General features: G+C 66.9%; 50 protein-coding genes and 4 tRNA genes (1 of these 54 cut by a window edge). 26 read left to right on the top strand and 28 right to left on the bottom strand.

Features of this window, described 5'->3' with window-relative positions; all coding sequences use genetic code 11:
• Positions 1-36, bottom strand: partial view of a DUF349 domain-containing protein gene (locus ACEE23_RS05940; protein WP_368519173.1) — the 5' portion only. 1,320 nt of this gene lie to the left of the window's left edge; 36 of the gene's 1,356 nt are visible here — the first part of the coding sequence; its start codon is at positions 34-36; the stop codon falls past the left edge of the window.
• A 197-nt stretch (positions 37-233) separates the two neighbouring features.
• Between ACEE23_RS05940 and ACEE23_RS05935 the strand changes: the two genes are divergently transcribed.
• From ACEE23_RS05935 to dapF, 3 genes are all read left to right on the top strand, one after another.
• Positions 234-890: a hypothetical protein gene (locus ACEE23_RS05935; RefSeq protein ID WP_368519174.1), complete on the top strand. Its 657-nt coding sequence runs from the start codon at positions 234-236 to the stop codon at positions 888-890.
• Positions 890-1,798 (top strand): tRNA (adenosine(37)-N6)-dimethylallyltransferase MiaA, encoded by a 909-nt coding sequence (gene miaA, locus ACEE23_RS05930; RefSeq protein WP_448871429.1) that lies wholly within the window; start codon positions 890-892, stop codon positions 1,796-1,798. The genes ACEE23_RS05935 and miaA overlap by 1 nt, the downstream gene beginning before the upstream one ends.
• Positions 1,799-1,867: 69 nt before the next feature.
• A complete protein-coding gene (gene dapF / locus ACEE23_RS05925) occupies positions 1,868-2,713 on the top strand; it encodes a diaminopimelate epimerase (RefSeq protein WP_368521227.1) in 846 nt (281 codons plus the stop codon).
• On the opposite strand, the gene ACEE23_RS05920 is transcribed toward dapF, so the two are convergent.
• On the bottom strand, positions 2,710-3,279 hold the full coding sequence (locus ACEE23_RS05920) for a hypothetical protein (protein WP_368519176.1): 570 nt from the start codon (positions 3,277-3,279) through the stop codon (positions 2,710-2,712). The genes dapF and ACEE23_RS05920 overlap by 4 nt on opposite strands.
• A 99-nt stretch (positions 3,280-3,378) precedes the next feature.
• Complete coding sequence (locus ACEE23_RS05915; RefSeq protein ID WP_368519420.1) at positions 3,379-4,122, bottom strand: hypothetical protein; 744 nt, start codon at positions 4,120-4,122, stop codon at positions 3,379-3,381.
• 292 nt (positions 4,123-4,414) lie between these two features.
• Here ACEE23_RS05915 and hflX point away from each other — a divergent pair, with 292 nt between their 5' ends.
• Together hflX and ACEE23_RS05905 are read left to right on the top strand one after the other, a co-directional pair.
• Entirely contained in the window at positions 4,415-5,911 is a 1,497-nt protein-coding gene (gene hflX / locus ACEE23_RS05910) for a GTPase HflX (protein WP_368521226.1), read from the top strand.
• A 35-nt stretch (positions 5,912-5,946) separates the two neighbouring features.
• The gene (locus tag ACEE23_RS05905) at positions 5,947-7,230 is read left to right on the top strand and encodes a uracil-xanthine permease family protein (protein WP_368521225.1); all 1,284 of its coding nucleotides are present in this window, start codon (positions 5,947-5,949) and stop codon (positions 7,228-7,230) included.
• Between the two features lie 114 nt (positions 7,231-7,344).
• Here ACEE23_RS05905 and ACEE23_RS05900 read toward each other — a convergent pair whose 3' ends face one another.
• From ACEE23_RS05900 to ACEE23_RS05890, 3 genes are all read right to left on the bottom strand, one after another.
• On the bottom strand, positions 7,345-7,614 hold the full coding sequence (locus ACEE23_RS05900; protein WP_070768454.1) for an HPr family phosphocarrier protein: 270 nt from the start codon (positions 7,612-7,614) through the stop codon (positions 7,345-7,347).
• A gap of 127 nt (positions 7,615-7,741) precedes the next feature.
• Positions 7,742-9,880 carry a fructose-specific PTS transporter subunit EIIC gene (locus tag ACEE23_RS05895; RefSeq protein WP_368521224.1) on the bottom strand — a complete coding sequence of 713 codons (2,139 nt, stop codon included), beginning with the start codon at positions 9,878-9,880 and terminating at the stop codon, positions 7,742-7,744.
• A 39-nt stretch (positions 9,881-9,919) separates the two neighbouring features.
• Positions 9,920-10,888 carry a 1-phosphofructokinase family hexose kinase gene (locus ACEE23_RS05890; RefSeq protein WP_368519180.1) on the bottom strand — a complete coding sequence of 323 codons (969 nt, stop codon included), beginning with the start codon at positions 10,886-10,888 and terminating at the stop codon, positions 9,920-9,922.
• Positions 10,889-11,339: 451 nt separating this feature from the next.
• On the opposite strand from ACEE23_RS05890, the gene ptsP reads away from it, so the two are divergent.
• Complete coding sequence (gene ptsP / locus ACEE23_RS05885; protein WP_368521223.1) at positions 11,340-13,121, top strand: phosphoenolpyruvate--protein phosphotransferase; 1,782 nt, start codon at positions 11,340-11,342, stop codon at positions 13,119-13,121.
• Between the two features lie 84 nt (positions 13,122-13,205).
• Here ptsP and ACEE23_RS05880 read toward each other — a convergent pair whose 3' ends face one another.
• Both ACEE23_RS05880 and lexA read right to left on the bottom strand, forming a co-directional pair.
• Positions 13,206-13,988 carry a DeoR/GlpR family DNA-binding transcription regulator gene (locus ACEE23_RS05880; protein ID WP_368519182.1) on the bottom strand — a complete coding sequence of 261 codons (783 nt, stop codon included), beginning with the start codon at positions 13,986-13,988 and terminating at the stop codon, positions 13,206-13,208.
• Positions 13,989-14,243: 255 nt separating this feature from the next.
• Entirely contained in the window at positions 14,244-14,996 is a 753-nt protein-coding gene (gene lexA / locus ACEE23_RS05875; protein ID WP_409338329.1) for a transcriptional repressor LexA, read from the bottom strand.
• 210 nt (positions 14,997-15,206) lie between these two features.
• Here lexA and ACEE23_RS05870 point away from each other — a divergent pair, with 210 nt between their 5' ends.
• Together ACEE23_RS05870 and nrdR are read left to right on the top strand one after the other, a co-directional pair.
• Positions 15,207-15,653, top strand: a complete 447-nt coding sequence (locus ACEE23_RS05870; protein WP_368519184.1) for a hypothetical protein — start codon at positions 15,207-15,209, stop codon at positions 15,651-15,653.
• Positions 15,654-15,772: 119 nt separating this feature from the next.
• Positions 15,773-16,231 (top strand): transcriptional regulator NrdR, encoded by a 459-nt coding sequence (nrdR, locus tag ACEE23_RS05865; RefSeq protein WP_368519185.1) that lies wholly within the window; start codon positions 15,773-15,775, stop codon positions 16,229-16,231.
• A gap of 23 nt (positions 16,232-16,254) precedes the next feature.
• Here the strand turns inward: nrdR and hrpA are convergent, their stop codons facing one another.
• Entirely contained in the window at positions 16,255-20,193 is a 3,939-nt protein-coding gene (gene hrpA / locus ACEE23_RS05860) for an ATP-dependent RNA helicase HrpA (RefSeq protein ID WP_448871423.1), read from the bottom strand.
• 163 nt (positions 20,194-20,356) lie between these two features.
• Between hrpA and ACEE23_RS05855 the strand changes: the two genes are divergently transcribed.
• Positions 20,357-21,349 (top strand): hypothetical protein, encoded by a 993-nt coding sequence (locus tag ACEE23_RS05855; RefSeq protein WP_368519187.1) that lies wholly within the window; start codon positions 20,357-20,359, stop codon positions 21,347-21,349.
• Positions 21,350-21,431: 82 nt separating this feature from the next.
• Here ACEE23_RS05855 and ACEE23_RS05850 read toward each other — a convergent pair whose 3' ends face one another.
• Entirely contained in the window at positions 21,432-22,385 is a 954-nt protein-coding gene (locus ACEE23_RS05850) for a hydrogen peroxide-inducible genes activator (RefSeq protein ID WP_368533918.1), read from the bottom strand.
• Between the two features lie 143 nt (positions 22,386-22,528).
• On the opposite strand from ACEE23_RS05850, the gene ACEE23_RS05845 reads away from it, so the two are divergent.
• On the top strand, positions 22,529-23,125 hold the full coding sequence (locus ACEE23_RS05845; RefSeq protein WP_368519189.1) for a peroxiredoxin: 597 nt from the start codon (positions 22,529-22,531) through the stop codon (positions 23,123-23,125).
• A 98-nt stretch (positions 23,126-23,223) separates the two neighbouring features.
• Positions 23,224-23,748: a carboxymuconolactone decarboxylase family protein gene (locus ACEE23_RS05840; RefSeq protein WP_368519190.1), complete on the top strand. Its 525-nt coding sequence runs from the start codon at positions 23,224-23,226 to the stop codon at positions 23,746-23,748.
• 100 nt (positions 23,749-23,848) lie between these two features.
• On the opposite strand, the gene ACEE23_RS05835 is transcribed toward ACEE23_RS05840, so the two are convergent.
• Together ACEE23_RS05835 and ACEE23_RS05830 are read right to left on the bottom strand one after the other, a co-directional pair.
• Positions 23,849-26,392: a DEAD/DEAH box helicase gene (locus ACEE23_RS05835; protein WP_368519191.1), complete on the bottom strand. Its 2,544-nt coding sequence runs from the start codon at positions 26,390-26,392 to the stop codon at positions 23,849-23,851.
• Between the two features lie 54 nt (positions 26,393-26,446).
• Positions 26,447-27,481 (bottom strand): PAC2 family protein, encoded by a 1,035-nt coding sequence (locus ACEE23_RS05830; RefSeq protein WP_368519192.1) that lies wholly within the window; start codon positions 27,479-27,481, stop codon positions 26,447-26,449.
• Between the two features lie 219 nt (positions 27,482-27,700).
• Between ACEE23_RS05830 and ACEE23_RS05825 the strand changes: the two genes are divergently transcribed.
• The gene (locus ACEE23_RS05825; protein WP_368519193.1) at positions 27,701-28,792 is read left to right on the top strand and encodes a DUF4192 domain-containing protein; all 1,092 of its coding nucleotides are present in this window, start codon (positions 27,701-27,703) and stop codon (positions 28,790-28,792) included.
• Positions 28,793-28,801: 9 nt separating this feature from the next.
• On the opposite strand, the gene galE is transcribed toward ACEE23_RS05825, so the two are convergent.
• The 6 genes from galE to ACEE23_RS05795 form a co-directional block, all read right to left on the bottom strand.
• Positions 28,802-29,788, bottom strand: coding sequence for a UDP-glucose 4-epimerase GalE (galE, locus tag ACEE23_RS05820; RefSeq protein WP_448871419.1), 987 nt, complete (start codon positions 29,786-29,788; stop codon positions 28,802-28,804).
• Positions 29,789-29,792: 4 nt separating this feature from the next.
• Positions 29,793-30,473, bottom strand: coding sequence for a metal-dependent transcriptional regulator (locus tag ACEE23_RS05815; protein ID WP_368519195.1), 681 nt, complete (start codon positions 30,471-30,473; stop codon positions 29,793-29,795).
• Between the two features lie 231 nt (positions 30,474-30,704).
• The gene (locus ACEE23_RS05810; protein ID WP_368519196.1) at positions 30,705-31,706 is read right to left on the bottom strand and encodes a sigma-70 family RNA polymerase sigma factor; all 1,002 of its coding nucleotides are present in this window, start codon (positions 31,704-31,706) and stop codon (positions 30,705-30,707) included.
• An 89-nt stretch (positions 31,707-31,795) separates the two neighbouring features.
• On the bottom strand, positions 31,796-32,248 hold the full coding sequence (gene dtd, locus ACEE23_RS05805) for a D-aminoacyl-tRNA deacylase (RefSeq protein WP_368521220.1): 453 nt from the start codon (positions 32,246-32,248) through the stop codon (positions 31,796-31,798).
• 69 nt (positions 32,249-32,317) lie between these two features.
• The gene (locus ACEE23_RS05800) at positions 32,318-33,868 is read right to left on the bottom strand and encodes a DUF7782 domain-containing protein (protein WP_448871416.1); all 1,551 of its coding nucleotides are present in this window, start codon (positions 33,866-33,868) and stop codon (positions 32,318-32,320) included.
• Positions 33,869-33,889: 21 nt separating this feature from the next.
• Entirely contained in the window at positions 33,890-34,330 is a 441-nt protein-coding gene (locus ACEE23_RS05795; protein WP_368519199.1) for a DUF3099 domain-containing protein, read from the bottom strand.
• 61 nt (positions 34,331-34,391) lie between these two features.
• Between ACEE23_RS05795 and ACEE23_RS05790 the strand changes: the two genes are divergently transcribed.
• From ACEE23_RS05790 to ACEE23_RS05775, 4 genes are all read left to right on the top strand, one after another.
• Positions 34,392-34,634 carry a DUF3039 domain-containing protein gene (locus ACEE23_RS05790; RefSeq protein WP_070768436.1) on the top strand — a complete coding sequence of 81 codons (243 nt, stop codon included), beginning with the start codon at positions 34,392-34,394 and terminating at the stop codon, positions 34,632-34,634.
• Positions 34,634-36,397, top strand: a complete 1,764-nt coding sequence (locus ACEE23_RS05785) for a DEAD/DEAH box helicase (RefSeq protein WP_368519421.1) — start codon at positions 34,634-34,636, stop codon at positions 36,395-36,397. The genes ACEE23_RS05790 and ACEE23_RS05785 overlap by 1 nt, the downstream gene beginning before the upstream one ends.
• An 80-nt stretch (positions 36,398-36,477) precedes the next feature.
• Positions 36,478-37,116, top strand: a complete 639-nt coding sequence (locus ACEE23_RS05780; protein WP_448871413.1) for a hypothetical protein — start codon at positions 36,478-36,480, stop codon at positions 37,114-37,116.
• 268 nt (positions 37,117-37,384) lie between these two features.
• Positions 37,385-38,392 (top strand): HNH endonuclease signature motif containing protein, encoded by a 1,008-nt coding sequence (locus ACEE23_RS05775; RefSeq protein ID WP_448871411.1) that lies wholly within the window; start codon positions 37,385-37,387, stop codon positions 38,390-38,392.
• 173 nt (positions 38,393-38,565) lie between these two features.
• On the opposite strand, the gene ACEE23_RS05770 is transcribed toward ACEE23_RS05775, so the two are convergent.
• From ACEE23_RS05770 to ppgK, 3 genes are all read right to left on the bottom strand, one after another.
• Positions 38,566-41,688, bottom strand: a complete 3,123-nt coding sequence (locus tag ACEE23_RS05770) for a hypothetical protein (protein WP_368521217.1) — start codon at positions 41,686-41,688, stop codon at positions 38,566-38,568.
• A gap of 112 nt (positions 41,689-41,800) precedes the next feature.
• Positions 41,801-43,249: an RNA polymerase sigma factor gene (locus tag ACEE23_RS05765; RefSeq protein ID WP_448871409.1), complete on the bottom strand. Its 1,449-nt coding sequence runs from the start codon at positions 43,247-43,249 to the stop codon at positions 41,801-41,803.
• A gap of 153 nt (positions 43,250-43,402) precedes the next feature.
• On the bottom strand, positions 43,403-44,185 hold the full coding sequence (gene ppgK / locus ACEE23_RS05760; protein WP_368519204.1) for a polyphosphate--glucose phosphotransferase: 783 nt from the start codon (positions 44,183-44,185) through the stop codon (positions 43,403-43,405).
• Positions 44,186-44,364: 179 nt separating this feature from the next.
• Here ppgK and ACEE23_RS05755 point away from each other — a divergent pair, with 179 nt between their 5' ends.
• The gene (locus ACEE23_RS05755; protein WP_368519205.1) at positions 44,365-44,655 is read left to right on the top strand and encodes a DUF4193 domain-containing protein; all 291 of its coding nucleotides are present in this window, start codon (positions 44,365-44,367) and stop codon (positions 44,653-44,655) included.
• Positions 44,656-44,671: 16 nt separating this feature from the next.
• On the opposite strand, the gene ACEE23_RS05750 is transcribed toward ACEE23_RS05755, so the two are convergent.
• The gene (locus ACEE23_RS05750) at positions 44,672-45,214 is read right to left on the bottom strand and encodes a DUF3093 domain-containing protein (RefSeq protein ID WP_368521216.1); all 543 of its coding nucleotides are present in this window, start codon (positions 45,212-45,214) and stop codon (positions 44,672-44,674) included.
• A gap of 71 nt (positions 45,215-45,285) precedes the next feature.
• Here ACEE23_RS05750 and dut point away from each other — a divergent pair, with 71 nt between their 5' ends.
• The 5 genes from dut (at position 45,286) to dxs (ending at position 50,719) form a co-directional block, all read left to right on the top strand.
• Complete coding sequence (gene dut, locus ACEE23_RS05745) at positions 45,286-45,741, top strand: dUTP diphosphatase (RefSeq protein WP_368519207.1); 456 nt, start codon at positions 45,286-45,288, stop codon at positions 45,739-45,741.
• A 61-nt stretch (positions 45,742-45,802) separates the two neighbouring features.
• Positions 45,803-46,843, top strand: coding sequence for a DUF3710 domain-containing protein (locus ACEE23_RS05740; RefSeq protein ID WP_448871406.1), 1,041 nt, complete (start codon positions 45,803-45,805; stop codon positions 46,841-46,843).
• Positions 46,844-46,910: 67 nt separating this feature from the next.
• Positions 46,911-47,522 (top strand): DUF3159 domain-containing protein, encoded by a 612-nt coding sequence (locus ACEE23_RS05735; RefSeq protein ID WP_368521246.1) that lies wholly within the window; start codon positions 46,911-46,913, stop codon positions 47,520-47,522.
• Complete coding sequence (locus tag ACEE23_RS05730) at positions 47,522-48,763, top strand: class I SAM-dependent RNA methyltransferase (RefSeq protein ID WP_448873546.1); 1,242 nt, start codon at positions 47,522-47,524, stop codon at positions 48,761-48,763. Before ACEE23_RS05735 ends, ACEE23_RS05730 begins: the two co-directional genes overlap by 1 nt.
• Before the next feature lie 57 nt (positions 48,764-48,820).
• On the top strand, positions 48,821-50,719 hold the full coding sequence (gene dxs / locus ACEE23_RS05725; RefSeq protein WP_368519210.1) for a 1-deoxy-D-xylulose-5-phosphate synthase: 1,899 nt from the start codon (positions 48,821-48,823) through the stop codon (positions 50,717-50,719).
• Here the strand turns inward: dxs and ACEE23_RS05720 are convergent.
• Positions 50,716-51,921: an HRDC domain-containing protein gene (locus tag ACEE23_RS05720; RefSeq protein ID WP_368519211.1), complete on the bottom strand. Its 1,206-nt coding sequence runs from the start codon at positions 51,919-51,921 to the stop codon at positions 50,716-50,718. The two genes, dxs and ACEE23_RS05720, sit on opposite strands and share 4 nt — an antisense overlap.
• A 27-nt stretch (positions 51,922-51,948) precedes the next feature.
• Positions 51,949-52,593, bottom strand: coding sequence for a DUF3000 domain-containing protein (locus tag ACEE23_RS05715; protein ID WP_448871111.1), 645 nt, complete (start codon positions 52,591-52,593; stop codon positions 51,949-51,951).
• Between the two features lie 141 nt (positions 52,594-52,734).
• Between ACEE23_RS05715 and hemQ the strand changes: the two genes are divergently transcribed.
• Complete coding sequence (gene hemQ / locus ACEE23_RS05710; protein ID WP_368519213.1) at positions 52,735-53,436, top strand: hydrogen peroxide-dependent heme synthase; 702 nt, start codon at positions 52,735-52,737, stop codon at positions 53,434-53,436.
• A 7-nt stretch (positions 53,437-53,443) separates the two neighbouring features.
• Here the strand turns inward: hemQ and msrB are convergent, their stop codons facing one another.
• The 4 genes from msrB to ACEE23_RS05690 form a co-directional block, all read right to left on the bottom strand.
• Positions 53,444-53,863, bottom strand: coding sequence for a peptide-methionine (R)-S-oxide reductase MsrB (gene msrB / locus ACEE23_RS05705; RefSeq protein WP_070768300.1), 420 nt, complete (start codon positions 53,861-53,863; stop codon positions 53,444-53,446).
• Positions 53,844-55,046: a glycosyltransferase family 87 protein gene (locus ACEE23_RS05700; RefSeq protein WP_448871240.1), complete on the bottom strand. Its 1,203-nt coding sequence runs from the start codon at positions 55,044-55,046 to the stop codon at positions 53,844-53,846. Before ACEE23_RS05700 ends, msrB begins: the two co-directional genes overlap by 20 nt.
• Positions 55,047-55,126: 80 nt before the next feature.
• Complete coding sequence (locus ACEE23_RS05695; RefSeq protein WP_368519215.1) at positions 55,127-55,810, bottom strand: pyrimidine reductase family protein; 684 nt, start codon at positions 55,808-55,810, stop codon at positions 55,127-55,129.
• 71 nt (positions 55,811-55,881) lie between these two features.
• Positions 55,882-55,956 (bottom strand) — tRNA-Val (locus tag ACEE23_RS05690).
• Between the two features lie 234 nt (positions 55,957-56,190).
• Here ACEE23_RS05690 and ACEE23_RS05685 point away from each other — a divergent pair.
• From ACEE23_RS05685 to ACEE23_RS05675, 3 genes are all read left to right on the top strand, one after another.
• Positions 56,191-56,263: transfer RNA gene (locus ACEE23_RS05685), tRNA-Gly, on the top strand.
• Between the two features lie 31 nt (positions 56,264-56,294).
• Positions 56,295-56,369 (top strand) — tRNA-Val (locus ACEE23_RS05680).
• A gap of 52 nt (positions 56,370-56,421) precedes the next feature.
• Positions 56,422-56,497: transfer RNA gene (locus tag ACEE23_RS05675), tRNA-Gly, on the top strand.

Raw genomic sequence — 56,497 nt, 5'->3', positions numbered from 1 at the left:
GTTGCCCGGGTGCGGTACCTGTGATTGAGGAGCCATGAGTCAAACACCATCCTTGTGCAAAAATCGCCGCCGCGCGACACGGCTGCCTTTAACGGGAGTATGCGATTTCGCGCCCTAAAAATGCGCGAAGTGCCGATTCATTACTTTACCCGGTATTCACCCGCCACGTGCGGACTCCCAGCCGGGCGGGCGAACTGTGGGCCAGCCCCGGCAGCGGCTAAGATTATCCGCGTATGTCTACCCTCGTGATAATCCCCGGTTCCCCCGCCTTGGTGCGCGAACTCGCGCCCAGCGATGCCGCCGGAGCCCAGTTGCTCGACCACGCCCGCACGGCGCTGTGGCAGGCGGCGGTTAAGCTCCGCGCGAACGACGGGGCGGAGCACGTGCGCGTGCCGGTCGACCTGGTCTGTTCGCAGGCGCCGCGCTGGCGGACCGAGCACGCCGGCTCCTTCGCGGCCTGGGGCGCCCCACACGTCCGGGTCTCGGCCGGGCACTACCTGGCGGAGCTGGTGGCCCGCTACGTCACCGAGCCCGTCGACGGGGTAGAGGTGCGCGCCGTGCGCGAGCACCTCACCGCACCCGATCCGCAGGCCATCACCGTGGTCGTCGTCGACGGCAGCGCCGGGTTAGACGCCCGCGCCCCGCTGGCCGAGCTGCCCGCAGCAGCCGCGGTGCACCAGTGGTGCTGCGAGCTGCTTCGCGGCGGCGTAAACACCTACCCGCCGGAGTGGGACGCGGGCCAGCTGTCCGAGGCCGGCATCGTCGAGCCGGAGCCCTGGCTGGAGCTGGCCGAGTACGCCTCCCGCCGGGGCCTGCGGGCGGCGGAGCTTCTCGCCGCGGACGACTCCCTGGGTGTAGGGCGCTACGTCGCGCGCTGGGAGGTGGCCTAATGCTGCCGACCCCCATTGCCGTGGTGGGGCCGACGGCCTCCGGCAAGTCCGCCCTCGGCGTGGCCCTGGCGCACGCACTCGACGGGGAAGTGGTCAACGTCGACTCCATGCAGCTGTATAAGGGCATGGACATCGGTACGGCCAAGCTTTCCGTCGAAGAGCGCGAAGGCATCCCGCACCACCAGCTGGACGTCTGGGAGGTCACGGAGACCGCCTCCGTGGCCCGCTACCAGGCCGCGGCGGTAGCCGACGTGGAAGACATCCGGTCCCGGGGCAAGACCCCCATCCTGGTCGGCGGGTCGATGCTCTACGTCCAGTCCCTGGTCGACGATTGGCAGTTCCCGCCCACGGACCCGGACGTCCGCCAGAAATACGAAGACCTCCGGCTAGAGATCGGCACGGCCGCCCTGCACGACCTGCTGGCCGAGCGGGACCCGCAGGCCGCCGAGACCATCGAGGACCAGGACCCGCGGCGCACCGTGCGCGCCCTGGAGGTCATCGAGCTGACCGGCCGGCCCTTCCAGGCCAGCCAGCCGCCCAAGAACGCCCCGCCCCGCTGGGGGACCCGGCTGCTGGGCCTGTACGCCCCGGCCGAGTGGCTCAACCCGCGGATTGAGCTGCGCACCCGGCAGATGTTCGCCCAGGGGCTGGTCGGCGAGGTCGAAGGCCTCAAGGAGGTGGGCCTGCAGGCGGAGTCCACGGCCGGCCGGGCCATCGGCTACGCGCAGGTCCTGCAGTACCTCGACGGCCAGCTCTCCCTGGCCGAGGCGGAAGAAAAGACCACCTTCGGCACGCGCCGCTACGTGCGCCGCCAGCGCTCCTGGTTCCGCCGGGACAAGCGCATCTACTGGCTGGACGCGGCCGGCGACACTTTTGCCGAGGCTCAGCAGGCCTTGGGCCTGGGCTAGGAGCCGCGCCGACCCGGGCGCCCCAACCCCGCCCGCTGGGTGCGGGACTCAAGCAGTAGACTCGGTGCCATGCGAGTTAGCAAAGGTCACGGAACCGAGAACGATTTCCTCATCATCCCGAGCTTCGAGGAGCTCGTGGACCTGCCCGAAAAGCGCGTGCAGCGGCTGTGCGATAGGCGCGCCGGGCTGGGTGCGGACGGCATCCTGCGCGTGGTGCGCGCCGGGCAGCTGCTGGAGGCCGGCGAGATCGAGGCGCTGCCCGCCGGGCTGGAGCGCGAGGACTGGTTCATGGACTACCGCAACGCGGACGGCTCCGTGGCGGAGATGTGCGGCAATGGCACCCGGGTCTTCGCGCACTGGCTCAGCGCCCACGGGCTGGTCGATAGCGCCACCTTTAACGTCGGCACCCGCGCCGGCACCAAGAAGGTCACCGTGCATGCTGCCGATGCCACCGACGCCACCGTCAGCGTGCAGATGAGCGAGGCGAAGGTGCTGGGGCTTTCCACCGCGCAGGTGGGCACCCACCGGGTAGCCGGCCTCGGCGTGGACGTGGGCAACCCCCACCTGGCCGCGGTCGTGCCGGGCCTGGAACCCGCCGAACTTGCCGAGTGGGAACTGGGCACCCCGACCTGGGACCCGGAGTTTTTCCCGGCAGGTGTCAACGTGGAGATCGTCACCCCGGCGGCAGACGGCGAGGTGCACATGCGCGTGGTCGAGCGCGGCGTGGGGGAGACGCGCTCGTGCGGTACGGGCACGGTGGCCGCCGCGCGCGCCGCGCTGGCCGATGCCGGCCGCGGGGAAGGCACCTTGCGCGTCCACGTGCCGGGCGGGACCGTGGAGGTCACCATCACCGACGGCGGCTCGGTACTGACCGGCCCGTCGCGGATCGTCGCCGACGGGGAGACGAGCCTCTAGCTGGCCTCGCCCCCCAGGCGGTTGTCGGGGCCCTCGCCGTTGTAGCGGGTGCCCAGCCGCTGGGCAGACCGGCGGGCGTTAATCCAGGACTCCTTGATATCGAGCGCGCGCTGGTCGGTGACCCGCAGCAGCGACTCTAGGTCTTGGGTTTCTAGCTCCGTGCTGGCCAAGCGGGCATTGAGCCGGTTGAGGAAGCGGCGGGCGGAGGCGTACTGGTAGTGGAACCTTTCCACCGCCTCGTCGCCGCAGTCGTAGTCCAGCAGCGCCGGGCGGTGCAGGGTGCGGTCCGCGATGGTGTCGGCATCCTGGGCGTTGCTGAAGTGATCGAATTCGTCCATGACGTCCGTGATGTCTTCCGCCGACAGCTGAATGGAAGAACGCAGCACCCGGTGCTCGTGGGCGTCCGGGCGCATGGAGAGCATGACCCACACCGCGCCGGCCAGCAGGAGCGCGACTATCAGGCCGACCACCTTGAGCAGCCCGATGAGGAAGGCGGCGGCGATGATCGTCAACACGATTGCTAGCGCGCGGCGCTGGCCTGCGGATCGGGGGAAGGGCAGTGGCATGGGGAGGTCACCTCCTTAAAAGGGCGGTCAAATATCGGAAGCTACGAATAAACGGTCGGTACTTTGAGGGTTATCTTACCGTGTGAGACAGTCTTTGGCTTAGGAACAGCCGCAGCCGCCGGAGCCGCAACCGCAGCCGCCGCCGGATCCACACCCGCCCGTAGGGGCGGCCACGCTAGCCGTCAGCAGGGCCGAGCCGGCCAGGACCGTGTTCTTTGCCGGCAGCTCGCCGCCGTCGTCGGGCAGGCAAACATCCAGCGGGAAGGCGCCGTCGAGTACCACGTGGGCAAAGCGCTGGCCGGTCAGCTCGTTGGTCAGCCACTGGCTTTCCATAACGCGCCCGGCGAACTCGAAGGCCGGGGTCGGCGCCTGGGCGCCGGAGCCGGAGGCGATGATCTCCGCGCCGCTGGACTTGGCCACCGCCGGGAACTCGCCGGTTTCGGCCTCAAAGGCCTCGGCGGAGTCGTAGCGGCGGGTCTCCAGCGCCAAGGCGGTCAGGCTGACCTGCTGCCACTGCTGGGTTTCTTCCTCCGCCAGCAGCGGGCCCTGGGCGAGGTTCGCGGTCACCGTGGCTAGCACCGTGCCGAAGGGGTCGATGACCTCCAGGTGGGCGAGCACGTCGTTGACCATGTCGACGTGGGCGAAGGACTGCGTCACGGCGTTGAAGCCGACGAAGGTGGCAAACGGCTCCACGGCGAGGATGTTGAGCTGCGCGCCGCTCGGGTCGGTGAACTGGATGAGCTGCCCGCCGCGGACCTCGCCGGTGACCTGCAGGTGATCGGTGGCGATGGCCGCCTCGACGGCCTGTTGCCAGCGGTCGAAGTTAAAGCCCAAGGCCGCCATTTCCGGCAGCTTGTGTGCCACTCCGGCCGGTTGCCCGGCGCGGGCGGTGGGTACTGCCTGGTTCGGCTGCTGGGGAGAGTCTGGTTTCTCGGCCGCGGGCGTCGGGCCGGACTGGCTGGCATGCGTAGTCATGTCGATATTCTATCCCTCCGTACGCTGGCACTTAAATTCACGCCGCCCGCCCGCCGGGCCTGCCCGCTGCCCCCAGGTGGCACCCCACGGAAGCGGCGGTTTGTAGTTAGCCGGTGTCACTTGGGGTTTAGCGCAGTGACGTGGAAGAATAAGCACCAATATGACTGAATCTTCACAATTTAGTAACGAGCACGAAAAGCTGCTCGCCCACGCCTTCCGCGATAACGCGCCGCAACGGCCCGCGCACGCAGACGAGGAACTAAGCACCGGTGAGATGGACCTGGCAGAGCGCAACGCCCTGCGCAGCGTGACCCGGGAGACCACAATCCGCGCCGAGGACACCACGGATGGCTACGAAGTCGAGTACCGCAAGCTGCGCCTGGAGCAGGTCATCCTGGTCGGGGTGTGGACCGAGGGCACCATCGCTGAGGTCGAGGCCACCCTGGACGAGCTGGCCGCCCTGGCCGAGACCGCCGGCGCCGAGGTCGTCGAGCTCATCTACCAAAAGCGCGACAAGCCGGACTCCGGTACGTTCATCGGCTCCGGCAAGGTCAAGGAGCTCAAGGAGATCGTGGAGGCCACCGGCGCGGACACGGTCATCTGCGACGGCGAGCTCAACCCCGGCCAGCTGACCGCGCTGGAGCGCGCCCTCAACACCAAGGTCATCGACCGTACGATGCTGATCCTGGACATCTTCGCCCAGCACGCGAAGTCGAAGGAGGGCAAGGCGCAGGTCTCGCTCGCCCAGCTGGAATACCTCTACACGCACACCCGTGGCTGGGGCGGCAACCTGTCGCGCCAGGCGGGCGGCCGCGCCGGCTCCAACGGCGGCGTGGGCCTGCGCGGCCCGGGTGAGACCAAGATCGAGACCGACCGCCGCCGCATCCGCACGGAGATGGCCCGCCTGCGCAAGGCGCTGCGGAACATGAAGACCGCGCGCGAGGTCAAGCGCTCCCGCCGCGCCGCGTCCACGGTGGCGCAGATCGCCATTGCCGGCTACACGAACGCCGGCAAGTCCTCGCTCATCAACGCGATGACCGGGGCGGGCGTGCTGGTGGAAGACGCCCTGTTCGCCACGCTGGATCCGACCACCCGCCGCGCGCAGCTGGGCGACGGCCGCCAGGTGGTCTTCACCGACACCGTCGGCTTTGTTCGCCACCTGCCCACGCAGCTGGTCGAGGCCTTCAAGTCCACGCTAGAGGAGGTGCTGGGCGCGGATCTCATGCTGCACGTGGTCGACGGCTCGGATCCCTTCCCGCTCAAGCAGATCTCCGCGGTCAACAAGGTCATCTACGACATCGTCAAGGAGACAGGGGAGAACCCGCCGCCGGAGATCATCGTCATCAACAAGATCGACCAGGCCGATCCCCTGGTGCTCGCGGAGGTCCGCCACACCCTGGACCGCGACAACGTGGTCTTCGTCTCGGCGAAGACCGGCGAGGGCGTCGACGAGCTGACCACCCGGGTCGAGCTCTTCCTCAACACCCTGGACGCGGACGTCGAACTCCTCGTGCCGTACACCCGCGGCGACGTCGTAGCCCGCCTCCACGAGGAGGGCACCGTGCGCAGCGAGGATTACTCGGAAGAGGGCACGCGGATAAGCGCCCGCGTGCCGCAGCAGGTCGCGGCGGAGTTAACCGAGTTTCGCGTGGATTAACCCCGCCTGGCGCAGGTGATCCATAATGAAGACTCGTGAGTAATATTTTCGGTTGGACCGTCCACGGTGACGGAAAGAAGATCGCCCCGGGGGCCGTGGTCGCCCCGGAAGAACGGCTGAACTGGCCGCGCACCATCGGCATCGGCATGCAACACGTCGTGGCCATGTTCGGCGCCACGCTGTTGGTGCCCACCCTGACCGGCTTTCCGGTCAACACCACGCTGCTGTTCTCCGGCATCGGCACCATCCTCTTCCTGGCGATCACCCGCAACCGCCTGCCGTCCTACCTGGGCTCGTCGTTTGCCTTCATCGCGCCGCTGTCCGCCTCGCAGGCCCAGGGCATCGGCGTGCAGGCCGGCGCCGTGATGTGCACCGGCCTGGCGCTGGTTGTCATCGGCCTTATCGTCAAGGCCGCGGGCAAGCGCGTTATCGATGCCGTCATGCCCCCGGCCGTGACCGGCGCCATCGTCGCCCTCATCGGCCTGAACCTGGCCCCGAACGCGGCTGCGAACTTCTCCAGCCAGCCGCTGGTGGCCGCGGTGACCCTGGTGGTCATCCTGCTGGCCACGGTGGCCGGCCGCGGCATGGTCTCGCGCCTGTCCATCCTCATCGGCGTCGTAGTCGGCTGGGCCTTTGCCGCGCTGACCGGCAACCTGGATCCGTCTGCCGGCGAATCCATTAGGGAGGCCGCCTGGGTGGGCCTGCCGCAGTTCCACGCCCCGGAGTTCAACCTCTCGGCCATCGCGGTGGCCCTGCCGGTGCTGGTCGTCCTCATCGCCGAAAACGTCGGCCACGTCAAGGCCGTCTCGGAGATGACCAACCGGGACCTCGACGACCTGGCGGGCGATGCCCTCTTCGCCGACGGCCTGGCCACCTCGCTGGCCGGCGGCTTCGGCGGCTCCGGCACCACCACCTACGCGGAAAACATCGGCGTCATGGCCGCCACGCGCGTGTATTCCACCGCCGCCTATTTCGTCGCAGCCCTGACCGCCATCGCTCTGGCGTTCATCCCGAAATTCGGCGCCCTCATCTTCACCATCCCCACCGGCGTGCTGGGCGGGGCCACCCTGGTGCTCTACGGGCTCATCGGCATGCTCGGCGTGCGCATCTGGATGGACAACAAGGTCAACTTCAACAACCCGGTCAACCTGACCGCGGCCGCCGTGGCGCTCATCGCCGGAATTGGCAACCTCACCCTCGACGTCTTCGGCGTCACCCTCGAAGGCATCGCCTGGGGCTCTGTCGGCATCATCATCGGTTACCCCATCATGAAACGCCTCTACGACCACGTCGGGGAAGGGCAGAACGCGAAGTACTAGTGCGCAGCTAGGCGAACGCTGAGCGGCCAGTAGAAATGCGCAAAAAGAGTTGGGGCCCAGGACAGCAAAGAACTGTCCTGGGCCCCAGGTTTATCTAAAACCGGGATTGGTGGCCTACTCGGCGTCCAAATCCTGCTCGATGAGGGAAGCGATCTTCTCGACGGCTTCGGAGTTCTCGGAGGTGACGGTGACCTCGTCGCCCTGCTCGGCGCCCAGGGCCATGATCATCAGGGACGAGGCGGCATCGGTCTCGTCGTCATCGTCTTCGCCCACCAGGTTGAGGAAGATGTCCTCATCGAACTCGCCAGCGGCGTCAGCGATGATGGAAGCCGGACGGGCGTGCAGGCCCACGGAGGAACCTACCTTGACGGTCTTGGAAGCCATGATTAATCAATCCTTTCATCGGTTGTTTTCTGCCCCAGTCTACGGCGCGCTAGTTCCGCGTGCCACGCCCCGCGCCGGAGGGCGCGCGACTGTGACGGACGCGGTAGCACCGCGGGGCGTTCCTGCTTTAAGCAGTGACGGGCTCGGCCTGGGCGGCGGCGTCCTTCGCGGCGGCCTCACGCACGGCCTTGTTCGGCCAGAACTGCTTGAGGGCGAGCACGCAGATGGTGGAGACCACCACGCCGGCGATGATCGCCAGGAAGTAGCTGCCGACCGGGGAGATGGCGAAGGGCACGAAGATGCCGCCGTGCGGGGCGCGGGAGGTAACGCCCATGCCCATGGAGATGGCACCGGTGACGGCGCCGCCGGCCATCATGGCCGGGATGACGCGGAACGGGTCGGCCGCGGCGAACGGGATGGCGCCCTCCGAGACGAAGGACAGACCCAGCAGCCAGGCGGACTTGCCGTTTTCCTGCTCCGCCGGGGTGAACAGGTTCTTGCGGATGAACGTGGCCAGCGATAGGGCGATAGGCGGCACCATGCCGGCGGCCATGACCGCGGCCATGATCTCCATGGAGGCCTGGTCGCCGGTGGACAGGCCGGCGGTGGCGAAGAGGTAGGCCGCCTTGTTGACCGGGCCGCCCAGGTCGAAGCACATCATCAGGCCGAGGATAAGGCCCAGCAGGACCGCCGAGGAGCCGGTCATGGAGCGCAGCCAGTTCTGCAGGCCCTCCATGATGCCGGCCAGCGGCGCGCCCAACAACATGTACATCAGTACGCCGACGACCAGGGTGGCGAACAGCGGGATGATCACCACCGGCATCAGGGAGCCCAGCCAGCGCGGGACCTTCCAGCTGCCGATCCACATGGCGACCAGGCCGGCGATGAGACCGGTGACCAGGCCGCCGATGAAGCCGGCGCCCAGCAGCACGGCGATGGCACCGCCGGCAAAGCCCGGGGCGATACCGGGGCGGCCGGCTAGTGCGAAGGCGATATAGCCGGACAGCGCGGCCACGATGAAGCTCATGGCGGCCTGGCCGGTGGCGAAGAGGACCGCGCCCAGGTAGAGCATCATCCCGGAGCGCTGGAATTCCATCATCGCCCCGTCGACCTCAACGGTATTGCCCGGCAGATTGGTCGGGGAGTAGTCGGTGGTAATGGCCTGCCAGCCATTGGCGACGTCGGCGCCGCCGAAGAGGAAGCCGAGCGCCAGCAGCAGGCCGCCGGCGGCCACGAACGGCACCATGTAGGACACGCCGGTCATGATCGCCTGCTGGATGCGCTTGCCCCAGCCCAGCTTGGCGCCTTCCTCGGATTCGCCGGAGGAGGCTGCGGCCGTGCCGCTGACCTTGCGGGCGTTCGGGTTCTGCGCGGCCGCCACGGCCTCATCCAGCATGGTGCCGGGCTCGTTGATGGCGCGCTTGACCCCGGACTCGATCACCGGCTTGCCGGCGAATCGCTCGCGGTCGCGGACCCCGACGTCGGTGGCGAAGATGACGGCATTGGCGGCCTGGATGACGCTGCCGGGCAGCGGCTCCTGGTTGGCAGATCCCTGGGTCTCCACGTGCAGCTCGATATCGGAGCGGGTGTCCGCGTTCTGCGTCAGCGCGTCGGCTGCCATGTAGGTGTGGGCAATACCGGTCGGGCAGGCGGTCACCGCCACGATGCGCGTGACCGCGGCACCGGACGCCGACTCCTGTGCACCGGTGGCAGCAGTGCCGTTAGCAGCAGCGGGACCGGTGACCGCGGTGGCCCCGGCCTGTGCCCCGGCGGTGCCGGCCGCCTCGCTAGCTGGCTTCTTTGGCTTCTTTTCCGCGTTGACCACGCCGAGGACGGCCTCGACGACTTCTTCCGGGCGCTGGGCGGTACGTAGGACCTCGAGGAAGTCCGGGCGGACCAGCGCGCGGGCCAGCTTGGACAGAATCTTCAGATGGGCCTTGCCGCCGCCTTCGGGAGCGGCGATAAGGAAGACCAAGTTCGCGTCACCGTCGGGGCCGGAAAAGTCGACGCCGTCGGCCAGGCGCGTGAACGCCAGGGTCGGCTCGGTGACCGCGGCGGAGCGGCAGTGCGGGATGGCGACCTGCCCGGCCACGCCGGTGCGCCCCTTGGACTCGCGTTCGATGGCTGGCTGGGCCAGGCCGTCGATTTCCGTGGCGCGGCCGGTGGCGTGCACCAGCGTGGCCAGCTCGGTGATGACCGAGTCGACGGAATCGCCGAAGTGGGCATCAAGGGCCACCAGGTCGGCGGTGATGATCTCAGAAGCCATGAGACAGCTCCATTTCTTTAGGATTTCGGGAAAGGATATTTAGTTATCAAGTTCGTCGAGCGTGGTGCCCGCCAGGTCGATCTGGTCTGGCCGGGGCAGGGTGGTACCGGCCAGGCCCGCGGCGGCCGTGCCGTAGGCGACGGCCTGGCGCAGCGCCTCCGGGCGGGTGGTGCCCGCGGTGCGCGCCAGCAGGTACCCGGCGAGAGCCGAGTCACCCGCACCGACGGTGGAGACGACCTCGGAAGCCGGGGGCGTGGCCACCCAGGCACCATCGGCGGTGACGAGTACCGCGCCGGCGCCGCCCAAGGTCACCAGGATTTCGCCGACCCCGCGCTGGACCACGGAGCGGGCCGCAGCCACGACTCCAGAATAATCGCCGCGCGCGGCCTGTTCCTCGAGCGCGAGCCCGTCCTCGCCGGCGAGCTGGCCGAGCTCGAAGCCGTTCGGCTTGAGCAGATCCGGGGCCGCGGTGTCTAGGTTGCGGGCGATTTCCAGCATGGGCTGGTCGGAGGTGTCCACCGCGATCCAGGTCTGCGGGGAGGCGCTGCGCAGGGCCTTGATGAGCGAGGAATACCAGTCAGCCGGGCAGCCCGGCGGCAGGGAGCCGGCCAGCACCACCCAGTCCGCGTTCGCCGAGAGGGCGCCCAACCGCTGGATGATTTCCTGCTGGACCTCCGGACCCACCAACGGGCCTGGGCCGTTGATCTTGGTGGTGCCGCCGGACGGGTCGGTAATCGTCGTGTTTACGCGGATGGTGTGGTCGAGGGGGACCGCCTCGTAGGGCAGCGCGGCGTCCTCGACCAGGGAGAGGAATAGATCCGAGGGGCCCGCGGGAAACAGCGCCACGGTGGGGTGCTCCGCCAGGTACGCGGCGTGGGTGACGTTAATGCCCTTGCCGCCGGCGACTTGGGAGACAGACCGGGCGCGGTGGACCAAACCGGTGGTCAGCGGTTCATCGAGGGATAGGGTCGCGTCGATGCTGGGGTTAGGGGTCAGCGTCAAAATCATGGTGGGTGGTGCTTCCTCCGGCGGGCGCTTCGGCCAGTCGCTCCGTGCCTCCTTGCCGGTTGTCTCTAGCTGCGGGCCTGAGTGCCAGCAGGGGTGAGACATCCGACGGTGCCCGGGACCGAGTGGCCGAGGGGTCAATGTCAACGAACTGTAACGTGTGACAACGTTTGCAGACGTTTACTTTGTATTGTTGCCCGATTATGCCCGTATGTCAATGGGTATATGTGGTTTTCCGTGGGTCTCGGTAGACTGGGCAGAAAGTTGTTCTCTTGCGGAGCCTCGCCGGGGCCTGACGACTCCTGCACCAGTGGGCCGGAGGCGCACTGGACCTAGTTTCGGAAGAGCTCAGAATTCGTTTCTAGTGAGTACTGGCGAGCCTGAGTAGGATTGCCATAAATACGCGTATACCGATCTTGTCTACTTAGTCTTCAGACGTAGGGAGAAGTTTTACATGACCAACACCGACAACACTGGCAGCACCGCCACCACCGGGTCGACGAGCGCTGAAGCTAGCTCGGCTCAAGCGAACGCCGGGCAGCGGGGCACCATCGCGGGCACCGGTGTGGTGGCCGGCGTCGCCTACGCTCCCGCGGTGTGGGTACGTCCCCGCCCGCAGCTGCCGCAGTCCGGGGAAGCCATCGTCGAAGAAGACCAGCGCGAGGCCGAGTTCGCGCGCTTCCAGGAGGCCGCGGAAACCGTCGCGCAGCGCCTCGAGGGGCGTGCGGGAAGCGCCGAGGGGCATGCGGCGGAGGTTCTGAAGGCCACCGCCTCGATGGCGCGGGATAAGGGCTGGCACAAGACGGTGCGCAAGAACGTGCGCGGCGGCAACGGCGCGGAATACGCGGTAGTCGCCGCCACGGACAAGTTTGTCTCCATGTTCGAATCCGCCGGCGGTGTCATGGCTGAGCGCACGACGGACCTGAAGGACGTGCGCGATCGCGTCATCGCGGAGCTGCGCGGCGAGGACGAGCCGGGCCTGCCCTACGTCGAAGGCGAGGCCGTGCTGCTGGCCGACGACTTGGCGCCGGCGGATACTGCGACGCTGGACATCGACCGGATCAAGGCCCTGGTGACCGAGCTAGGCGGGCCCACCAGCCACACCGCCATCATCGCCCGCCAGCTGGACATCCCGTGCATCGTGGCCACGGGCGCGAAGCTGCGCGAGCTCAGCGCGGGCGAGTGGCTGTTCGTGGACGGTTCCCGCGGGCTGGTCGAAACCGGCGCGGACGCCGACAGCTCCCAGGCCGCCGTGGCCGAGTACCAGGCCAAGGCCGCCAAGATCGCCCAGTGGGAGGGTCCGGCCCAAACCAGCGACGGCTACCGCGTGCAGCTGCTTGCCAACGTCGCCGACGGCAACGCCGCCCGGCTGGCCGCTGGCACCCAGGCCGAGGGCGTGGGCCTGTACCGCACCGAGCTGTCCTTCCTCAACGCCTCGGAGGAACCGAGCGTCGACGAGCAGGCACAGATTTACTCCAAGGTCTTCAACGCCTTCGGCGACCGCAAGGTCGTCGTGCGCACGCTGGACGCCGGCTCGGACAAGCCGATTAGCTACGCCACCCTCGATGATGAGGAGAACCCGGCGCTGGGCGTGCGCGGCCTGCGCATCGCCCGCGACAACGAGTCGCTGCTGACCCGGCAGCTCGACGCCATCGCCCAAGCCGCCGAACAGCGCCCGGAAGGCGCGCAGACCTGGGTCATGGCCCCGATGGTGGCTACCGCGAACGAGGCCCGCTGGTTCGCCGGCCTGTGCCGGGAACGCAACCTTATCCCGGGCGCGATGATCGAGGTCCCCGCCGCGGCCCTCATGGCCGATACCATCATGCCGCACCTGGACTTCGTCTCCATCGGCACCAACGACCTGACCCAGTACACCATGGCCGCGGACCGCCTGTCGCCGCAGCTGGCGTACCTGACCGACCCCTGGCAGCCCGCCGTGCTGCGCCTTATCCAGCACACCTGCGTGGTCGGCGGCGACAACAACGTCCCCGTAGGTGTCTGCGGCGAGGCCGCCGCGGATCCGATGCTCGCCGCCGTCCTCACCGGCCTGGGGGTTAACTCCCTGTCGGCCGCCTCGACCGCCGTTGCCGGCGTGGGCGCGCAGCTGGCCGAGCTCAGCCTCGAGGACTGCCGCAAGATCGCCGCCGCAGCCGTGTCCTGCGAAGGCCCCTCGGAGGCGCGCGACAAGGTCCGCGAACTCATTGAGGAGCTCGCGCAGCCTGAGGTCGAAAGCTAACGGCCCCGGCAGTCCAACTAAACAACCCGGCCGAGCCGCCGCCTTAACGCGGGGCTTGTGCCGGGTTGTTTGTATTGGAGGGGGTTAAGCGTCGACGATGACCACGGTGATCTCGCGCTCGCGCAGCGCGTCAACGAAGCTTTGCGGTGCCGCCGAGTCCGTGATGACGACGTCGATGTCCGAAATCTTGGCGAAGCTGACCAGGTAGTCGTTGCCCAGCTTGGAAGAGTCACACAGGACCACAACCTTTCGGGCGTTGGTCACGAACGCGGCCTTGATGGCCGCCTCCTGGGCGTCTGCGGTGGACAGTCCGTGATCCAGGGTCAGGGCGTTGGTGCCGATGAACGCGACGTCGGCGCGCAGCAGCGCCATGGTGCGCAGGGCGGTATCGCCGACCACGGCCTGGGTTATGCCGCGCACCGTACCGCCCAGTAGTTGGACGTCCTTGATGCCATTATTGGCCAGCGACAGGGCAATGGGCAGGCTGTTCGACACGATCGACAGTTGGTTGGCCAGGGGACTCGCTGCGATGAGATCGCTTAGCGCGTTCGTGGTGGTGCCGGCGTCCAGGAAGATGCTGCCCGGGGTCTCGGGGAGGAATTCGAGGGCCGCCTCGGCGATCGCGGATTTCGCCCCGGTGGCCGAGCGCGAGCGCGTGTCCAGGGTGAACTCGGCGGTCTGGAAGGTCTGCGAGGCCACCGCACCGCCGTGGACGCGGTGGACGACGCCCTCGCGGTCCAGGACGGCCAGGTCGCGGCGGATGGTCTCGGCGGTGACGTCGAATTTATGGGAGAGTTCCGTGACATTGACGCGTCCCTCGACGGCGGTGAGGGACGCAATCTGCCGACGGCGTTCTTCTGCATACATGGGGTAGTTCTCCTCGGTCCGTGGGTACGCGCGCGGATGGGCGCGCGCACACGGTGAAATGGGTCTACTCAAATTGTTCCAGAAAAACCGCGTGGGCAAACACAAACAGAAAAACCCAAGCACCCGGTTCTTGGGTTGCTTGGGTATTTCTTGAGGTAGATCGGGCAAATCGGAACTACGGCCATGAGGCGGGAGTGACCTTTTGCATGCCCCGCTACCTCAGAAAGGGGGAATAACGCGGAATGTTCCGGGGAATTAGAGCTTGCGCATCACGGAGACGACCTTGCCCATGATTTCCGATTCGTCCCCGTTGATAGGGGAATAGGCGTCATTGTGGGGCAGCAGCCACACCCCGGTGGAGTCGCGGTGGAACTCCTTGACGGTGGCTTCCTCGCCCTCCAGGAGGGCTGCGACGAAGTCGCCTTCCTCCGCCGTGGACTGCGAGCGGACGATGACCCAGTCCCCGTCCAGGATGCCGGCGTCCCGCATGGAGTCGCCGACGACCTGCAGCATGTAGAGATCGCCGCCGCCGACGACCTCATCCGGCATGGGGTAGTAGGTGTCGATGTTTTCCTCGGCCGTGATGGGGGTCCCGGCGGCAATGCGCCCGACGACGGGGATGTAGCTGACCTGGCCGGCATCGGGCGGGGTCTGCGGGAGATCCGCGGACTTGCTGGCCTTCTCGGCCTTCGCGTCTTCCTTCTCGGTGTTGAGGTGGCGGACATCGACGGCGCGCGGCTTGTTGGGATCGCGCCGCAGGAAGCCCTTCTCCTCCAGCTGCTTGAGCTGGTAGGCCACCGAGGAGGTCGACTGCAGGCCGGCGGCGTCACCGATCTCGCGGATGCTCGGCGGATAGCCGCGCAGGAGTACGGCGTCGTGAATGACCTCGAGGATGCGCCGCTGGCGGGCGCTTAAGGAGTCGAGTGTCGGTTTTTGTGAGGATTTGCTGGGTCGGGCCATGGTCTTTAACTCTCCAAGTTGACTAGCAGGTCGGTTAGTGGGGGACACAGGCGCTGCGGGCCCGCGAAAATTCCTACCTTCCTTTCTAGCACGAAATGTACAAATGTTCGAGATCTTCGCCCGTGCGCTAGACAAATTTTGGAAACCCTGCTATAAATCGAACACAGAACCTAATTCGAACATTCGAACGAAGGAAAGTCGGTGCCATGTCGGGGTCCGGATTTAGACTCGGTGGCACCAAGGAAAGGAAAGATTACTATGACTCTCGCATTTGATGACCGCCGTATCGCTAACACCGAATTTGCAGCTTACCGCACCGGTTCCCGCACCCCTTCCGTGGTGCCCGCGGCCGCGGTGTGGGAGCCATCGGTCCGAGATTTCGGGGATCGGCAGGGCGCGCCCGCCTGGTCGGGGCACGGCCCGGCTGGCGTGGGGTCGCGCTATTCTCGAACGCTCACGCTAGATAATCGAACAGACCGTCGTTCGCAGCCCGCGCTGAGCGCCGAGGATTTCGCAGGGCAGCCGCGCGGGATGGTCTCCGAGCAGGGGCGCCAGAAGGGCAACTACGCGCTCGGCGCTGTGTTCGGATGTGCAGTCTTCTTGGGCACGCTGGCGGCGGGCATGGGGCTTGTTGACGGCCCGGAGTCCGCCAGCTCGATGGGAGCCGTGGACAGTGCCATCACCCAGCAGGCTCACCTGAACTAGGCCGCGGTCCGGGCACTCGGCTTTCCCATCGCCGCGCGCAGTAGACTGGTAAGGCATCCGCGTGGTCCGCTGGTGCGGATGAAACCGGGAAGCTAGAAAGATACGGGGAGCGAGCCGAGTTGTATTGCCCATTTTGTCACCACGAACAGTCACGCGTCATCGACTCCCGCGTCGTTGACGCGGGTGCTTCCATCCGCCGCCGGCGCGAGTGTTCTTCGTGCCGGGGCCGTTTCACCACGGTCGAAAAGGCGGTGCTGTCCGTGGTCAAGCGCAACGGCCTGTCCGAGCCGTTTAGCCGCGACAAGCTGATCCGCGGCGTGCGCCGGGCCTGCCAGGGCCGTGATGTCTCGGACGACGCCTTGAAGCGCCTGGCCCAGGAAGTGGAGGAGACCGTGCGCAGCCACGGCAGCTCCCAGATCAACGCCAACGATATCGGCCTGGCCATCCTCGACCCGCTGCGCGACCTCGACGAGGTGGCGTACCTGCGCTTCGCCTCCGTGTATAAATCCTTCGACAGCGCGGATGATTTCGAGTCGGAGATCCGCCTGATGAAGCGCCGCGACCGGAGCAACTTCTAGGCTTCGGCCGCGGCAGCGCGGCGCTAGGCCAGCTTGTCGACAGCCTTCTGGATGCGTCGCAGGGACACCGCGTGCGCGGTGCCGAGGCGTTGGGCGAACAGGGAGACTCGGAGCTCCTCGATCATCCAGTAGATATCCCGCACCGCCTTCGTCTTAGATCTCCCGGCTGGCAGCGAACGCAGGCGATTATTGAGGTAGGCCTTCGCCTCGTCGACCTCCGCTTGGCGGTCCGCGTCCTTGTCCGGGTCGAGGTTCATCTCTTCTAACCGAATGCGCACCGCCTGCAGGTAGCGCGGCAGATGCCGCAGATGTTCGATGCCGTTTTTCGTGATCGCCTGCGGGGGAAGCAGGAAATCCAGCTGGGCGCGGATGTCGTCGATGGCTGGGCCGGTCCACTTGTCGAGCTCGTCCGTGATGCGTCCGTATTCGACCAGTCCCGGGGCGATGGCGACGACCATCTGGCGCGCCCGCCCGGGCACGTCCGGGGCGACCTTCTTGCGCAGCTGGTCGAATTCTTCCGGGGAGCGCACCGCGCCGCCGGCCTCCAGCAGGAGATCGCGGATGGCGGCCACCCGGGCGTCGGAGACCAGGCCTTCGGCCCCGCCGTGCGGGTAGTTGTCGATGGCCACGCGCTGCTGCAAGGGCAGGCCCTTGACCATGGGGCGCGGGTTGACGGTGATTTCCCGCATGAGCAACGTCAGCGTCGTGGTCAGCATGGCCGCATCGGCCGCGGCCTTGGTGGGGTGCACCTTGACCTCGACGCCGTCCTTGGTGGCGACCAGCGCCGGGTAGGCGGTGACCTCGTGGCCGTCCACCGTGGTGCGGACCTCGTCATCGATGGAGCCGAGGTTGTCGGCGCGCCATTCCTTGACTGACCCGGACTCCGAGATGCGGCTGACCTTCGAGACCGAGGACTTAATCGATCCTGCCTGGCGGTTGACCAGCGCGGAAAGATCGCGGTCGGAGTCGATAATCTTGCCCCGCTTATCGATGGCGGCATAGTTCATGCGCAGGTGGTCGGGCAGTGACTGCGGGCGGAAGTCCACGGCGTTGATGCCCTGGCCGCCCAGTTCCCGCAGGACGTCGGCTAGCTGTTCGGTAATGGGCCCGGCGTAGGGGACCAGCTTGTCCAGGGCGCGCTCGGCGAACTCCGGGGCGGGCACCACCGTGCGGCGCAGGGCCTTGGGTAGGCTGCGGATGAGCTCCGTGACCAGCTCCAGGCGCAGGCCCGGCACCAGCCAATCGAAGCCGGTGGTATCCAGCCCGGCCAGCATGGGCACCGGCACCTGGATGGTCACGCCGTCCAGGGGATCGCCGGGGCTGAAGTGGTACGACAGGTCCAGCTCCACGGAGCCGGCGCGCCAGGTATCGGGAAAGTCCGCCTCGGTCACACGGTTATCGGCGTCGTTGACCAGTGCTTCCGGATCGAAGTCCAGCAGCGCGGGGTGGGCGTGGCGCTCCTTCTTCCACCAGGAGTCGAAGTACTTGCCGCTGGTGATATTGGCGGGCAGGCGCTCGTCGTAGAAGGCGAAGAGGGCGTCCTCGTCCGCTACCAGGCCGCGGCGGCGGGCCTTGTCCTCGTACTCGGCCGCCTTGTCGAGCTTGGCGACGTTGTCGTGGAAGAAGGAATGGTGGGTATTCCACTCTCCGCCGATGAGCGCGTGCCGGATGAACAAATCCCGGGCCGCAGCCTGGTCGACGCGGTGGTAGGGCACGGAGCGGTCGTGGACCACCGGCACGCCGTACAGCGTCGACTTCTGCTTGACCATGGCCGTGGCCCGCTTACTCGACCAGACTGGGTCGGAGTAGCTGTGCTTGAGCAGGCCGGAGGCCAAACGCTCCACCCAGGCGGGATCGATCTGGGCGACATCGCGCGCCCACAGCCGGGAGGTTTCCACCAGTTCGGCGGCCATGACGAACTCCGGCGGCTTCTTCGCCAGCGCGGAGCCGGGGAAGACCATAAAGCGGGTGTTGCGGGCGCCGTGGAACTCCTTGGAGTTGCCGTCGCGGGCGCCGATATTGGACAGCAAGCCCGACAGCAGCGCCTGGTGGATGGCGGCATCGGCCCGCTTGCCGGATTCCTGCGCGGTCCACTTGAGCTGCTTGGCGACCTCGCGCAGCTGGCGCACCAGATCGAACCACTCGCGGATGCGCATGTAGTGCAGGAACTCCGCCTTCATCTGCTTGCGGAAAGCGTTGCCGGACTTTTCGTCGCGGGAGTCCTTAATGTAGTCCCACAGCTTGAGCTGGCTTAAGAAATCCGAGGTCTTGTCCTTAAACCGCGCGTGCGCCTGGTCGGCCTGGGCCTGCTTTTCTAAGGGGCGTTCGCGCACGTCCTGGATGGTCATGGCCGCAACGATGATGATGACGTCGTGCAGGCAGCCCAGCTTGTGGGCTTCCACCAGCATCCGTGCCATGCGCGGGTCGACCGGGATGCGCGCCAGCGTCGAGCCGGTCTTGGTCAGCGTGGGCAGCCCGTTCTTGTTCTCCGTGCCCAAAGCACCCAGCTCGTTGAGCAGGGCGATGCCGTCGCGCACCGCCTTGTCCGCCGGCGGCTGCACGAAGGGGAAGCGGGAGATATCGCCCAGCCGCAGGGAAATCATCTGCAGGATGACGCTGGCCAGGTTGGTGCGCAGGATTTCCGGGTCGGTGAACTCCGGGCGGGACAAAAAGTCCTGCTCCGAGTACAGGCGGATGGCGATGCCGTCGGCCACACGCCCGCAGCGTCCGGAGCGTTGGTTCGCGCTGGCCTGGGAGATGGGCTCGATGGGCAGGCGCTGGACCTTGGTGCGCGTGGAATAGCGCGAGATACGCGCGGTGCCGGTGTCCACGACGTAGCGGATTCCGGGCACCGTCAGGGAGGTCTCGGCGATATTGGTCGAAAGCACGATGCGCCGCCCCGAGTGCGGGCTAAAGACCCGGTGCTGTTCCTGGTTGGACAGGCGGCCGAAGAGGGGAGTGACCTCCACGCCCTTCCACTTCTTGGCCTCGATGACCTCCATGGCGTCGCGGATGTCGCGCTCGCCGGGGAAGAAGCACAAGATATCGCCGTCGCCCTCGGCCATCAGTTCGGTCAGGGCTTCGACGAGCCCGTCCAGCGGGTCTTGGTCGACCACCTTGCCGCCGGCCTCGAATTCCAGGGGCCGGTAGCGGATCTCGACGGGGTAGGTGCGGCCGGAGACCTCGATGATGGGCGCGGGCCCTTCCGGGCTGGCGAAGTGCTGGGCGAAACGCTCCGGATCGATGGTCGCCGAGGTAATAATCACCTTGAGATCCGGGCGCTTGGGCAGCAGCCGCTTGAGGTAGCCCAGAAGGAAGTCGATGTTCAGCGAACGCTCGTGGGCCTCGTCGATGATGATGGTGTCGTAGGCGTTGAGGAAGCGGTCGCGCTGCATTTCCGCCAGCAGGATGCCGTCCGTCATGAGCTTGACGGCCGTGGACTTGGAGACCTGATCGTCGAAGCGGATGGCGTAGCCGACGGTCTGGCCGATCTTCTGTCCGAGCTCGTCGGCGATACGCTCGGCGACCGTGCGGGCCGCCAGGCGCCGCGGCTGCGTGTGGCCGATCAGCCCGCGGCGGCCGCGGCCCAGCTCCAGGCAGATCTTCGGGATCTGCGTGGTCTTGCCGGAGCCGGTCTCGCCGGCGATGATGACCACCTGGTTGTTGTCAATCGCCTCGGCGATGTCGTCGCGACGGGCGCTGACCGGCAGGCTGTCCGGGTAGACGATCTCCGGCACGAGGCGGTCGATGCCGCGTACGCGCTCTTCGGCGGCGTCGATGTCGGCGGAGATCGCCGTGAGCGCGTGCGGGGAGCGCGCCTTTTTCAGGCGGCGCCGGAAGGCGCGCTCGTCGGCGCTTCGTACGTTAGCCAGGCGGGCGTACAGATCGTCGCGGCTGGGCGCTGCGGGAGAGGTATCGCGCGCCTCGCGCGGTTCTTGCGGGTCCTTGTGTGTATTAGCCATTGTCGCAGCTAATTCTACTCACGGCGGCGCGTGAGGGCTCAAACCGGTAACTATTGAGACACTCTTTCGGAACAGGTCGAACGTATAGGGCCGCCGGGTGATACCGTCACTGGGGTAGCCAGTCCCCGCCGTATTCTGTTGATGAATTCAGAAAGGACCCACCATGACCACCCCGAACGATCCGAGCGACGGGCAGTCGCCGAACGACTCCTTCGGCGATCTGCCGCGTTACGAGCCGACGAGCCACCCGGAGGACAACCCGAATTTCGGCTCCCCGAATCCCGGCGGGCAGCAGGCCCCGGGCTACGGGTACGCGGGCGCGCAGGGTTATGCGGGCGGCGATGCTGGATATCTGCACGGGCCGCAGCGCCCGCAGGCGGTCCGGTCCATCGGCTGGGGCTTTTCCTCCTTCGGCCGCAACTGGAAGACCCTGGTGCCGCTGGCGCTAGTCCTGGGCCTGGCCGGCGCGATCCTCTCGATGGGCATCTCCTTGCTCACCGGCGGGGATATCGAGGCAGGTTACTCGGGCAACTCCGTGGTCACCAGCCTGCTCAGCCTGGTGATCTCTATCGTGGTCACGCCCGTGCTGTACCGGTTTGCCACCTGGCACGTTGACGAGCCGCGGCCGGGTATCGGCGCCCTTGGCAAGGACGTGCACTGGGCCGCCGCGGGCGTCTACCTGGTCGTCCAGGGGATTATCACCGTCATCATGCTGGGCGGGATGCAGCTCAGCGGCTTCAACGAGATGAGCGAAACCACCGACCCGGCGCAGCTGGATCCGAGCGTCTTCGCGGGAGTCTTTGCCTTCTTTATGGCCTTCGTCGTGCTCATGTTCTTCCTATCGCCGCTGTTCACGCTGATGCCGTGGTTCGCGGCGGACGGCAAGACCGGCTTCGGCGCCTCCTTCTCGACGGGCTTTGCCGCCGGCAAGAAGAACTACCTGCAGCTGCTGCTGTTCAGCCTGCTGGTGGGGCTGATTTCCTTCGGCCTCATGCTGGCCGTGGCGCTGGTGAGCCTGCTGTTTATCTCCTTCGGCATCGTGGGTGTCATCCTGATGTCCATCTTCATCATGCTGGGCGCGAGCATCGTGGCGGCCGTCGTGCTGCTGGCCCAGGCGCACATGTACCGCTCGTGCGCGGCCACCGTCCGCGTCTAAAAGCGGCTCACTAAAGCTTTCACCCCGCCCGGAGCACGTGGTTGTGCCCCGCGGCGGGGTGAAGTGTTTGTGGCGCTTGGACTTACTGGATGGACTCGCGGGAACGGGCCAGGGCCTTGTCGTAGGCGTCCTTGACGGTCTCGCCGAACTCGCGGAACTCATCGGCGCGAGCGGCGGAGTTGCGGAAGACCAGGCCGATCTGGCGCTGGGCGGTTACGGAATCATCAAAGCGGGCGATGCCCAGCTCCGGGTGGTTAGCTTCCGCAGCCAGGGCCGACTCTGGCACCAAGGTGGCGCCTAGGCCGGCGATGACCAGCTGGACGATGGTGGTCAGCGACGATGCCCGGGTCACCGAGTTGGTGGCCTCCGACGGGTTGATCTTTGCCTTGCGGCACAGGTCCATGATCTGGTCACGCAGGCAGTGGCCGTCGTCGAGGAGCAGCAGATCCAGGGAATCGAGGTCCTCGAGCTTCAGGTCGTCGCGGCCGGCCAGCGGGTGGTCGCTGGGGACGACCACGGCGAAGTCCTCGGTGTAGAGGGGGACCTCGACCAGCCCGGAGGCCTCCGACGGCAGGGCGATGATGGCCAGGTCCAGCTGGCCGTCGCGCAGGCGCTGGAGCAGGTGCTCGGTCTGCTCCTCGACGATGCGGGGCTCCATGTCCTCGAACTTGCTGTGCAGGTTCTTGAGCAGATCCGGGAGGATGTACGGGGCCACGGTCGGTATGGCGCCGATGGTCAGCGGCCCGGACAGGTCGCCGTGGGCGCCGCGGGCGTGGGCGAAGAAGGCGTTGGCGGCTTCCAGGGTGGCCTTGGCGTAGGGCAGCAGCTTTTCGCCGGCGGCGGTGACGATGACTCGGCGGGTGGAGCGTTCAATCAGTTGGATGTCGAGGCCTTGCTCCAAAGCAACCAGCGCCTGGGACAGCGAAGGCTGGGAGATTTGTAGCTTTTGGGCGGCCGTGCCGAAGTGTTTATTTTCGGCGATGGTGACGAATGTGCGCAGCTGAGCGAGGGTGGGACGGTACTCTTTATTATGCATACTTATCATTATATCATTAATAGATAGGGAGGTCTATTGACGTTCTTGAAACTGATAGGCATAATGGAAGTCGTTGGCCGCTAAGGCGGCCGCAGACCACAAATCTGGACTAAGCAACCTCATTAAAGGAGATGTTGTCAACAATGCCTATCTTGACCGTTGGGGAAAAGTTCCCGGAGTTCAACCTGACCGCGCTCACCGGTGGCGACCTGCACGACGTGAACGCCCAGCAGCCGGAGGACTACTTCGAGCAGGTTTCGCTGGATAAGTACGAAGGCAAGTGGAAGATCGTCTTCTTCTACCCGAAGGACTTCACCTTCGTCTGCCCGACCGAGATTGCGGCATTCGGCAAGCTGGACGAAGAGTTCCAGGACCGTGACACCCAGGTGCTGGGCGGCTCCACCGACAACGAGTTCGCTCACTTCAACTGGCGCGCCACCCACCCGGACCTGAAGTCCGTTCCGTTCCCGATGTTCGCCGACGTTCGCCACGACCTGATCCGTGCGCTGGGTGTCGAGAACGCTGACGGTGTCGCTGACCGCGCCACCTTCATTATCGACCCGGACGGCATCATCCAGTTCGTGTCCGTCACCCCGGACGCTGTGGGCCGCAACGTCGACGAGGTTCTGCGTGTGCTAGACGCCCTGCAGTCCGAAGAGGTCTGCGCTTGCAACTGGGAAGCTAACGACCCGACCAAGAACATCAACAAGATGGACGTCGTTCAGGAATCCCTGAAGTAAAGACTTAAAGCCATGGACCCCGTCGAAGTCCGCTCCGGCGGGGTCTTTGTCTCAACCCCGTTGAAATATACTTATCAAAATCCAGAAGGAGAATAGTCTTGTCTATTGATAACCTGAAGAGCTCCATGCCCGAGTACGCCAAAGACCAGAAGCTGAACCTGGGCACCCTGACCCGCAGCACCGAGCTCAACGAGGAGCAGCTCTGGGGCTCCCTGCTGGCCGCTGCCGCCGCTACCCGCAACGACACCGTCCTCTCCGAGATCATGGAAGAGGCCAAGGAGCACCTGTCCGACGAGGCCGTCGAGGCTGCCCTGGGTGCCGCCACCGTCATGGCTATGAACAACGTTGCCTACCGCGCCAAGGGCTGGCTCGGTGACGACTACGCTCAGGTCAAGTTCGGCCTGCGCATGAACATCATCTCCAAGCCGGGCGTCGAGAAGGCTAACTTCGAGCTGTGGAACACCGTGGTCTCCGCCATCAACGGCTGCGAGCACTGCCTGGCCGCCCACGCGCACGAGCTGCAGGAAGCCGGCCTGACCAAGGAGCAGATCTGGGAGGCCGTCAAGGTTGGCGCCGTCATCCAGGCTGTCGCCCAGACCGTCCAGATTGAAGCCGCCCGCTAAATCTAGCGCCGCGCTTTAAAGCAGACACCCGCCCAGCCGCTCGCAACCGAGCCGGGGCGGGTGTTTTCGCGTCCTTAGGGGGAAGGCGCGCCCTAAGCCTTTAGTAGTCGACGCGCAGATCGGACAGGCGGACCTCGCCGGCCTCGTCGGAAGCATCCAGGTCGACGGTGCCGACCAGCGCGTAGGCGTTGTCGCCGTCCGGGTCCTTGATAATCTGGCGGACCGTCCACGCGCGCGGGCGGGTTTCTGCCAGGCGGAAGTACTCCGGTCCGCGGGCGGCCGGACCGGAGTCGATGTCGGCGTATTCGTCGAAGTAATCGTCCAGTGCCGCGCCGAAGTCGGGCACCTCGTCCAGGTAGTCCAGGAACTCGGCCAGGCGGTCTTCCTTCTCGAAGGCGAAAAGCTGGACCAGGCGGAAGAAGTAGTTGCGCACCATGATGGTAAACGCCCGCTTGTTGGACGTCAGCGCGGTCGGGTCCTCGACGCCGAAGGCCAGCTCGCGGTCCACTGTGGCCTGGTCGACGGGGGAGTCCTCGCCGGCCATCTGCGCCCACTCGTCGACCAGGGAGCTGTCGACCTGGCGGATGAGCTCGCCCAACCATTCCAGGATGTCGGCGAGCTGCTCGGTCACGTACTCCTGCGGCACCGACTGCTTGAGCGTGCGCCAGCAGTCGGTCAGGTAGCGCAGGATAACGCCCTCGGAACGGGCCAGCCCGTAGGTGGCGACCAAGTCGGAGAACGTCATGGCCTTTTCGACCATCTCGCGCAGGACCGACTTCGGCGCGATATCGAATTCCTTGGCCCACGGGTTGCCCTCGCAGAAGGACTCGAAGGCCTGGTCGAGCAGCTCCTCCAAGGGTTTGGGCCAGGTGATCTCCTCGACGATGGCCATGCGCTCGGTGTAGTCCACGCCCTCGGCCTTCAGCGCCGCGATCTCCTCGCCGCGGCGGGCCTTCTGCTGGGCCTGCAGCACCTGCCGGGGATCGTCCAGGATGGTCTCGAAACAGGAGATAATGTCCAGCGTGAAGGTCTCGGACTCGGGGTCCAGCAGCGTCAGCGCCGCCAGCGCGAAGGGGGAGAGCGGCTGGTTCAGCGCGAAGTCGCGGGGCAGTTCGCGCACCAGGTGGTAGGGCCGGCCGTAGATGTCCAGCCCCTTGGTGGACTTTTGGACCACGCCGGCGTTGAGCAAACCTTTGAAGAGATCCAGCGCGGTCAGGATGTGCTGGTTTTGCTGCGCGCGGGTGTCGTGGTTGGTGCGCAACAGGTGCTTGAGGTGCTCGTAGCCGTTGCCGTGCCGGGCCAGGACGTTGAGCAGCATGGAGTTCGACATGCGGAACTGGGAGGTCAGCTGCTCCGGCTCGGCGTGGGTCAGCCGCTCGAAGGTCTTTTCCGACCAGGAGACCTCGCCGTCGCGCGGGGCCTTCTTGCGCAGCTTCTTCAGCCGCTTCGGGTCGTCGCCCACGCGGCGGCGGGCCTTGGCGTTTTCGATCTCGTGCTCGGGCGCCTCGACCACGACGGCGCCCTCGGTGTCGTAGCCGGCGCGGCCAGCGCGCCCGGCGATCTGGTGGAACTCGCGGGATTTCAGGATGCGCTGGCGCGTGCCGTCGAACTTCGCCAGGCCCGTCATCAGCACCGTGCGGATGGGCACGTTGATGCCCACGCCCAGGGTGTCGGTGCCGCAGATGACCTTCAGCAGGCCGCGCTGGGCGAGGCGTTCCACCAGGCGGCGATACTTGGGCAGCATGCCGGCGTGGTGGATACCGATGCCCTTGCGCAGCAGCCGCGACAAATCTTTGCCGAAGGTGGTGGTGAAGCGGAAACTGCCGATCTCGGTGGCGATGGCTTCCTTTTCCTCCGGCGTGATCATCGCCTTCAGCGAGGTCAGCGTCTGCGCGCGCTCGGCGGCCTCGCGCTGGGAGAAGTGCACGACGTAGATGGGCGCCTTGCCAGCGCTCAGCAGCTCCTCGATGGTCTCGTGGACGGCCAGGAAGGTGTAGCTAAAATCCAGCGGCACCGGGCGCTCCGAGCCCGCCACGAGGTCCGTGGTGCGGTCGGTGCGCTCGCTGAGATCCTTTTCCAGCCAGGTGGTGTCGCCCAGGGTGGCCGACATCAGCAGGAATTGGGCCTGGTCCAGCTCCAGGAGCGGGACCTGCCAGGCCCAGCCGCGCTGCGGGTCCGAGTAGTAGTGGAACTCGTCCATGACCACCTGGTCGATCTTGGCCTCGCGCCCGTCGCGCAGGGCGATATTAGCCACGATTTCCGCGGTGGCGGCGATGATGGGGGCGTTGCCGTTGACGGTGGCATCGCCGGTCATCATGCCGACATTTTCCGCGCCGAAGATTTCGCACAACGCGAAGAATTTCTCGCTCACCAGGGCCTTAATCGGCGCGGTGTAGAAGCTGCGCTGCCCGCGGGCCAGCGCGATAAAGTGCGCGGCGTTGGCCACCATCGACTTGCCGGAGCCCGTCGGAGTGGCCAGGATGACGTTGTCCCCGGCGAGGATGCCTAACGATGCCTCCTCCTGGGCCGGGTACAAGGAAATCCCGCGCTCGGTGGTCCACGCGGTGAACGTGTCCCAGATGGCGGTGTCGACGAGCGACTCCGGTACTTCGGCGAGGTCGGGCAGCATTTGCGTTAAAGTCACGCCTACCACTCTAGGCCATCGCCGTCACCGCCGGGGCGGCCGGGCGCGGCCCGCCTAGCTCTCGTCGCTGCGATCCTCCGGGCCCGTCCCGGAGTCGACATCCCCGTCGTCGCGGCCGTGGTTCATGTTGCGCTCGATGGCCCGGCGGACCTCGGGGTCCTGGTCATCGAGGTAGGCGAGGAAGCGCTCGAATTCCTCGCTGATTTCCTCGCCGGTGGGCATGTTCTGCTCGCCCGGCAACACGGCCTGCGGGTGCTCGTCGCGGTAGTGCTCGAGGAAGGAGTCGTACTGTTCCTCGAGCTGGCGCACGACCTGGTTGACCTCCTCGGAGTCCTCGACCTGCTCGGCCAGCTGCTGGTTGACGCGCTCGACGTCGTGCTCCAGGCTGCCGAGCGGCAAGTCCAAGCCGGCGGCGGTGGCCACGGACTCCAGAAGCTGCAGCGTGGCGTGCGGGTACGGCGAGGAGGCCAGGTAATGGGGCACGTGGACGGTGAAGCCGGCGACCTTGTGGCCGCGGTCCGCCAGCTCCTTTTCCAGGTAGAGCTGGGCCGAGCCCGGCACCATCATGGTCGAATCCAACTTGAACATCCGCTGCTTTAACCGGCGCGAGTTGCCGTGGGCGGTAATCACCAGCGGGCGGGTGTGGGGCACCGGCATCGGGGCGGCGTAGAGGCAGATGGTGTCCGAGACGTCGAACTTGTCGGCCAGGTCCGCCACCGCGTTGGTAAAGCCTTCCCAGCGCAGGTCGGGCTCGGGGCCGGACAGCAGCAGGAAGGGCTTGTCGCGGGTGTCACGCACCACGCGCATGCTCAGGTCGAGCTGCTCGATTTCCATCGGGCTATCGGCGTCGATGGTCACCGCGGGGCGCCGCGAGCGGTAATCAATGAGTTCGTCGTTGTTGAACGCGGCCACGGGCCGCGAGTCGAGCGCGGCGAGCAGGTGCGTAGCGCTGGCGTCGACCGCTTGGCCCGCGTCCGCGTAGCCGCTCATGGCCACTACGAGGGTGGGGCCGTTGCCGTCGTCATTCGCGGAGTCGACTACTGGGGCAGGATACTCCAGTTCGTACATGCGGCGATCTTCATCAGGCATGTCTTTTCCTCCTTCTCTTACCTGCAACAACGATTCCCCGGCCGGGTTTATTCCTTAACCTTTGCGGGAACGCATTGGAGCTATTGTAGACCATCGCGGCGGGCCCCGGCCTGTGGATAACGTGCCGATATATTACGTGGCATATAAATGTGGCGAGTTATCCACAGGCGCGGGACGGCAGCGCTCGATTTCGGCGCACATCCCGCCGATGATGACAGCATGACTACTTCACAAGCACACACGTACACACCCGCCGAAATCCTTGCCGACATCCCCGGAAACCTTGGTTTCTACCCGTCCGAATCCCTCGTCATCGTCAGCTTCCAGCCCGCCCACGACTGCCCCGAGAGTTATATTCTCGGACCCCTCCTGCGCATTAGCATCGACGACGTCGACGAGGGCTGGGAGGAAGGCCTCGCCCTGCTGGACCAATATCCCGACCACATCTTTTTCGCGTTCATCATCAGCACCCGCCCGGAACGCCACCTCAGCGAACTCATTGACTTCCTTTCCGAACCAGACCAGTGCTACCTCGACCTGGAGGGCCTGTGGATGGTGCCGGAAATCCAGGTCGGCCGGCCCTACGAGGAGATTTTCGCCGACCCGGCGCTGCACCAGGGCCCCGGCGGCGACGCCTGGCTGGAAGGCCGCGTTGCGCCGATTACGGACTCCGACAGCATGCGAGCCTGCATCGCCGAAGGCGAGTTGCCCGCCCTCGACCGGCAGGAATGCTTCGAGCCCTTCCAGCGCCGTAGCCGCTTGGGGGAGTCGGAGGAACTCGCCGCCCTCAACCGGCTGGCTACCACCTGTGCTAACGATGCCTGCTGCGGCCACCGCACCTACGGCTACGACCTCGTGGCCATCGCCCGCGACGTCCCGGAGGTCTTAAGCGATATCGACGGGCCCGGCGACGTCGCCGGGGACACCGATCTATTGTTTACCGCCGCCGTGTGGATGGGCAGCACCAAGGCCCGCGACGTCGCCTTGGGCGGTTGCCTGGCCCACCCGGCGGCCGCCTGCACGCTCATGCTGGCGCTGGCGCAGACCTTCAGCGGGAACATTCGCGCCAACGCGCTGGCCGTCTACGCAGTCTGCTCAATCGAGATGGGCATCTACTACAAGGCCAGCACGGCGCTGATGGTCGGCCGCGAGGAATTCCCCGAGCACAACTTCCTGCGGCTGCTGCTCAGCGCGTTCCGCTGCGGGCTCAGCGAGCACCTCATCGACAGCGTGCGGCAGGGCTCGGAGAAGGCGCGGCTGGCAGCCGTCTACGGGGTATGCGGCTGCGACCCCGAGCCGCGGGCCGCCTAGGCCTAGCGGTTACGCGCGGCGGGCCGAGTGCGCCTGGTCGCCGAGCTGGCGGGTGAACTCCCACGCGTCCGAGACGATGGTATCCAGGTCCGTGCGCGTCGGGTTCCAGCCCAGCTCCTCCTTGATCTTCTCGGAGGAGGCGATCAGCACCGCCGGGTCGCCGGCGCGCCGCGGGGCGTCCTCGGCCGGGATGGGGTGGCCGGTGACCTTCCGGCAGGCGGCGATGACCTCCTTGACGGAGTAGCCGTCGCCGGAGCCCAGGTTGTAGATCCGGTGGCAGCCTGGCTTGTTGCTCTCCAGCGCCAACACGTGCGCGTCGGCTAGGTCGCGGATATGGATATAGTCGCGGACCGCGGTGCCGTCCTTGGTGTCCCAGTCGTTGCCGAAGATGAAGATCTTGTCGCGGTGCCCCAGGGCCACCTGCAAGATGATGGGGATGAGGTGGGTCTCCACCGCGCGGTTTTCCCCGACGGAGCCGTAGGCGCCGGCCACGTTGAAATAGCGCAGCGAGGTCGCCGCCAGGTCAAAGGCCTTCGCGTAGGAGGTGATCATGTAGTCGATGGACAGCTTGGTCGCCCCGTAAGGGTTGGTGGGAGCCGTCGGCGCGTCCTCGGTAATCGGCACCTGCTCCGGCTCGCCGTAGGTGGCCGCCGTGGAGGAGAAGACGAGGTTCTTGACGCCGTTGTCCCGCATGGCGTCCAGCAAGGCCAGGGCGGTGCCGACGTTGTCGTGCCAGTATTCGTTCGGCACCTCGACGGACTCGCCGACCAGGGAGCGCGCGGCGAAGTGGACCACGCCGTCGAAGCCGCCCTCGGACAGCACGGACTGGGCCAGCTCGTCGACGCGGCCCTCGACCAGGCGCGCCTGCGCCGGGACGGCCTCGCGGTTGCCCGTGGAAAAATCATCGATGATCGTCACGTCGTGGCTGCGCTCGATAAGAACCGCAGCGCACACGCTGCCGACGTACCCGGCGCCGCCGGTAACCAGAAGCTTCATGGGTTTAAGACTCCTCGATCCGCACCGCGTGGGCCAAGTCGTTGAGCAGTTCGACGCCGTGCCCGGACTTAGTGGTCAGGGTAATCGCGCCGCCGTTGTTGAGGGCGGTGACTTCGGCGCCGACGACGATCCCGGCATCGTGCAGCTCCCGGAAGTGCTGGTGGTCGACCTGCAGGATCTCATTAATCTGGCTGACGGTACCGGTGACCTCCTTGCCCTCCGGCAGGTCGATGGCGCGCGTGCCCTCCGACTGCTCCGGCACGTTGGTGCCCAGCTGGGCCAGGCCCGGGATCGGGTTGCCGAAGGGGGAGCGCGCCGGATCATCCAGCACGGCGACGACGCGGCGCTCCACGTCCTCGCTCATGACGTGCTCCCAGCGGCAGGCCTCGTCGTGGACCTGGTGGATGTCCAGGCCCAGCACGTCGGTCAGCAGCCGCTCGGCCAGGCGGTGCTTGCGCATCACGGCGGTGGCCAGCTCGCGCCCGCTTGGGGTCAGATCCAGGCTCCGGTCGGTGCGCACATGCAAAAGGCCATCGCGCTCCATGCGCGCCACGGTCTGCGAGACCGTCGGGCCGGACTGCTCGAGCCGCTCCGCGATGCGGGCGCGCAGCGGGGTAATGCCCTCTTCCTCGAGCTCGTAGATGGTTCGCAGATACATTTCGGTGGTATCGACTAGGTCCCTCACGTGGGCTGGCACCTTTCTGATTCCGGGAGTGGATTCTCACTCGCAGCACAGGATTGCTAAACCTAAGCTGCGGCAAAACTAATACACCATAGTCTAGCGCATATCGCCGGGCTGCCGTTGTCGCAGTAAAGGCTATAAACGCTATTTACGGTCTAGGAAGCGTCCACACAAAGACGAAGCCGCCGGCCTGAAAGATCAGGTCGCGGCGGGCTAAGGCGGCGGATAAAAGTCCTACTGGGCGTACTCGCGCAGTCGGTCGGCGCGCTGGCCGTCGCGCAGCTTGGCCATGACCTCGCGCTCGATCTGGCGCACACGCTCGCGGGACAGGCCGAACTGGCGGCCAATCTGGTCCAGGGTGCGTGGCACGCCGTCGTCCAGGCCGTAGCGCAGGCGGATGACGTCCTGCTCGCGCTGCTCCAGGGAGCCGATCACCGAGCGGATATCGGAGTGACGCAGGGAGGCGACGACGGCCGTTTCGGCGTCGGTAGCCTCGGCGTCCTCGATGAAGTCGCCCAGCGGGGCTTCCTCGTCCGCGCCGACCGGCATGTCCAGCGAGACGGGGTCGCGGGACTGGCGCAGGAGCATCTCGATCTTGTCCTCATCGATGCCGGATTCCTCCGACAGCTCCTCATTCGTGGCCTCGCGGCCCAGGGACTGGTACATCTCGCGCTTGATGCGGGAGAGCTTGTTGACCTGCTCGACCAAGTGGACGGGCAGGCGGATGGTGCGCGACTGGTCGGCCATGCCGCGGGTAATGGCCTGGCGGATCCACCAGGTGGCGTAGGTGGAGAACTTAAAGCCCTTGGCGTAGTCGAATTTCTCCATCGCGCGGATAAGGCCCAGGTTGCCCTCCTGGATAAGATCCAGTAGCGGCATGCCGCGGCCGGTGTAGCGCTTGGCCAGGGAGACCACCAGGCGCAGGTTCGCCTCCAGCAGGTGGGAGCGGGCCTTCTTGCCTTCCTTGACGAGAATCTTCAGGTCGCGCTTCTCGGCGCGGGTGAGCTTTTCCGCGTTATTCAGTTTGTATTCGGCGTACAGGCCGATTTCGATTTCCTGTGCCAGCTCGACTTCGTCCTCGGCGGACAAAAGAGCGGTCTTGCCGATGCCGTTGAGGTAAACCCGCACGAGGTCGGCCGAAGGGTTGTCGTTGGTGTGTCCGCGGCGGGAACCGCGATCAACCTCCTGCTCCGTGGCGTCTTGCTTAGATGAATCCTGGTCGTGGGAAGTGGTCATCTAGGGCCTCCTAAAGTATCGCCGGTTACAAACTACTCAACGGCTCGCGGCGCGGATTAGTTCCCGCACCATCTTTTGGGGGTGACGGGCTAGGTCTCCACCAGCAAAGTAAAGGGTCCTTGGTTGACTGAGCTGACTTCCATCATCGCGCCGAAGCGGCCCTCGGCCACGGTTATGTCGCGGGAGCGCAGCTGCCGCACCAGTTCGACAATCACCGGCTCGGCTATTTCCGCCGGCGCCGCCGCCGACCAGGAGGGGCGCCGCCCGCGGGCCGTCGCGCCGTACAGGGTGAACTGGCTGACCACCAGGACGGGCGCGCCGGTATCCGTCACGGACTTTTCCCCGTCGAGCATCCGCAACTCCGCGATCTTGCGCGCCATCTTCTCCACCGCGGCCGCCGTCGTGGCTTTGTCCTCACAGTCCTCGCGCGAAACTCCCACCAGCGCCAGCACGCCGCCGGTCTCCGGGCAATCGATGTTGCCCACCGTCTCACCCGCCACGGTCACGCTCGCCTGCGAAACCCGCGTCAACACTGCCTTCATAAACTCCTCGTGCCTTTCTGCTCGTTGCCTGCCCGGCCGCGTGCTTTCTGGTGGTTGCCGCGCCGGTGCCTAATCCAAGAACTCGGCCGGCAGCACCAGCCCGTGCCGGATTAAGTCCACGATGGCCGGCACGGCCGAGCGCACCAGCTCCTCCTCGTCCAGCCCGTGGGCGGCGGCGTACAGGGCGATGGTCTCGCCCAGGTTGAGCCCATCCGGCCTGAGGCCGGCCACCACCGCGGCCAGCCCGTCGTCGACCTCGTGCGACCAGCGCGGGCCCTCCGTGCGGGTCAGGCGCTTGACCGCCGGCTCGAAGCCCTGGTGGCTTTCGGCATCCGCGACGGAGATGTCCTCCAAGGCGACGCCGGGGCGCAGCCCGAAGTACTTGGTCTCGATCTCCCCGGGCACCAGGTCGCGCAGCCAGGCCACGCGGGCGAAGTATTCCTCCACCTCCGGGCCCAGCGGATCGCTAAAGGCCTGGGGCAGGGACTCCGCCAGGACCTCGGTGGGGGCATCGTCAGCAATGCGCTGCAGCGCCACGAAGCCGAAGCCGATGCCGGTCACGTCGTGGTCGGCCAGGTATTCCAGCCAGGCCGTGCTGCGCTTGCGACCGGCGCGGGTGCGCACATCGACGGACTCGTCGCGCAGCCACGTGGACACGTACAGCGCCGGGTCCGCCACGTCGCGCTCGATGACCCACGCGGCCACCCCGTGCGACGGCAGCCAGCTGGCCACGCGCTGCGCCCAGTTCTCGTCGGTGCGGTGAACCCACGCCGCCAGCAGGTGCGCGGTGCCGCCCGGGTTCAAATAATCCGCCACCTCCGAGACCACCTTCTGGGAGGCCCCATCTAGTTCCATCCCGGAGTCGCGGTAGACGTGGCCGACCTCCGGCAGTCCCACCACGAACGGCGGGTTGGCCACCACGCGGTCGAAGCGGCGCCCGGCCACCGGATCGAACCAGGAACCTTCCTTCAGCTCCACCCGGTCGCTGGCGCCGGCCGCGGCCACCGTCGCGCGCGCCAGCGTTAGGGCGCGCTCGCTGACATCGGTCGCGGTGACCGATTCGGCGCAGCCCAGCTGGCCGAGCACCTGCACGCCCGAGCCCGTGCCGAGATCCAGCACCGTGCCGACCGGGGAGAGGGGAGTGGATTGCAGCAGCGACAGGCTGGCCGCGCCCACGCCCACCACGTGCTGGGAGCCGGGCACGTGGTCGACCAGGGAGGCATCGACGTCCGAGAAGACCACGCGCTCCCGGCCGGCGATGATCTGCGGGCGAATCTCCAGCGCGCAGTAGACCGTGCCGTGCTCATCGGCGCGCACGATGCCGGTATCCACCAGCTGCGTGGCCAGCCGCGCGCCCACGGCCTGGGCCAGGGCGGTGGCGGGGACGGCATCGTGCAGCAAAAAGATGCGGACGAGCCACGCCATCTGGCTGTCGTCCCGGCAGCGCAGCGCCACCGGGGCGTATTCGCCGCGGTGCAGGGCCTCGGTGGCCTCCGGGCCCAAGAAGCCGGCAATACCGGCCACGTCGAAACCGGCGGAGGTAAAGACGTCGGCGAGCTCGCCCGCCAGGGCGGAGAGATCGTCCGGCAGCGGCAGGCAAAAGCGTTCAGTGGCGGGCATAGCAGGCAGGCTCCTTGCTTTTTAAGGGTTCTTCGGGTCGTCGTGGTCGATGGTTTCCGGCTGCTCGAGCTGCGCGCGCTGCTGGCCGGTAACCTGCTCGCGCTGCTGGGCGGCCATCTGACGGGCCAGCGCCGGCTTGTAGACGTTGCGCTCGCGCTTGTCCTTCGGCTGGCCGCGCCCGTTGGCGATGACCACCGCCGCCCACGGCAGCGGCAGCGTGAGCCCGGAGACAATCCCCGCCGCGAGCCACGCCTGGTGCGCGTAGACCAAATAAATGGAAATAAACAGGGCGGGGATACGGATAAACTGCAGGATCGCGTAGACCACCTCGCGGTGGTGGCGATCCTGGCCGGGGCCGACCTTGGCATCCGTAATCAGGGACACCGAGGCGCGCCGGAAGAGGCGGCGGGAGCCCTTAACAGGGGGATCGCCGTCCGGATTGTCAACGGTGTACGGTTCCATGCCTCCCTAGGGTAGCTGGGGACTCGCATTAATCCACACTCTTGCGGCAAAATGGGGTGCTGTGAGTACGACGACGAAAACAATCGAAAGGCCAGACGTCCGGGAGGATACGTCCACCCCGAATGACGACACCCCGAAATTCTTCCACTACGTAAAGAAGGACCAGATCCTCGACTCCGCGGTCAACGGCAAGATGGTTGTCGCGCTGTGCGGGGAGACCTTCCCGGTGACCAAGCAAGCCAAGCCCGGTTCGCCGGTCTGCCCCGACTGCGAGCGGATTTTTAAGGGTCTGCGGCGCAAGTGATTCCGGGCAAGAACAAAGGCAAACTCCGCCAATGGCAGCAGGAGGCGCTGGAGAAGTTCTTGCGCACCAAGCCTCAGGACTTCATGGCCGTGGCGACGCCGGGCGCCGGTAAGACCACCTTCGCCCTCCGCGTGGCCACCGAGCTGCTCGAAGACCGCACCGTCGAACGCGTCATCGTGGTGGTGCCCACCGAGCAACTGAAGATCCAGTGGTCGTCCGCCGCCGCCCGCGTCGGCATGTCCCTGGACGCGCACTTCACCAACTCCTCGGCGGTCAACCCGGCCTACGACGGGATCGTGGTCACCTACGCCCAGGTCGGCATGCACCCGTTCAAGCACCGGGCGGTCGCCTCCGCGCGGCGCACCCTGGTCATCCTGGACGAGATCCACCACGCCGGCGACGCCAAGAGCTGGGGCGACGGCGTGCGCGAGGCCTACGACGACGTGAATCACCGCCTGGCGCTGACCGGTACGCCCTTCCGCTCCGACGATTCCCCGATCCCCTTCGTGCGCTACGAGCAGGACGGGGAGGGCCACCTGGTCTCCCGCTCCGACCACGCCTACAACTACGGCGACGCGCTGGCCGATGGCGTCGTGCGCCCCGTGGTCTTTCTGGCGTACTCCGGCGAGGCCCGCTGGCGCGACTCCGCGGGCGAGGAATACGCCGCCCGCCTGGGCGACATCCTCAACCCGGAGCAGACCGCGCGCGCCTGGCGCACGGCCCTGGACCCGAAGGGCGACTGGATCCCCGCGGTGCTGCAGGCCGCGCACACGCGCCTGATGCAGATGCGCCGCAGCATGCCGGATGCCGGCGGGCTCGTGCTGGCCACCGACTCGACGACCGCCCGCGCCTACGCGAAGATCCTCAAGGGGATTTCGAACACGCCGGTCTCGGTCATCCTGTCCGACGATCCGGGCTCGTCCGAGCGGATCGATGAGTTCTCGGAGAGCAACGACGAGTGGATGGTCGCCGTCCGCATGGTCTCCGAGGGCGTCGACGTGCCACGCCTGGCCGTGGGCGTGTACGCGACCTCGGCGTCGACTCCGCTGTTTTTCGCCCAGGCCATCGGCCGCTTCGTGCGCTCGCGCATGCCGGGCGAGACCGCTTCGGTCTTCCTGCCGTCGGTGCCCGTGCTGCTGGGTCTGGCCGAGAACATGGAAAAGTCCCGCGACCACGTGCTGGGCAAGCCGGACCGGCCCAAGGAGGGCTGGGACGACGAGCTGCTCGAGCAGGCCAACCGCAAGGAGTCGGAGCCGGACCTGGACAAGCCCTATGAGTCCCTCGGGGCCGACGCGGAGTTCTCCTCGCTGATCTACGACGGTTCTTCCTTCAACACCGCCGCCTTTACTGACGATGCGGAACAGGCCGATTTCCTCGGCATCCCCGGGTTGTTGGACGCCCAGCAGGTCAAGGACTTGCTGCGCAAGAAGCAGGAAGAGGAGATGGACGCCCGCGAGGCCCGGGAGAAGGCGCGCCGGGCAGAGGCTGCGGCGGAGGAGCATCGGAGGCAGATCTACGGCATGCCGAGCGCGCCGAAGCAGAAGCAGCAGCCGCAGGGCGGCGGGGCCGAGGAGCTCGCCGTCGACGAAATCGCGCGCCTGCGCAAGGAGCTCAACACGGTCGTGTCTATTACCGCCGGGCGCAAGGGGCGGCCGCACGGGGCCATCCACAACGAGGCCCGCAAGGCCTGTGGCGGGCCGCCCACCGCGTTGTGCAACGCCGAGCAGCTGCGCGAGCGCATCGAATACCTGCGCGCGTGGTAGCGCTCGCGCTGCGAAACCGGTTACTTATTCGCTATTGTGGGGCGGGATAGTAAGTTATAGCACTAGGAAAGAGGGTAGAAATGACCACTCCCAACAACCCTTATGGGAACGACCAGAACAACGACCCGAACCAGGGCCTGCCGTCCTACGGTGATTCCCGCCCGGGTGCTAACGATGCCCAGGGCCAGCACGCCGCCGATCCCAGCGCCGGCGCCGGCGCTGGCTATGGCTACGGCGGCACCGGCGAGGCGAACGCCGGCTTCGACGACGGCGCCTATGGGGCCGCGCCGGAGGGCAACGCCTACGCCGCGCCGGCCGCCGGCTACGGTGGCTCCCAGTACCAGGGCGGCTTCGAAAACGCCCCGAACTTCGAGAAGTCGAAGCTGGCGCTGACGGCCTTAATCCTCGGTATCGTCGCCGTGGTGGGCCTCATCGTCGGCGGCTTGGGCGCCATCGTCGGTGTTGCGGGCGTCGTGGTTGCCATCATCGCGATGGTCCGCAACGCCAAGAAGCCGAAGGAGACCCGCCGCACCTGGATGTCGGTGGTGGGCTTTATCCTGTCGGTGATTTCCATTGCTATCGCCGCCATCATGGTGGCGTTTACCGTCTGGGTATTCAACGAGACGAACTTCGAGGAGTGCATGCAGATCCAGGATCAGCAGGCACAGCGTGATTGCGTCGAGCGTCAGAGCGAGGAACTGGTCAACTCGAACAACTAAGCCCTCACTCCTTCTGGCCCCCGCCTGGTGCGGGGGCCTTTTTGTGGCTAAGTGTGCCTAATGTTGTTTAGTTGTGCCCAAATTTTGCCAACCTATGGCTACTTGGGTACGTTGCTCCATTTTTCGGCCTTGGGGCAGGTCGCGACGCAAAAACGGGCGATTTCTGCTGTTTCGGGCCTCGTGCAGGATGGTTACTTTGCTCCGAGTTATCCACAGATTGGGTTTCCGGACCTTGTAGGGGTTGATCTGTGCTTCTAGCGTGTGGGTCATGACCGCAACGACAGCCATGGACACTTTGAAAGCAGCGCACTCAATCTTCGCGGACGGGATCCAGTATTTGGGCCTGTGCCGCGAGTTGAGCCTGCCCGCTTTGAAGGCTGTCATGTCGGATGTTGCCGCGGCCGCGCAGTTTCGTGCCTGCGAGACCTTCTTCGGACACACCACGTATACGCGCAAGCAAGCCGCCGCGAGGAAAGCGGCCGCCGCGCAGGGCCACCATCTAGACACCCTCATTGCGTTGGACAACGCCTTCCGGCGGGTGCGCCACAAAGGCCACGCCTGGGCCATGCTCATTGAACTATGCAACACTCCCGGCACCACCAAACAACTACGCAGACTGGCTAACAAAAAGGTCCTGGAGCTTAACCGCCCGGCACCGCCAGCCGAAGGCGTGCGCGTGACCCGCCGCAAAGACGGACCGAGTACTTTTTCTGTTACCGGTGACCCGGAGTTGGTGGAAAACCTCTGGGCCACCATCAAGACCATCCCCGACGTAGAAGCATTGTTTAGCGGCGGGCTGAACAAGCAACCGAAGGCCACGCACGTGGTCATCTCCCTGCCCGACTGGGTCCAAATCCTTGCCGGCGAGGGGGACGAGATCACCTTGCGGCTGAGCAACGGGACCACCATGACGGGTGCCGAGTACGTCCGCCAATACCTGTGGGATGCGGGTCTTGCCACCCTGGTGGATCCTAGGCGCGGCCCGGTCAACCAATACCGCTTCCAGCGGCATGCCTCGCGCAAGCAGAAAGACATGGCGAAGGCGGAGACCACCACCTGTGCCTGGCCGAACTGTAGGAAACCAGCCGACGAGTGCCAGGTCCACCACATCCACCCCTGGGTAGACGGTGGAGAAACCAACCAGGAGAATCTCACCTTGTTGTGCGAGTTCCATAATTCGTGGAATGATGACGACCCGGCCTACCCCAGACACGGGCGGGTCAACCGAAGACGCGGCAAGGTGACGTGGGATCCACCCTGGGGCGGCGGGCCCTAGCAGCTGACGGCTGACGGCTGACACGGGGGTCAGCCGAGGGACAAGGAACGAGAACACAGCCGCAAGAGCAAAACCGCGAGCCCAGGCTGCGAGGGGACACCCCAAGGGACAAACCCAGCCAAAATACGCGAAAAGGCGCCACGGACCACGTCCGTAGCGCCTACTCGGCGTGCCTAGAGGCCCTCGACCGGCCCGTTCGCGCGGACGAGTTGGCGGGCCTCCTCGCGGACGACATCGTAGATGGTCAGCGTCGGGGCCAGCTGCGCCAGCTCCGCCCAGGTGGTCAGGTGCTCCGGCTTCAGCGGCACGTAATAGGAGACCCGGCCCTTCAGCTCGGCGGCGCCGGCGCGCGTGATGTGCGCGGCCATGGCCGACAGGTACGGCACCCAGGCCCACTGGTTCTTTTGGCGCTTGCCGGCGGTGTGCGCGAAGCGGCGCAGCAGGTGCAGGTGCGCGCGGATCTCGTCGCCGACCACGTTGGCCTCCTGCTTCATCATCTCCTCCCGGAACTCCGCGAAGCCCGTGACGTCGATGAACTTCTTGCGCCGGCGCAGGATCTCGGCCCAGCCGTGGCGCAGGGCGGAGGCATCGGCGACGCGGCGGGCGGCGGCGACATCGTAGAGCGCCTCGAGCGCCTGCTGCGTGTTGTTCGCCTTGGCGGCCGTCAGCACCTCCCTCATCACCTGCTGCGTGTCCGCGGTGCCGGTGTCCTCGCCGCCGCGCAGCAGCTCCAGCAGCACCTCGCCGCCGGCGGTGCGGATGAAATCGGTGGCATCGTCCCAGTCGGCGTGCCCATCGACGAGATCGTTGAGCTGCTCCACGACGCGAATCCACGGCAGCGCACGGAACTCCGCCACGCGCTCGCCGTTGCTGTGGAAGTCGTAGTTGGCCAGCCCGTGCGCAATCGCCAGGGCCGGCTGGTCGCCGGAGCGCACGTTGGACCGCCCCAGCGCCTCGAGCATGTGGCGCGGGTCGGCATCGATGGTCTTGCGCAGCACGCCGGCCATCGGCCGGGTAGCGGCCGGGCCCAGGTTGCGCAAAGCGAACAGGTGGCGCCACAGCGCGGGCTGCTCGTGCTTAGCGACGGTTGCCCGCGGGTTAGCGCCAGACAGCTTGTAGGCCAGCTCGTCGCCGTGGCCGTCGTCGAAGTAGCCGTCCTGGGCGACGATGAAAGCGCGCATCGACGGCCGGTTCGGCGCCTTGGCCTGGTAGCCCGGCTGCGCCTCGACCACGTCGACGGCCAGCGGACCGGCCTCCTGCAGCTCCTCCGGCACGCGGGTGGACAGCTGGGCGGAAAACTCCACCCGCCACGGCGCGATGTCCGGGCGCGTGACCGGCCAGAGGAAACCGGTCAGCTGCCGGCCCATCGCGTTGCCGGACAGCCGCAGGCTATCGCCCACAATCCGCCCCGACAGCTCAAACTCCGACTCATTGAGCCGCAGCAGGGTAGCCAGCTGCACGTCCGGGGTGGCGTGCGCCTCCCACGCCTTTTCGAACTCGAGCTCCGAGCCGAAGGAATCGGACAATTCGGCCCACGTCTGCGCCGCCGATGCCGGGTGCCACGCCAGCGTGGCCACCAGGTTGGCGTGGGCTTCGGGGAAGGCGTGCTGGATGGCGCTATTGCCCACCGTGAACACGCGGCCGTGGCGGCGGCGCTTGAGCTGGATGACCTTGACCTTGCGGGAGACCTCGTGGGTCAGCAGCAGGGCCGCCGAGCCGCCGATGGCCACGGGTAAGCGCACCTTGAGCTCGCCGTTGCGGGCCAGGGAGCCCTGCGGGATGGTGCCGGGGTGGGTGTCCCAGTCCGGCTGCTCGCCGCGCAGGTCCAGCGAGTACTTCAGCGCCTTGGGCACCACCACGACGTCGAGGCAGTAGTCCACGGCGTTGGAGATCTGGAACATGGCGGTCTCGGCATCGCGGGGCACGGCCTGCGTCTTGTCGAAGGGCACGTCGATGTACTTCTCCGCCGCCTTGCGCTGGGAGTAGTAGGCCTTGGTGTAGGCGTTGGCGTCGGCGGCCTGGTCGGGGTGCCGAAACTGCGCGCCGTTGTAGGTCACGTGCAGGTCAAAACCCTCGGCCATGTTGAAGGTGCGGCGGTCCACCAGGGTCTCGTCGCGCAGCACGTCCACCTCGTAGCGGCCGACCCAGGCGTCCTCGTAGGCGTCGGCGAAAAGCGCCAGCTCGTGGCCCTGGAACTCGGCCAGCTCCAGCAGCTGCTCGACCAGCTCGCGCTCGCCCAACGGGTCGACGTAGTACAGCTCCACCGACCACTCCGGGGCCGGATCGACCGGCAGCACCAGCCGCGGCGAGGAGCCGTAGATACGCCCGGCATCCGTGCCGCGCACGTCCGGGATGGCGTTGTCGGCGCTGCGCCACTCCGGCAGACGCGAATGCGGATCCTCCGGGGTGGACACGCGCACCTGGCGGGTGGTGAAGCTAGCCGGGTGATCCAGCGCAACCGTCAGAGTCTCGACGTCCGCGGCGGCCAGCTCGCGCAGCTCGAACAGGGACCACTCCGGCCAGGTGGTAAAGCGCAGCTCGTCGGCGACCTCCACGGCCGCCCCCTCGGCCGAAAACTTCGTGCGCGTCGGCGCGAGGACGAAAACCGACGGGGTAGTGATGCGGTGCTGGTCCGGCAGCGGGCGGCAGTCCGGGCCGAAAAACAGGACGGGGAAGTCCTCGGCCACCACGCCCAGGCGGTGCTTGGTGCCGCTGGCGGCGTGCGTGGCGGTAATGCGCGCGGTCGGCTGGACGAGCGCGACGCGGGAGGGGGCATCGCGCAGCTCGGGCGGCTGGGCCTGCGGGCTAATCCGGAAGGTGTCGAAGCCGGCGTCGACGGACCAGGCGCTCGACGGGTCGGGCAGCACCAGGCTCAGGCGCCCGGCCTCCGGGTCGAGCTCCAGCCACGGGCGAAACTCCGCGTAAGTCTCCACCGGCAGATCCAGCGGCTCCGTGTCCGCCCCGGCCGCCGATGCCGCCTCGCGCACCGCCTGCAGAGCCTCCCCGTCGACCTGCAGCTGGGCGGCGGCGACGTCCCAGAAGGAGTCGGCATCGGCCAGCTGGGTGCGGGCGTTGGTCAAAACCGCCGCCACGACGTTGGCGTGGGCGCTCACGACCTCGGCCGGGTCTTCCGCGGCTGCCAGGGCGCGGCCAAACTCGGTGCTGAGCCAATCGAGCTGGGCGGCGCTCAGCTCGGCCGGGTCCTGGCCGGCTAGGGCATCGTCAGCGGCGCGCAGGCGCTCAGCGGCGGTGGAAAAATGCTGGAGGCGAGAGGGGAAATCTGCAGGGAAGGCCACGGGTTAAAACTCCTGGAGTGGTGAAACAAGAATGTGGGCAGTAGCAGTGACACGACTGAGCCCGAACCTTAAACGTCGGTCAAGGCTCGGGCTCGGTGGCGGGGTGGGCATTTTAGTCGAGGTAATCCCGCAAGACCTGGGAGCGCGAGGGGTGGCGCAGCTTCGACATGGTCTTGGACTCGATCTGGCGGATACGCTCGCGGGTAACGCCGTATACCTGGCCGATTTCGTCTAAAGTCCGCGGCATGCCGTCGGTCAGGCCGAAGCGCAGGCGCACCACGCCGGCCTCGCGCTCGGACAGGGTGGTCAGCACGTCCTGGAGCTGGTCCTGCAGGAGGGTAAACGAGACGGCATCGACGGCGATGACGGCCTCGGAGTCCTCGATGAAATCGCCCAGCTGGCTGTCGCCCTCGTCGCCGATGGTCTGGTCCAGCGAGATGGGCTCACGGGCGTACTGCTGGATTTCCAGCACCTTTTCCTCGGTGATGTCCATTTCCTTGGCCAGCTCCTGCGGGGTGGGCTCGCGGCCCAGGTCCTGCAGCAGCTCGCGCTGGATGCGGCCCAGCTTGTTGATGACCTCGACCATGTGCACCGGGATGCGGATGGTGCGGGCCTGGTCGGCCATGGCGCGGGTAATGGCCTGGCGGATCCACCAGGTGGCGTAGGTGGAGAACTTGTAGCCCTTGGTGTAGTCGAACTTCTCCACCGCGCGGATAAGGCCCAGGTTGCCTTCCTGGATGAGGTCGAGGAAGGCCATGCCGCGGCCGGTGTAGCGCTTGGCCAGGGAGACCACCAGGCGAAGGTTGGCCTCCAGCAGGTGGTTCTTGGCCTTGCGGCCGTCGCGGGAGATGGTGCGCAGGTCGCGCTTGAGCGACGGGGAGAGCTTGGCGTCCTTGTCGCCGTCGGCGAGGGCCTTTTGCATCTCGTCCATGCGGTGCTGGGCGTAGAGGCCGGCCTCGATGCGCTTGGCCAGCGAGACCTCCTGCTCCGCGTTCAGCAGGGCGACCTTACCGATCTGCTTGAGGTAGGCGCGCACGGAGTCCGCGGAGGCGGTCAGCTGGGCGTCCTTGCGGGCCTGGCGCAGCGCGGCGGATTCTTCCTCGTCCCAGATCGAGGAGCCGTCGTCTTTCTCCTCGTCCTCCTCGTCGACGTCGCCGGCCAGGTCGTCTTCCTCGTCGTCGAGGTGCTCTTCCAAGTCGGCGTGGTCCGGCTCGAAGTCGTCGTCGGTGACGCTGGCGCCGAACTCGTCCTCGGCGTCGGTCTCCGGCTTTTGCTCCTCGGCCGCGGTGGCGGCGAGGTTCTGCTCGTCGTCCTTGGCCTTCTTGGTGGCCGCTTTCTTCGGCGCAGCCTTACGGGTCGACTTCTTGGCGGTCTTTTTAGCCGACTTCTTGGCCGTTTTCTTCGCCGTCTTCTTGGCGGTCTTCTTCGCCGACTTCTTAGTGGTCTTCTTGGCGGTCTTTTTGGCCGTCTTCTTTGCCGTCTTGGCGGCAGGCTTTCCCGCAGGGGTATTTGCCTCTGCGTCCTCGCCGAGTACCTTGTCGGAAGAATCAGTGGCTGCCACGTACGCCCTTTCGCCTTAATTGTTACAGTCAAAACCTATACCGCGCAGTGGCGGTCGGTTTATCTAGTTACGATCGACCGTCCAGTATAGAGCATTCTGGTCGACTCTTGTGACAGCGGGGTCGTGCTCCCGCCGCCTCATCTTAGTTTTATCTTAGGGTTGCACGTGTGCGTTAACGGCCATCGCCGCGCCGATAATGCCGGCTTCGTTGCGCAGTTGCGCTGGCACGATCGGGGTATCGATGGACAGGTGCGGGCCCCATTTTTCGAATTTGCGCGAGATCCCGCCGCCGATGATAAAAACCTGCGGGTTAAACAGCTTCTCGTAGGTATACAGCACGCGGTTGAGGCGTTTGGCCCACTTTTTAAAGCTTAAGTCCTCGCGCTCTTTGGCGGCTGACGATGCCACGTGCTCGGCCTCCTTGCCCTTGACCTCCAGGTGGCCTAGCTCGGTGTTGGGGAAGAGCCGGCCGTCGAGGAGGAAGGCCGAGCCGATGCCGGTGCCGATGGTCAGAAAGATGGCCGCGCCCTGGCGGGCGACGGGATCGCCGTGGGCGGCTTCGGCGAGGCCGGCGGCGTCGGCATCGTTAAGCACGACGACCTCGCGCCCGCCGAGCTGGTCGCGGAAGAGGGCCTGGGCGTCGACGCCGATCCAGCTGGGGTCGATGTTGGCCGCGGACTGGACGATGCCGTCGCGCACGATGGCCGGCACCGTAATACCGACGGGGCCTTCCCAGCCGTGGTGGTCCACGACTTCGGCGACGGTCGCGGCCACGGCCGCGGGGGTAGAAGGCTGGGGAGTGGCGATCTTCTGCCGGGCGGAGTGTAGCTGCCCGGATTCCAGGTCCACAATGGCTCCCTTGATCCCGGAACCGCCGATGTCGATCCCGTAGGCTAGCGGGGCATTTCCGGCGGTCGAATCCTCACTCGTGTGCATGCCGGAAAGTGTAGCGCATGGCGCCGCGAGCGCAGGGTTAAAGGCTGTAAGGGGGTACCCACTTTCGTGGGTTCTACCTGCGAGTGTGACAGCGGGGCGATTGTGCTTTAGTATGCGCGATCGACATAGTTGATTTCCCTGCACAAGTTTGCATGAAAAACCGATTGGAGCGTGCAGTTATGGCAACCGATTACGACGCACCGCGGCGGCGCGTGGAAGACGAATTGGAGACCGATTCCCTGGAGGGGCTGAAGGCCGCCGAGAGCGAAAGCAGCGCCATGGACGACGACGGCGAAATCGTCGAGCCCTTCGAGCCGCCGACAGTCGATCTGAGCGGTGAAGAACTCAACGTGACGGTCGTGCCGCGCCAGGACAACGAGTTCACCTGCTCGGTCTGCTTCCTGGTCCAGGACAACAAGCGCCTGTCCTACGAGGAAGACGGCGACAAGGTCTGCATGGACTGCGCCTAGGCGTTTTAAGGCGCTACTAGGCGCTGCGATAACTGCGCGGGGCCTGCTCTGCTTGCTCGGGGACGAAAGCCTCGATGAGCGTGGCCGGGTCCTTGCTGGCGATGAGCCAGTAGGGGGTCGGGTCATCCGGGTCGTCGAGGACGAACATGGCGAGCTCATCCACCCACTCGTGGGTCGAGAGGAACGCCGCGGGATCCAGCTGCGGTCCCAGCGCGTTGCGGCGGGCCGACTTGGGAACGGCCAGCGAGCGGGCCACGACATCGCTGGGCAACTGGGCGTCTTTCACGCTGAGCCAGCGGGTGCCGTCGGGGTCCTTTTCCACGGTGACGACGGTCGAGGACCAGGAGACCAGCACCCACACGGCCACCGCGATGAGCACGATGGCGGCGGTTAGCGGCCAAATGCCCGACCGGTTTAGCCCGACCGTTGCGGTGGTCACGGCGATGACGATGGCCGCCAGCACCCAGAAATACCAAGGCACCCACTGGCGTTCCTGGTAGATGACCTCGGAATTCGCGCTGGGGTTCAGGTCGTTGCCACTATTGTCCGCAGGTTTCACGGTAAGCCAGTCTATCGCACGGCCCGGGGCACAAGGCAAAGTTGCCGGGCCGGGAAGGTAGGCTATCGGGCGTGACTAGCACTCCGGATTCAAACCTCTCCGTCCAGATCAAACGCCTCGACCCCGAGTTGCCGATGCCGCGCCGCGCCCACCGTGGCGACGCCGGCGCCGATCTCTACGCCGCCGAGGACGTGACCCTCGCCCCGGGGGAGCGCGCGCTGGTGGGCACGGGCATCGCCCTGGCGCTGCCGGTGGGCACCGTCGGCCTGGTGCACCCGCGCTCGGGCCTGGCCGCCAAGCAGGGGCTTTCCATTGTCAACACCCCGGGCACCATCGATGCCGACTACCGCGGCGAGATCAAGGTCTGCCTGATTAACCTCGATCCGGCCACGCCGATTGAGGTAACGCGCGGGATGCGCATCGCCCAGCTGGTGATCCAGAAGGTGGAGCTGGCCGAGTTCGTGGAAGTTACGGAGCTGGACGAAACCGTCCGCGGCGACGGCGGTTACGGCTCGACCGGCGTGTAGGCCCCGCGGCGAGGGGCTAAGTGGAACGGATAGACGTCGATCAGTAAAGGACTTTTCAACCATGGCTTTGTGGCCTTTTGGCAAGAAGAACAAAGACAACCACGACACTACGGCGTCCGCGGCAGAACCGGCGGCGGACCAGGCGCCGGATAACGCACCCGTCGACCGCCTGGATGACGTGCCGGATACGCCCGGCGATGCCGCGGTAGCCAACGGTTTCCCGGGCGCTGCGGGAATTAACATCAACGTCGTCGAGCACGACGCCGTCGGCGGGGACACCGGCCCCTTTGACGGCGACAGCCTGAACTACGAGGACTTCGACTTCAGCGATTTCTCCGCCGGCACGCTCGACTTGGGCTCGATGAAGATCGCGCTGCCGAAGGGCTCGCAGGTCCAGGTGGAAATGGGCGAGAAGGGCCCGAAGATGCTCCACATCGTCACCACCGCGGGGCGGATTACCCCGGTGGCCTTCGCCGCCCCGCGCTCGAGCGGGCAGTGGGAGTCCGCGGCCAAGGAGCTCATCCAGGGCATCGAGAATGACGGCCTGCCGACCCGCCTGGAGAAAGGGCCGTGGGGCACCGAGATTGTTGGTTCGAACGACAACGGCGAGATCCGCATCATCGGCGTGGAGGGCCCGCGCTGGATGCTGCGGGTGACCCTGGCCGCGCCGAAGGGCAAGTCGGAGGAGCTGGCGCGGATCGGCCGCGAGCTGGTCGCCCGCACCTTCGTCTACCGCGGCGATGAGCCGATCCTCGCCGGCAACGCCCTGCGCGTGGTCATGCCGCCGGCGCTGGTCGAGCAGCTGCAGAAGGCTATGCAGCAGCGCCAGGCCGGCAACGCCAACTCAGGCAACGCCAACGCAGGCAACGCCAACGCCAATGCAGGCAGCACGGGCAACGCCGCCAACGCGGGCAACGCCGGCTCGGACGGCCAGCGCACCGCCGCCGACGAAGAGCGCGAGAAGCAACTGCGCGAGCAGATGTGGCGCCTGCTGAGTAACGGCACCGGCAACTCCGCCGGCGCGGCCAACGCCGACGGCAACACTGACGGCGCCGACAACGCTGACTCGCAGGACGCCGGCGACGACAACTCCGACCGCTAGCTAGAACCCCAGAAAGACTCACGTGGCTGAAAACAAACCCCTCGAGGACCAGACCCTGCTCGAGCAGATGGGCGGAGTGACCGGGCTGGTGGCGGCGACGCTGCCGGTGGTCGTGCTCATCCCCGTCAACAGCATGCGGGGTCTAGTTCCCGCGCTGCTGGCCGCCATCGGCGTGGCCGTGGCGGTGGCCATCTGGCGCGTGGCGCGCAAGGAATCGCTCCAGCCGGCCATCTCCGGCCTGCTGGGCGTGGCGATCTGCGCGGGCATCGCTTATGCCACCGGCGACGCGAAGGGCTACTTCCTGTACGGGATCTGGGCCTCGTTGGTGCTGTGCATCGCCGCGGTCGTGTCCATCCTGGTGCGCTGGCCGGCGGTGGGCGTTATCTGGAAGGGCATCAACGGCGAGGACATGGCCTGGCGCCAGATCCCGGCCGCGCGGCGCGCCTATGCGCTCGCGACCGCCGGCTGGGCCGTGGTCTTCCTGGCCCGCTTCGTGGTCCAAAACGGCATCTACAACGCCGGCGAGACCACCGCGCTGGGCATTACCCGCATCCTCATGGGGTGGCCGCTGACCGGCCTGGTCACCCTCCTGACTATCTTCTTGGTGCGCCGGGCCAACCGGGTCATTGAGGCCGAAGAAGAACAACCACCCCTCGAGACGAACGGACAACGAGACTAATGGAGACTGCGAACTACCAGGCAGGCGACGATATCCGCCTGCGCATCGACCGCATGGCCCACGGCGGGGAGGGCATCGGCCGCGCGGACGACGGGCGCATCGTCTTCGCCCGGGGCGGTTTCCCCGGCGACGAGGTCGTCGTGCGCCTCGACAAGGTCAAAAAATCCCTGCTGCGCGGCACCGTCACCGAGGTAGCCACCGCCGGCCCGGCCCGCGTGGACTCGGCCTGCCCGGCCGCCGCGGCGGGGGCGGGCTGCTGCGACTTCGCGGAGGTCGACCCGGCCCAGGAACTTGGCATCAAGGCCGACGTCCTGCGCGACCAGCTGGCCCGCGTCGGTCACCTGGGCGCCGACGGAGAGCTGCCGGAGCTGGAGCTGCGCGAGCTGCCGCCGCACCGCGGCTGGCGCACCCGCGTGCGCTTGGGCGTCGACTCCCGCGGGCGGGCCGGCACCCGCAAGCGCGCCTCCAACGACCTGGTTACCGACGTCGCCTGCACGCAGCTGGCGCCCGGGCTGGTAGACGGCATCGTGGGGCCGGGCGCGCGCACGTTCACGCCGGGCGCAGAAGTCATCGCGGTGCTGGATAGCACCGGGGCCCGCCACGTGATTGAGACCCGCAAGGGCCCGCGCGGCAAGCGGGTGGAAAAGATCGAGCAGGTCGTCGAGGGAACCGCCGGCGTAGTCGAGGAGGTCGACGGGCACCGCTTCGAGTTCCCGGCGACTGCCTTCTGGCAGGCCCACCGCGGCGCGCCGGAGGCCTACACCGGCCTGGTCGCGGAGCTTTTGGGCACCGGCCACGGGCCGGCCTGGGACCTGTACGGCGGCGTCGGGCTCTTCGTGCCCACGTTGAGCGCGGCCACCGGCGGCGCGGAGACCTACTCGGTGGACCTGTCGCCGGCCGCCCGCCCGGATCAGCAGCCCGGCCTGGCCGAGTACGCGGTGCGGGTCAAATCCGCCCGCGTCGACAAGGTCATCGGCCAGCTGCCGCCCGCCGATGCCGTCGTCCTGGACCCGCCGCGCGTCGGCGCCGGGGCCGAGGTCGTGGCCCGCATTGCCGAGGCCACCCCGAATCGCGTCGTGCACATCGGCTGCGATCCGGCCGCCCTGTCCCGCGACCTGTCCGCCTGGGTCGAGGCGGGCTACGGCATTGACCGGATGGTCGTCGTTAACGCTTTCCCCGGCACGCACCACTTCGAGACCCTGGTGCTTTTGACCCCGCGGCCGGGCCACGATGTACGGTAGAAAATAAAACAAGCGGGGTACCGCTGCGATTTAAGCAAAGGAGTAGTTGAGCACTCCATGAGAATCATTGATTCGATTGACTCGCCGAAGGATCTCAAAAAGCTCGATGGCGATGAGCTGGAACAGCTAGCTGCGGAGATCCGCCAGCTGCTCATTGAGAAGGTCTCCGCCACCGGCGGACACCTGGGGCCGAACCTGGGCGTGGTGGAGCTGAGCATCGCTTTGCACTACACGTTCAACTCGCCCCAGGACGCGATGGTCTTCGACACCTCGCACCAGTCTTATGTACACAAGATGCTCACCGGCCGCGCCGGCGACTTCGACAGCCTGCGGCAAAAGGGCGGGCTGTCCGGCTACACGCGGCGGGCCGAGTCCGAGCACGACTGGACGGAGTCCTCGCACGCCTCGGCGTCGATCTCCGTGGTCGACGGGCTGTCCAAGGCCTTCCGCCTGGCAGGCGAGCCGCACCGCAACGCCATCGCCATCGTGGGCGACGGCGCCCTGACCGGCGGCATGTGCTGGGAGGCGCTCAACAACATCTCGGCGGACAAGGACCGCAACGCCGTCATCGTGGTCAACGACAACGGCCGCAGCTACGCGCCGACCATCGGCGGCCTGTCGGAGAACCTGGGGCGTATCCGCTCCCAGCACGGCTACGACGAGCTGATGGCCCACGGCAAGAAGACACTCAAGTCGATGGGCTGGTTCGGCGAGCGCGCCTTCGATGCCCTCCATGCCTTCAAGGAGGGCGTCAAGTCCTCCGTCTTGCCCACGGAGATGTTCCCCGAGCTGGGCATGAAGTACATTGGGCCCATCAACGGCCACGACCTCGAGGCGCTCAACCACGCGTTCCGCTACGCGCGTGACTTCGAGGGGCCCATCATCGTCCACGTGGTCACCGAGAAGGGCCACGGGTTCGCTCCGGCGGTCAACGAGCCCAAGGACCAGATGCATTCGACCGGCGCCATTGACCCGGTCACCGGCGTGCCGAAGGGCAAGAGCCAGCCGGGCTGGACCGCGGCGTTTTCCGAGGAGCTGATTAAGGCTGCCGAGCGCCGCGACGACATCGTGGCCATCACCGCGGCCATGGCCGGCCCGACCGGCCTGATGCCTTTCGCGGAGCGCTTCCCGGACCGCTTCTACGACGTCGGCATTGCCGAGGCGCACGCGATGGCCTCGGCCTCCGGGCTGGCCCTAGGCGGCCTCCACCCGGTGGTGGCCGTCTATTCGACGTTCTTGAACCGCGGCTTCGACCAGCTGCTCATGGATATCGCCCTGCTGGGGCTGCCGGTGACCGTGGTGCTGGATCGCGCGGGCGTGACCGGATCGGACGGTGCTAGCCACAACGGCGTCTGGGACATGGCCTTGACCAGCATCGTCCCGGGCATGCGCGTGGCCGCCCCGCGCGACGGCAAGCGCCTGCGGGAGCTGTTCAACGAGTCCCTGGAGATCTCCGACGGGCCCAGCGTGGTGCGCTTCCCGAAGGGCAACCTGCTCGACGACATGGACGCCGTCGACACGCTCGAGGACGGCACCGACGTCATCTACACCAACGTGGCCGGCGCGTCCGCCGGCGATGCCGACAGCAGCCGCGACGTGCTCATCGTCTCGGTCGGGGCGATGTCGGCGCGCAGCATCGCGGCGGCGAAGCTCCTGGCCGAGCAGGGCGTCGGCGTGACGGTCGTCGACCCGCGCTGGGTCGCGCCCGTGCCGGAGGCCGTGGTGCGCCTGGCGGCGGACTACCGCCTGGTGGTCACGGTGGAAGACGGCATCAAGCGCGGCGGCATCGGCTCGCTGGTGGCCGAAAAGCTCAGCGATGCCCAGGTGGACACCCCGCTGCGCCGCCTCGCCTTCCCGAACTACTTCCCGCTGCACGCCTCCCGCGGGCAGCTGCTGGAGGACGTCGGGCTGGCGCCGGAGGGCATCGCCGAGTCCATTGGGGAGTGGCTGCGCTAGAAGCTGGTGATGCGCCGCGCGATAATCGGCACGGCCCAGTCCAGCTGCCACGGTCGCACGCCCGCGGCAACCAGAAAGTCGACCAGGTCGGCGGTGTCGGTGAGGTGCGCCTTGGGCCCGAGGGCGGCCCAAATCGCTGCCCGCAGGGTGGCGGGCTTAATGAGCAGCGAGTCGTCGACGGCCAGATCCTGGCCCAGGTCGGTGAAGTCTTGGCGGGCGGCCTGGTAGAGCTCCCAGAGCTCGGCCGGCCAGGCGGCCTTTCCGGGAACCTCGCGGCGGGTGCGCTGGGGGCGCGGCCAGTCGCTGGCCGGCAGGTCGCGGGCGCGCTCGACGACGTCCCACCACAGCTGCGTGGCCGACTTCCGCTTGCGGGGAAAGCCCTTGACGCGCGCCAGTTCGGCCGGCGAGTCCGGCAGCGTGCGGGCGACATCGATGAGCACCTTGTTGCCCAAAACCCGCGGCGGGGCGATGTCGCGGTGCGCGCTTAACGCGTCGCGCTTAATCCACAGCGCCTTGGCCACGGCCAGCTGCTCGCCGCGCCGCAGGGTGCTCAGGCCCTTGAGCTCGCGCCAAGAGCCGGGCTCCGGGGCGGTGGTCCCGGCGTGCTCGGCGATAAGCGCGTCGAATTCCTGCAGCGCCCAGTCGAGTTTCTCCTCCTCGGCCAGTACGTCCTGGAGGGTCTCGGCCAGGGGGAGAAGGAATTCGACGTCGAGGGCGGCATAGGCCAGCCAGTCCTGCGGCAGCGGCCGGGTGGACCAGTCCACGTAGCCGTGGGCTTTTTCCAGCTCGATGCCCAGAATCTCGTCGACCATGTGGCCCAAGTTGGGGTGCTCGAAACCGGCCATGCGGGCGGCGACCTCGGTATCAAACAGCGAGCCGGGCTTGAGCCCCAGCCAGGCCAGGCAGGGAAGATCCGTCTTGGCGGCGTGCAGCACCCAGGGCTGGCCGTTGATGGCGTCGCCGACGTGGTCCCTAACGGCCTCGGCGTTGCCCTCGGGGTCGATGAGCACGGTGCCGGCCCCGGCGCGGTGCAGCTGGAGGAGGAAGGCGCGGTCGTTGTAGCGGTAGGCGCCGGCGCGCTCCGTGTCGACGGCCAGCGGCCCGGTACCGCCTAACAGCCGGGTGGCGGCTGCGGCGATCTCCTGCGGGGTGCTGGCGACCGGCGGGATGCCCTGCGCCGGTACTCGTCTAAGCTCGCTCATGATATGCCAGGCTACCCGCGCGCTGGCTTATCCGCGCCCTAACTGGGTAACGCCCTCCGGCGGAAGGCCGGCCACGTTCGCCAGCACGGCGGCAAAGGCCTCCACGTGCGGGCCCAGTTCCAGGTCTTCTGCGGTCCAGGAGGCGCGCATCTCGAGCTGGTAGGCGCGCGGCGGGCCGCCGATTTCGCCGTAGCGCACCGAGGCGGTCGAGGTGACGGTGCCACCCAAATTAGTGTGGCGGGCATCGCTGTGGGCCATGCCCTCGGTCAGCCACTCCCAGGCCACGTCCGGCAGGAGGGGATCGCCGGCGACGTCCGGGTCCATGTCGGCCTGGATATAGGCGACCAGGCGCATGGGCCCGTCCCAGGCCTCCTCGGCGCCCGGATCGTGGAGGAGGATGAGGCGGCCGAAGGCGTCGCCGCTGCTGTCGGTGGGGATGGAGTCGGCATCGTCCGCGCCGCGGTCGACCTCGAGCCCGATGGCGTGGCTATACGGGGCCAGGCGCTGCGGCGGGCGGATGGATCCTAGGGAAATCTCGGGGCGCAAGCGAGCCTGATGCATGGACTCCACGGCACGGTTGAAGGTGGCCGGCGTGGTGGTCTCGCCGTCGGCGGGGGCATCGTTAGCGGCAGGGGAGGCGCTGTGCGGCTGGGAACTCTCGGAAATGTTCACAATGAATCAAGCTATATTTTCCCCGGCGCCACTGGTGGGAGGCGCGCCGTGCCCCCAGTTGGCCAAGTATCCAACTAATGGTGGATACTGGAGGGGTCATGTCCTAGTCAGACTCGAACGTCCTTTGAAAGGGGATTGTCCATGGCGAAGCTCGATTTTAAGAAGCTCAACGAGGTCCAGCAGTACTCCCAGCACGCGGTGTTCCGCGCCATCCCGGGGGCCTTGGGTACCGAGCGCGACGACATCATCGCCCAGGCCCAGGACTTCTTCGCCCGCCTGGCGGAGGAAGGCAAGGTCACCGTCCGCGGTATCTACGACCTGTCCGGCATGCGCGATAGCGCCGATTTCATGATCTGGTGGCACGCCGAGGAATTCGAGGACCTGCAGCGCGCCTTCGCGGACTTCCGCCGCACCACGGTCCTCGGCCAGGTCACCGACGTGACCTGGGTGGGCAACGCCCTGCACCGCCCGGCGGAATTCAATAAGTCGCACCTGCCGTCGTTCATCATGGGCGAGGAGCCGGGCGACTGGATTGCCGTCTACCCGTTCGTGCGCTCCTACGACTGGTACATCATGGACGAGGAAAAGCGCCGCAAGATCCTGGTCGAGCACGGCATGGCAGCGCACGATTATGCCGACGTCCGCGCCAACACGGTCCCGGCCTTCGCTCTGGGCGACTACGAGTGGATCCTGGCCTTCGAGGCCCCGAGCCTCGACCGGATCGTCGACCTGATGTACGTCATGCGCTACACCGAGGCCCGCAACCACGTGCGCGAGGAAATCCCGTTCCACACCGGGCGCCGCGTCGCGGACGTGGCAGAACTCATCAAGGTCCTGCCTTAAGCCGCGGCTAGACCTCGCGCTCGTCGAGGTCCAGGCAGATAGAGTTAATGCAGTAACGCAGGTCGGTGGGGGTGTCGTAGCCCTCGCCGGCGAAGACGTGGCCCAGGTGCGAGTGGCAGTTGGCACACAGCACCTCGGTGCGCACCATGCCGAGCGAGCGGTCCTCGCGCTCGATGACCGTGTCGACGTCCTTGGGGGAGTAGAAGGACGGCCACCCGCAGTGGGAGGCGAATTTTTCGGTAGAGCGGAACAGCTCGGCGCCGCAGGCGCGGCAGGAGTACACGCCCTCGGTGGTGGTGTCGGTGTACTTGCCGACGTGCGGCGGCTCGGTGCCGCCCTGGCGCAGGACGTAGTATTCCTCGTCGCTTAGGCGCTTTTTCCAGTCGGCGTCGGCGATGAGCTTGAAATCAGTGGGCTGGTTGGTCATGCCGCCCAGTGTAACCGGCGCTGCGGCGCTGGCCCAGGTACCAGCCGGTCACGCTGGCCGCGCAGGCCACGATGAGCAGGAACCACCCGGCGGTGCCCAGGAAGAAATTCGCCCAGCGCCCCGCGTCCGGCCAGTGGGTGGACGTCCACGTCACGGGCAGCAGGAAGCAGGCCGCGGCGGCCCAGGCGAGCCATGAATGAAAAACGCTGCGCGGCAGCACCGCGGTAAACATCAGCGGGAACAGCCACATCGAGTAGTACTGCTGGCCCAGCGAGGACAGGAAGAAGATGCCGACCAGCAGCACGCCGGTGGTCGTCAGCGCCCACAGGACCGGGTCGGTGTTGCGCCAGCGCAACAGCAGCACGACGGCGACGGCGACTAGGGCCGCGGCCAGCACCCACACGGGGTAGTAGGCCCAGCCGGGCAGGTCGAAATAGGCGCGCAGGCCGTCCCAGGAGGAGTTGGCGTAGTCGCGGGTGGTGCCCAGGTAGGGCACCAGCCGGCGCAGGTAGTCCCCGGCGTCCGGGATGACCGGCCAGGCCAGGGCGTTGAGCCCCACCGGCACCGCCAGGCCGGCGGCCACGGTGGACCAGCGGGCCTTGACCAGCGGCAGCACCAGCAGCGGGGCGAACTGCGGCTTGACGGTAATGGCCAGGCCCAGCACGATGCCCGCCCACAGGCCGGAACCCACACCCCGGCCCCCGCGGCCGGCCCGGCCGCGCAGGCCCAGCGCCAGGAAGCCGCTGAGCGCTAGCAGCAGGAGGCCGTTGATATTGGCGAAGGTCAGCGTGTTGATAACGGACTCGGTGGCAAAGGCCAGCGCGATGCTTGCCGGCCACAGCGGGCTGGACAGGCGGTGGCCTACCAGGCAGGCCAGAACCGCCAGCGCGCCGACGATCGCCGCCGCGTTGACCAGGATGAACAGCCCGCGGGCCAGGCTGAAGTTCTCCACCAGGCCCAGCGGGTAGAGCAGCAGCGTGGCGCCGGGGTTGTAGAGGTAGAGCGGGTCGACGTGGTGGTAGGCCTGCTCGTAGACGGCCTGGCCGTCGAGCGCCCGGCGCACGGCGTAGTAGACCGTACTGAAGTCATCCGTGGGCGCGCCGTTGAAGGCACGGACCAGCACGGTGTTGAGCACCAACAAGATGGCCAGCGGCCAGGCGGCCAGGTTGAGGCCGGCGGGCAGCTGGATGGGGCGGCCGGGGGCGAGCGCGGTGCGGGAAGTCCACGCGGAAGACAGGAAACTGGTACTCACGGCCAGCCAGTTTACGGCCTCCGCGCGCGGCGGTACCGCAGAAACACGGTGCCGTCGGCATCGGGGGCGCAATTGTCCAGGGTGAGCCGGGTGGTGCGGGAGGAGGTGGCATCGTCGGCGCGGACGACGGGGGTCTCCACCGCCGAGGTGACCGTGGGATCGAGGGTTAGGTAGAAGGCGTCGACGGCATCGGCGGCCACGAACTGGGAGAGCAGGCCCGGCCCGCCCTCGCAGACGATGCGCCCGTAGCCCCGGGCCCGCAGGCAGGCCAGGAGGTCGGCGGGGCTGGCCGTCCCGGCGTCGATGATCTCGGCGCCTTGGGCCTCCAGCCGGCGGGTGCGCTCGCGGACCTCGGCCTGGGCGAGCGCGGCGTGCGGGACCAGCAGCAGCGGGGCGGTGGAGTAGTCGGTGAAGAAGCGGGAGCGCGGATCCATGTCGGCGCTGCCGGTGACGACCGCGATCGGGGCCGGCGTGCCTGCCGCGGAGGTGGCGCCGCCGTAGTCCTCGGCGCGCACGGTGGACGCACCCACCACGATGACCTCGGCCCAGTCCCGCAGGCCCTGCAAGAGCTGCGCGTCGGTGTCGTTGCCCAGGGACTCGGAGGTCCCGGCCGCCGATGCCGAGCCAGTCACCGTAGCCACCATCACCGCCCGGACTTCGCGGCGGTCGGGGCCTAGCAAAGCGTTGATATCCATGGCCACCATCCTAGGGCGCGGATACAAAAAGAGCGCCTCCCCGTAGGAGGGGAGACGCTCTTAAAAATAAGTGGTGGTCCCAGCTGGGATCGAACCAGCGACCTTTCCGGTGTGAACGGAACGCTCTTCCACTGAGCCATGGGACCGTGCTGGGCTAAAATGTAGCACAGTGCCGCGTGATTCGACGAATCCCCAGTAAAACGGCGGTATCGGCGGGCACGTGCGGCCAGGGATGACAGCGGTGTCATTTAGCTTGCGTCACAAGCTGCCGCGAATGGCCCCAGAACCGCCCCGTGAGCGGGCGATTTGTAAACCGGGGCCGGTTCAGGATAATGTTTTTACTCGCACCGCACAGAAAGCTTCGGCTTAACATGGTGCATGCGGATGTAGCGCAGTTGGTAGCGCATCACCTTGCCAAGGTGAGGGTCGCGAGTTCGAGTCTCGTCATCCGCTCCGCGCCTTCCTTTGAGAAGGTGGTTATCCCGCGCGATTAGCTCAGTGGGAGAGCGCTTCCCTGACACGGAAGAGGTCACTGGTTCAATCCCAGTATCGCGCACCACGGGTTTTCCAACCTAGTTGGGAAGTCCGGAAGCCTTAAGGGTTTCGAAAATGCGGATGTAGCGCAGTTGGTAGCGCATCACCTTGCCAAGGTGAGGGTCGCGAGTTCGAGTCTCGTCATCCGCTCCA

The sequence above is a fragment of the Corynebacterium sp. 32222D000AT genome, assembly GCF_053546955.1.
Note: the sequence above shows the minus strand (reverse complement) of the source record. Positions and strands in the feature narration are given on the sequence as shown.

Excerpts from the sequence above, each read along its gene's own strand:
- ACEE23_RS05935 (WP_368519174.1), top strand. The coding sequence starts at position 234 with ATGTCTACCCTCGTGATAATCCCCGGTTCCCCCGCCTTGGTGCGCGAA.
- miaA (WP_448871429.1), top strand. The coding sequence starts at position 890 with ATGCTGCCGACCCCCATTGCCGTGGTGGGGCCGACGGCCTCCGGCAAG.
- dapF (WP_368521227.1), top strand. The coding sequence starts at position 1,868 with ATGCGAGTTAGCAAAGGTCACGGAACCGAGAACGATTTCCTCATCATC.
- ACEE23_RS05920 (WP_368519176.1), bottom strand. The coding sequence starts at position 3,279 with ATGCCACTGCCCTTCCCCCGATCCGCAGGCCAGCGCCGCGCGCTAGCA.
- ACEE23_RS05915 (WP_368519420.1), bottom strand. The coding sequence starts at position 4,122 with ATGGCGGCCTTGGGCTTTAACTTCGACCGCTGGCAACAGGCCGTCGAG.
- hflX (WP_368521226.1), top strand. The coding sequence starts at position 4,415 with ATGACTGAATCTTCACAATTTAGTAACGAGCACGAAAAGCTGCTCGCC.
- ACEE23_RS05900 (WP_070768454.1), bottom strand. The coding sequence starts at position 7,614 with ATGGCTTCCAAGACCGTCAAGGTAGGTTCCTCCGTGGGCCTGCACGCC.
- ACEE23_RS05895 (WP_368521224.1), bottom strand. The coding sequence starts at position 9,880 with ATGGCTTCTGAGATCATCACCGCCGACCTGGTGGCCCTTGATGCCCAC.
- ACEE23_RS05890 (WP_368519180.1), bottom strand. The coding sequence starts at position 10,888 with ATGATTTTGACGCTGACCCCTAACCCCAGCATCGACGCGACCCTATCC.
- ptsP (WP_368521223.1), top strand. The coding sequence starts at position 11,340 with ATGACCAACACCGACAACACTGGCAGCACCGCCACCACCGGGTCGACG.
- ACEE23_RS05880 (WP_368519182.1), bottom strand. The coding sequence starts at position 13,988 with ATGTATGCAGAAGAACGCCGTCGGCAGATTGCGTCCCTCACCGCCGTC.
- ACEE23_RS05870 (WP_368519184.1), top strand. The coding sequence starts at position 15,207 with ATGACTCTCGCATTTGATGACCGCCGTATCGCTAACACCGAATTTGCA.
- hrpA (WP_448871423.1), bottom strand. The coding sequence starts at position 20,193 with ATGGCTAATACACACAAGGACCCGCAAGAACCGCGCGAGGCGCGCGAT.
- ACEE23_RS05855 (WP_368519187.1), top strand. The coding sequence starts at position 20,357 with ATGACCACCCCGAACGATCCGAGCGACGGGCAGTCGCCGAACGACTCC.
- ACEE23_RS05850 (WP_368533918.1), bottom strand. The coding sequence starts at position 22,385 with ATGCATAATAAAGAGTACCGTCCCACCCTCGCTCAGCTGCGCACATTC.
- ACEE23_RS05845 (WP_368519189.1), top strand. The coding sequence starts at position 22,529 with ATGCCTATCTTGACCGTTGGGGAAAAGTTCCCGGAGTTCAACCTGACC.
- ACEE23_RS05830 (WP_368519192.1), bottom strand. The coding sequence starts at position 27,481 with ATGCCTGATGAAGATCGCCGCATGTACGAACTGGAGTATCCTGCCCCA.
- ACEE23_RS05825 (WP_368519193.1), top strand. The coding sequence starts at position 27,701 with ATGACTACTTCACAAGCACACACGTACACACCCGCCGAAATCCTTGCC.
- galE (WP_448871419.1), bottom strand. The coding sequence starts at position 29,788 with ATGAAGCTTCTGGTTACCGGCGGCGCCGGGTACGTCGGCAGCGTGTGC.
- ACEE23_RS05810 (WP_368519196.1), bottom strand. The coding sequence starts at position 31,706 with ATGACCACTTCCCACGACCAGGATTCATCTAAGCAAGACGCCACGGAG.
- dtd (WP_368521220.1), bottom strand. The coding sequence starts at position 32,248 with ATGAAGGCAGTGTTGACGCGGGTTTCGCAGGCGAGCGTGACCGTGGCG.
- ACEE23_RS05800 (WP_448871416.1), bottom strand. The coding sequence starts at position 33,868 with ATGCCCGCCACTGAACGCTTTTGCCTGCCGCTGCCGGACGATCTCTCC.
- ACEE23_RS05795 (WP_368519199.1), bottom strand. The coding sequence starts at position 34,330 with ATGGAACCGTACACCGTTGACAATCCGGACGGCGATCCCCCTGTTAAG.
- ACEE23_RS05780 (WP_448871413.1), top strand. The coding sequence starts at position 36,478 with ATGACCACTCCCAACAACCCTTATGGGAACGACCAGAACAACGACCCG.
- ACEE23_RS05775 (WP_448871411.1), top strand. The coding sequence starts at position 37,385 with ATGACCGCAACGACAGCCATGGACACTTTGAAAGCAGCGCACTCAATC.
- ppgK (WP_368519204.1), bottom strand. The coding sequence starts at position 44,185 with ATGCACACGAGTGAGGATTCGACCGCCGGAAATGCCCCGCTAGCCTAC.
- ACEE23_RS05755 (WP_368519205.1), top strand. The coding sequence starts at position 44,365 with ATGGCAACCGATTACGACGCACCGCGGCGGCGCGTGGAAGACGAATTG.
- ACEE23_RS05740 (WP_448871406.1), top strand. The coding sequence starts at position 45,803 with ATGGCTTTGTGGCCTTTTGGCAAGAAGAACAAAGACAACCACGACACT.
- ACEE23_RS05735 (WP_368521246.1), top strand. The coding sequence starts at position 46,911 with ATGGGCGGAGTGACCGGGCTGGTGGCGGCGACGCTGCCGGTGGTCGTG.
- ACEE23_RS05730 (WP_448873546.1), top strand. The coding sequence starts at position 47,522 with ATGGAGACTGCGAACTACCAGGCAGGCGACGATATCCGCCTGCGCATC.
- dxs (WP_368519210.1), top strand. The coding sequence starts at position 48,821 with ATGAGAATCATTGATTCGATTGACTCGCCGAAGGATCTCAAAAAGCTC.
- ACEE23_RS05720 (WP_368519211.1), bottom strand. The coding sequence starts at position 51,921 with ATGAGCGAGCTTAGACGAGTACCGGCGCAGGGCATCCCGCCGGTCGCC.
- hemQ (WP_368519213.1), top strand. The coding sequence starts at position 52,735 with ATGGCGAAGCTCGATTTTAAGAAGCTCAACGAGGTCCAGCAGTACTCC.
- msrB (WP_070768300.1), bottom strand. The coding sequence starts at position 53,863 with ATGACCAACCAGCCCACTGATTTCAAGCTCATCGCCGACGCCGACTGG.
- ACEE23_RS05695 (WP_368519215.1), bottom strand. The coding sequence starts at position 55,810 with ATGGATATCAACGCTTTGCTAGGCCCCGACCGCCGCGAAGTCCGGGCG.